The organism is Tabrizicola thermarum (assembly GCF_003574395.1).
Classification (GTDB): Bacteria; Pseudomonadota; Alphaproteobacteria; order Rhodobacterales; family Rhodobacteraceae; genus Tabrizicola; species Tabrizicola thermarum.
Genome location: NZ_KZ984537.1, coordinates 110,197 through 154,732, shown reverse-complemented (window position 1 = coordinate 154,732; position 44,536 = coordinate 110,197). Strand labels below are relative to the sequence as shown.

Annotated in this window: 47 protein-coding genes; 26 read left to right on the top strand and 21 right to left on the bottom strand. The window is 66.8% G+C overall.

All coding sequences use genetic code 11. The features are described from left to right. Nucleotides 1-192: 192 nt before the first annotated feature. The 8 genes from ccoS to ccoN all read right to left on the bottom strand — a co-directional run bounded on the left by ccoS (nucleotide 193) and on the right by ccoN (nucleotide 8,348). Nucleotides 193-351 carry a cbb3-type cytochrome oxidase assembly protein CcoS gene (gene ccoS, locus D5084_RS02810; RefSeq protein WP_128513989.1) on the bottom strand — a complete coding sequence of 53 codons (159 nt, stop codon included), beginning with the start codon at nucleotides 349-351 and terminating at the stop codon, nucleotides 193-195. Further along, nucleotides 351-2,627 carry a heavy metal translocating P-type ATPase gene (locus D5084_RS02805; RefSeq protein ID WP_128513988.1) on the bottom strand — a complete coding sequence of 759 codons (2,277 nt, stop codon included), beginning with the start codon at nucleotides 2,625-2,627 and terminating at the stop codon, nucleotides 351-353. Before D5084_RS02805 ends, ccoS begins: the two co-directional genes overlap by 1 nt. A gap of 1 nt (nucleotide 2,628) precedes the next feature. Beyond that, on the bottom strand, nucleotides 2,629-3,081 hold the full coding sequence (locus tag D5084_RS02800; protein WP_128513987.1) for a FixH family protein: 453 nt from the start codon (nucleotides 3,079-3,081) through the stop codon (nucleotides 2,629-2,631). Further along, a complete protein-coding gene (ccoG, locus tag D5084_RS02795) occupies nucleotides 3,078-4,496 on the bottom strand; it encodes a cytochrome c oxidase accessory protein CcoG (RefSeq protein WP_128513986.1) in 1,419 nt (472 codons plus the stop codon). Before ccoG ends, D5084_RS02800 begins: the two co-directional genes overlap by 4 nt. A 410-nt stretch (nucleotides 4,497-4,906) precedes the next feature. Further along, entirely contained in the window at nucleotides 4,907-5,782 is an 876-nt protein-coding gene (gene ccoP / locus D5084_RS02790; RefSeq protein ID WP_128513985.1) for a cytochrome-c oxidase, cbb3-type subunit III, read from the bottom strand. A gap of 3 nt (nucleotides 5,783-5,785) precedes the next feature. Continuing rightward, the gene (locus tag D5084_RS02785) at nucleotides 5,786-5,983 is read right to left on the bottom strand and encodes a cbb3-type cytochrome c oxidase subunit 3 (protein WP_128513984.1); all 198 of its coding nucleotides are present in this window, start codon (nucleotides 5,981-5,983) and stop codon (nucleotides 5,786-5,788) included. 10 nt (nucleotides 5,984-5,993) lie between these two features. Beyond that, nucleotides 5,994-6,737 (bottom strand): cytochrome-c oxidase, cbb3-type subunit II, encoded by a 744-nt coding sequence (gene ccoO / locus D5084_RS02780; protein WP_128513983.1) that lies wholly within the window; start codon nucleotides 6,735-6,737, stop codon nucleotides 5,994-5,996. A gap of 12 nt (nucleotides 6,738-6,749) precedes the next feature. Beyond that, nucleotides 6,750-8,348: a cytochrome-c oxidase, cbb3-type subunit I gene (gene ccoN, locus D5084_RS02775; RefSeq protein WP_128513982.1), complete on the bottom strand. Its 1,599-nt coding sequence runs from the start codon at nucleotides 8,346-8,348 to the stop codon at nucleotides 6,750-6,752. 206 nt (nucleotides 8,349-8,554) lie between these two features. Here ccoN and D5084_RS02770 point away from each other — a divergent pair, with 206 nt between their 5' ends. Then, on the top strand, nucleotides 8,555-9,400 hold the full coding sequence (locus D5084_RS02770; RefSeq protein WP_128513981.1) for a universal stress protein: 846 nt from the start codon (nucleotides 8,555-8,557) through the stop codon (nucleotides 9,398-9,400). A 60-nt stretch (nucleotides 9,401-9,460) separates the two neighbouring features. On the opposite strand, the gene wecB is transcribed toward D5084_RS02770, so the two are convergent. Together wecB and D5084_RS02760 are read right to left on the bottom strand one after the other, a co-directional pair. Then, nucleotides 9,461-10,696, bottom strand: a complete 1,236-nt coding sequence (wecB, locus tag D5084_RS02765; protein WP_128513980.1) for a non-hydrolyzing UDP-N-acetylglucosamine 2-epimerase — start codon at nucleotides 10,694-10,696, stop codon at nucleotides 9,461-9,463. 390 nt (nucleotides 10,697-11,086) lie between these two features. Continuing rightward, the gene (locus D5084_RS02760) at nucleotides 11,087-11,470 is read right to left on the bottom strand and encodes a MerR family transcriptional regulator (protein WP_128513979.1); all 384 of its coding nucleotides are present in this window, start codon (nucleotides 11,468-11,470) and stop codon (nucleotides 11,087-11,089) included. Nucleotides 11,471-11,580: 110 nt separating this feature from the next. Here D5084_RS02760 and D5084_RS02755 point away from each other — a divergent pair, with 110 nt between their 5' ends. From D5084_RS02755 to D5084_RS18235, 7 genes are all read left to right on the top strand, one after another. Then, the gene (locus tag D5084_RS02755) at nucleotides 11,581-12,003 is read left to right on the top strand and encodes a PaaI family thioesterase (RefSeq protein ID WP_149076086.1); all 423 of its coding nucleotides are present in this window, start codon (nucleotides 11,581-11,583) and stop codon (nucleotides 12,001-12,003) included. Then, the gene (locus D5084_RS02750; RefSeq protein WP_128513978.1) at nucleotides 12,000-12,491 is read left to right on the top strand and encodes a PaaI family thioesterase; all 492 of its coding nucleotides are present in this window, start codon (nucleotides 12,000-12,002) and stop codon (nucleotides 12,489-12,491) included. Before D5084_RS02755 ends, D5084_RS02750 begins: the two co-directional genes overlap by 4 nt. Then, nucleotides 12,488-13,798, top strand: coding sequence for an MATE family efflux transporter (locus D5084_RS02745; RefSeq protein ID WP_128513977.1), 1,311 nt, complete (start codon nucleotides 12,488-12,490; stop codon nucleotides 13,796-13,798). Before D5084_RS02750 ends, D5084_RS02745 begins: the two co-directional genes overlap by 4 nt. Nucleotides 13,799-13,866: 68 nt before the next feature. Further along, nucleotides 13,867-14,322, top strand: coding sequence for a universal stress protein (locus D5084_RS02740; protein ID WP_128513976.1), 456 nt, complete (start codon nucleotides 13,867-13,869; stop codon nucleotides 14,320-14,322). 140 nt (nucleotides 14,323-14,462) lie between these two features. Beyond that, on the top strand, nucleotides 14,463-16,109 hold the full coding sequence (locus D5084_RS02735; RefSeq protein ID WP_128513975.1) for a phosphoethanolamine transferase: 1,647 nt from the start codon (nucleotides 14,463-14,465) through the stop codon (nucleotides 16,107-16,109). Between the two features lie 2 nt (nucleotides 16,110-16,111). Next, on the top strand, nucleotides 16,112-16,483 hold the full coding sequence (locus D5084_RS02730; RefSeq protein WP_128513974.1) for a diacylglycerol kinase: 372 nt from the start codon (nucleotides 16,112-16,114) through the stop codon (nucleotides 16,481-16,483). Nucleotides 16,484-16,601: 118 nt separating this feature from the next. Beyond that, nucleotides 16,602-16,760, top strand: coding sequence for a hypothetical protein (locus D5084_RS18235; protein WP_155523089.1), 159 nt, complete (start codon nucleotides 16,602-16,604; stop codon nucleotides 16,758-16,760). A gap of 48 nt (nucleotides 16,761-16,808) precedes the next feature. Here the strand turns inward: D5084_RS18235 and D5084_RS02725 are convergent, their stop codons facing one another. After that, nucleotides 16,809-17,930: a baeRF11 domain-containing protein gene (locus D5084_RS02725; protein WP_128513973.1), complete on the bottom strand. Its 1,122-nt coding sequence runs from the start codon at nucleotides 17,928-17,930 to the stop codon at nucleotides 16,809-16,811. Between the two features lie 139 nt (nucleotides 17,931-18,069). Here D5084_RS02725 and D5084_RS02720 point away from each other — a divergent pair, with 139 nt between their 5' ends. From D5084_RS02720 to D5084_RS02675, 10 genes are all read left to right on the top strand, one after another. Continuing rightward, nucleotides 18,070-18,633: a NifU family protein gene (locus D5084_RS02720; RefSeq protein ID WP_128513972.1), complete on the top strand. Its 564-nt coding sequence runs from the start codon at nucleotides 18,070-18,072 to the stop codon at nucleotides 18,631-18,633. 21 nt (nucleotides 18,634-18,654) lie between these two features. Next, complete coding sequence (gene tsaB, locus D5084_RS02715; protein ID WP_128513999.1) at nucleotides 18,655-19,257, top strand: tRNA (adenosine(37)-N6)-threonylcarbamoyltransferase complex dimerization subunit type 1 TsaB; 603 nt, start codon at nucleotides 18,655-18,657, stop codon at nucleotides 19,255-19,257. Continuing rightward, complete coding sequence (locus D5084_RS02710; RefSeq protein ID WP_128513971.1) at nucleotides 19,254-19,685, top strand: GNAT family N-acetyltransferase; 432 nt, start codon at nucleotides 19,254-19,256, stop codon at nucleotides 19,683-19,685. Before tsaB ends, D5084_RS02710 begins: the two co-directional genes overlap by 4 nt. Nucleotides 19,686-19,841: 156 nt before the next feature. Continuing rightward, on the top strand, nucleotides 19,842-20,837 hold the full coding sequence (locus tag D5084_RS02705) for a BMP family lipoprotein (RefSeq protein WP_128513970.1): 996 nt from the start codon (nucleotides 19,842-19,844) through the stop codon (nucleotides 20,835-20,837). Nucleotides 20,838-20,956: 119 nt separating this feature from the next. Continuing rightward, nucleotides 20,957-22,498 carry an ABC transporter ATP-binding protein gene (locus D5084_RS02700; protein ID WP_128513969.1) on the top strand — a complete coding sequence of 514 codons (1,542 nt, stop codon included), beginning with the start codon at nucleotides 20,957-20,959 and terminating at the stop codon, nucleotides 22,496-22,498. Further along, nucleotides 22,498-23,598: an ABC transporter permease gene (locus D5084_RS02695; protein WP_128513968.1), complete on the top strand. Its 1,101-nt coding sequence runs from the start codon at nucleotides 22,498-22,500 to the stop codon at nucleotides 23,596-23,598. Before D5084_RS02700 ends, D5084_RS02695 begins: the two co-directional genes overlap by 1 nt. Then, nucleotides 23,598-24,566 carry an ABC transporter permease gene (locus D5084_RS02690; protein ID WP_128513967.1) on the top strand — a complete coding sequence of 323 codons (969 nt, stop codon included), beginning with the start codon at nucleotides 23,598-23,600 and terminating at the stop codon, nucleotides 24,564-24,566. The genes D5084_RS02695 and D5084_RS02690 overlap by 1 nt, the downstream gene beginning before the upstream one ends. A 98-nt stretch (nucleotides 24,567-24,664) precedes the next feature. Beyond that, entirely contained in the window at nucleotides 24,665-25,468 is an 804-nt protein-coding gene (locus D5084_RS02685; RefSeq protein ID WP_128513966.1) for a purine-nucleoside phosphorylase, read from the top strand. 99 nt (nucleotides 25,469-25,567) lie between these two features. Next, a complete protein-coding gene (locus D5084_RS02680) occupies nucleotides 25,568-26,485 on the top strand; it encodes a sulfite exporter TauE/SafE family protein (RefSeq protein WP_128513965.1) in 918 nt (305 codons plus the stop codon). Then, a complete protein-coding gene (locus tag D5084_RS02675; protein WP_128513964.1) occupies nucleotides 26,482-27,240 on the top strand; it encodes a TIGR02186 family protein in 759 nt (252 codons plus the stop codon). Before D5084_RS02680 ends, D5084_RS02675 begins: the two co-directional genes overlap by 4 nt. A gap of 79 nt (nucleotides 27,241-27,319) precedes the next feature. Here the strand turns inward: D5084_RS02675 and D5084_RS02670 are convergent, their stop codons facing one another. Next, complete coding sequence (locus D5084_RS02670; RefSeq protein WP_128513963.1) at nucleotides 27,320-27,574, bottom strand: accessory factor UbiK family protein; 255 nt, start codon at nucleotides 27,572-27,574, stop codon at nucleotides 27,320-27,322. A 127-nt stretch (nucleotides 27,575-27,701) separates the two neighbouring features. Between D5084_RS02670 and lgt the strand changes: the two genes are divergently transcribed. From lgt to D5084_RS02650, 4 genes are all read left to right on the top strand, one after another. Next, nucleotides 27,702-28,571, top strand: coding sequence for a prolipoprotein diacylglyceryl transferase (gene lgt, locus D5084_RS02665; protein ID WP_128513962.1), 870 nt, complete (start codon nucleotides 27,702-27,704; stop codon nucleotides 28,569-28,571). After that, nucleotides 28,568-29,620 carry a class I SAM-dependent methyltransferase gene (locus D5084_RS02660; RefSeq protein ID WP_128513961.1) on the top strand — a complete coding sequence of 351 codons (1,053 nt, stop codon included), beginning with the start codon at nucleotides 28,568-28,570 and terminating at the stop codon, nucleotides 29,618-29,620. Before lgt ends, D5084_RS02660 begins: the two co-directional genes overlap by 4 nt. Then, nucleotides 29,620-30,378: a peptidoglycan editing factor PgeF gene (gene pgeF, locus D5084_RS02655; protein WP_128513960.1), complete on the top strand. Its 759-nt coding sequence runs from the start codon at nucleotides 29,620-29,622 to the stop codon at nucleotides 30,376-30,378. The genes D5084_RS02660 and pgeF overlap by 1 nt, the downstream gene beginning before the upstream one ends. A gap of 99 nt (nucleotides 30,379-30,477) precedes the next feature. Continuing rightward, nucleotides 30,478-30,684, top strand: a complete 207-nt coding sequence (locus tag D5084_RS02650; protein WP_238382501.1) for a hypothetical protein — start codon at nucleotides 30,478-30,480, stop codon at nucleotides 30,682-30,684. Nucleotides 30,685-30,738: 54 nt separating this feature from the next. Here the strand turns inward: D5084_RS02650 and D5084_RS02645 are convergent, their stop codons facing one another. Next, nucleotides 30,739-31,239, bottom strand: a complete 501-nt coding sequence (locus D5084_RS02645; RefSeq protein WP_128513958.1) for an Lrp/AsnC family transcriptional regulator — start codon at nucleotides 31,237-31,239, stop codon at nucleotides 30,739-30,741. Between the two features lie 176 nt (nucleotides 31,240-31,415). On the opposite strand from D5084_RS02645, the gene trxB reads away from it, so the two are divergent. Both trxB and D5084_RS02635 read left to right on the top strand, forming a co-directional pair. Continuing rightward, the gene (trxB, locus tag D5084_RS02640) at nucleotides 31,416-32,354 is read left to right on the top strand and encodes a thioredoxin-disulfide reductase (RefSeq protein WP_128513998.1); all 939 of its coding nucleotides are present in this window, start codon (nucleotides 31,416-31,418) and stop codon (nucleotides 32,352-32,354) included. A 94-nt stretch (nucleotides 32,355-32,448) separates the two neighbouring features. Continuing rightward, the gene (locus tag D5084_RS02635; RefSeq protein ID WP_128513957.1) at nucleotides 32,449-34,059 is read left to right on the top strand and encodes an alpha-amylase family glycosyl hydrolase; all 1,611 of its coding nucleotides are present in this window, start codon (nucleotides 32,449-32,451) and stop codon (nucleotides 34,057-34,059) included. Between the two features lie 32 nt (nucleotides 34,060-34,091). On the opposite strand, the gene D5084_RS02630 is transcribed toward D5084_RS02635, so the two are convergent. The 8 genes from D5084_RS02630 to D5084_RS02595 all read right to left on the bottom strand — a co-directional run bounded on the left by D5084_RS02630 (nucleotide 34,092) and on the right by D5084_RS02595 (nucleotide 42,236). Further along, on the bottom strand, nucleotides 34,092-35,993 hold the full coding sequence (locus tag D5084_RS02630) for a beta-galactosidase (protein WP_128513956.1): 1,902 nt from the start codon (nucleotides 35,991-35,993) through the stop codon (nucleotides 34,092-34,094). Further along, nucleotides 35,990-36,826 carry an SMP-30/gluconolactonase/LRE family protein gene (locus tag D5084_RS02625; RefSeq protein WP_128513955.1) on the bottom strand — a complete coding sequence of 279 codons (837 nt, stop codon included), beginning with the start codon at nucleotides 36,824-36,826 and terminating at the stop codon, nucleotides 35,990-35,992. The genes D5084_RS02630 and D5084_RS02625 overlap by 4 nt, the downstream gene beginning before the upstream one ends. Next, the gene (locus D5084_RS02620) at nucleotides 36,823-37,428 is read right to left on the bottom strand and encodes a 2-dehydro-3-deoxy-6-phosphogalactonate aldolase (RefSeq protein ID WP_128513954.1); all 606 of its coding nucleotides are present in this window, start codon (nucleotides 37,426-37,428) and stop codon (nucleotides 36,823-36,825) included. The genes D5084_RS02625 and D5084_RS02620 overlap by 4 nt, the downstream gene beginning before the upstream one ends. After that, on the bottom strand, nucleotides 37,425-38,336 hold the full coding sequence (locus D5084_RS02615; RefSeq protein ID WP_128513953.1) for a 2-dehydro-3-deoxygalactonokinase: 912 nt from the start codon (nucleotides 38,334-38,336) through the stop codon (nucleotides 37,425-37,427). Before D5084_RS02615 ends, D5084_RS02620 begins: the two co-directional genes overlap by 4 nt. Then, the gene (locus D5084_RS02610; protein WP_128513952.1) at nucleotides 38,333-39,088 is read right to left on the bottom strand and encodes an SDR family NAD(P)-dependent oxidoreductase; all 756 of its coding nucleotides are present in this window, start codon (nucleotides 39,086-39,088) and stop codon (nucleotides 38,333-38,335) included. The genes D5084_RS02615 and D5084_RS02610 overlap by 4 nt, the downstream gene beginning before the upstream one ends. A gap of 73 nt (nucleotides 39,089-39,161) precedes the next feature. After that, nucleotides 39,162-40,007, bottom strand: a complete 846-nt coding sequence (locus D5084_RS02605) for a carbohydrate ABC transporter permease (protein ID WP_128513951.1) — start codon at nucleotides 40,005-40,007, stop codon at nucleotides 39,162-39,164. Between the two features lies 1 nt (nucleotide 40,008). Beyond that, a complete protein-coding gene (locus tag D5084_RS02600; RefSeq protein WP_128513950.1) occupies nucleotides 40,009-40,926 on the bottom strand; it encodes a carbohydrate ABC transporter permease in 918 nt (305 codons plus the stop codon). Between the two features lie 56 nt (nucleotides 40,927-40,982). After that, entirely contained in the window at nucleotides 40,983-42,236 is a 1,254-nt protein-coding gene (locus D5084_RS02595) for an ABC transporter substrate-binding protein (protein ID WP_128513949.1), read from the bottom strand. A gap of 105 nt (nucleotides 42,237-42,341) precedes the next feature. Between D5084_RS02595 and D5084_RS02590 the strand changes: the two genes are divergently transcribed. Both D5084_RS02590 and D5084_RS02585 read left to right on the top strand, forming a co-directional pair. Next, a complete protein-coding gene (locus D5084_RS02590) occupies nucleotides 42,342-43,127 on the top strand; it encodes an IclR family transcriptional regulator (protein ID WP_128513948.1) in 786 nt (261 codons plus the stop codon). 18 nt (nucleotides 43,128-43,145) lie between these two features. After that, on the top strand, nucleotides 43,146-44,195 hold the full coding sequence (locus D5084_RS02585; protein ID WP_128513947.1) for an ABC transporter ATP-binding protein: 1,050 nt from the start codon (nucleotides 43,146-43,148) through the stop codon (nucleotides 44,193-44,195). The last annotated feature ends 341 nt before the right edge of the window (nucleotides 44,196-44,536 follow it).

Sequence of the window (44,536 nt, the reverse complement as noted above, 5' to 3'; positions counted from 1 at the left end):
ACCATCCAGATGCAACCCCCGCCGATCCATCCCAAACCCCATCCCAACCTCAGCTGTTGCGCTCCATTCTAGAGGTGAAGTGGGGTTAACCCTTGTCGGTCCTTTCTCGGCACGGGAGAAGACCCCGCCCCGGACTTGATCCGGGGCCTCGGGTCATCAAAGGAGGCCCCGGATCAAGTCCGGGGCGGGGTTTCAGGGTCGGGGCCGGTCGTCCCAGTCCTTCAGCAGGATGCGGTTCGCGTCGCCCTCGGGATCATCGAACTGCCTGGTCCGCATTGCCCAGAAGAAGGCCACAAGGCCGACGCCGCCCAGAAACAGCGAGACCGGGATCAGGATCGCCAGAATCTCCATTATTTCAGCCTCATCGCGTTCAGGGATACGGTGATCGACGAGAGCGACATCGCCAGTGCGGCGGCAAGCGGTGTGGCGAGGCCGACCAGCGCGAGCGGCACTGCCACCACGTTGTAGCCGCCGGAGATCAGGAAGTTCTCGATCATCCGGCGCGTCGCCTGGCGGCTGATGCGGACGGCATCGGCGATGGGGGCCATGTCCTGACCCAGAAGCACGATGTCGGAGGCCACGCGGGCTGCGTCCAGCGCCGAGGCGGGGGAGATCGAGACATGGGCAGCGGCCAGCGCGGCGGTGTCGTTCAGCCCGTCGCCGACCATGAGGACCTTGCGGCCCTGGGCGGAGAGTTCCGCGATGCGGGCGGCCTTTTCGGTGGGCAGGACGCCCGCCTGCCAGTTCGTGATGCCAAGACGCCGGGCGAGGTCGCGGACCGGGGCTTCGGTGTCGCCAGAGAGGAGTTCGATTTTCAGGCCTGCGGCCTGGAGTTTCGACACGGCTTCGGCGGCGCCAGGGCGGGGGCGGTCGGTGAAGGGGAAGGCGTGGGTCGTGGCTTTCAGCGGGGTGCCCCCCACCCCCCTCCCCTCGCCACCGGGGGGAGGGGAGGCGCCTGGGGTTGCGGGAGCGCTGGAAATGGAGAGGTAGGTCGCGGTTGTGGGAAGGGCTTCGGCCCCGCACCAGTCGGCGCGACCGAGGCGGACGCGGGTTCCGTTTAAGTCGCCTTCGATGCCCTGGCCGGGGATTTCGCGGATGTCTGTGACGTTCGCGGGGGCGATGCCTGCGGCTTTTGCGCCTTCGGCCAGCGCGCGGGCCAAGGGGTGGGAAGAGCCTGCGGCAAGGGCGGCGGCGATGGCCACGACGTCTTGCGGCTGGTCGGCAAGGGCCACGGGTTCAGGCGTGCCGAGGGTCAGGGTGCCGGTCTTGTCGAAGACGACGGTGTCAACCTCGGCCAGACGCTCCAGCGCGGTGCCGTGCTTGATGAGGAGGCCCTTGCGGAACAGGCGACCGGAGGCGGAGGTCACGACCGCCGGAACGGCGAGGCCGAGCGCGCAGGGGCAGGTGATGATCAGGACGGCGGCAGAGATATTGATCGCATAGCGCACGTCGCCGCCGGTGGCCCACATCCAGTAGCCGAAGGCCGAGAACGACAGGATATGCACCAGCGGCGAATAGGCCTTGGCGGCGCGGTCGGCGAGGCTGGTGTAGCGGGTCTTTGTGCCCTCGGCCACGGCGACGAGGTCGGCCATGCGGTGGAGGCTGGAGTCCTTGCCCGCCGCCGTGACCTGCACGGTCAGGGGACCGGTGAGGTTGACCTCTCCCGCGCTGACCACGGTGCCCTGCCCTGCCGGGACGGGGAGGCTTTCGCCGGTGAGGAGGCTGCGGTCGAGTTCCGACGCGCCGTGCAGCACCACGCCGTCCACCGGCATCCGCGCGCCGGGGCGGACGAGGACGGTGTCGCCGGGGTGGATCTCGGCGATCGGGGTTTCGACTTCCTGGCCGTCGAGGATCAGGATGGCGCGGGGGACTTCGAGGGCGGCGAGTTCCTCCGCCGCCGACCGGGCGATGGCGCGGGTGCGGTGGTCGAGGTAGCGGCCGAGGAGGAGGAAGAAGGCGAGCATCACGGCGGCGTCGAAATAGGCGTGATGGCCCGACATCGCGGTTTCATAGACCGAGATCGAGGAAGCGAGGATCAGGGCGAGAGAGATCGGGACATCCATGCCGAGCCTGCCCTGGCGAAGGCTGGCCCAGGCCGACCGGAAGAAGGGTTGGCCGGCGAAGATGACGGTCGGGAGCGCAATGGCGCCGGAGATCCAGTGGAAGAGGTCGCGGGTCGCGTCCTCGGCCCCGGACCAGACGGCGACCGAGAGGAGCATGACGTTCATCATGCTGAAGAAGGCGACGCCGAGGCGCATCAGAAGCTCTCGTCCCTGGCGGTCGGTTTCGGTCGTCGAGAGGAGGCCGGGGTCAAGCTCGTGCGCTTCCTGGCCTTCGGCTGCGAGGACCGTGATCAGCTGGGCGGCGGTGACGGTGCCTTCGGCCTCGATGGAGACACGCTTTTGCGTGAGGTTGACGCGGGCGGAGCGGACGCCGGGGATGGCCTGAAGCGCGGCCTCGACCAGGGCGATCGACTGCGCGCCGCCGGCGTTCGGCAGGGACAGGATGATGCGGCCCGCCCGTTCGGCGCGAAGCGCGGCGATGCGTTCGGCGGCGGGGACGACGGTGCAGGCCGGGCAGGCGGAGACCGGGGCGCTGCGGGAGGCGAAGTCTTCGGCCAGCGCCATGTCAGCCCTTCACGAAGAGTTCGGACCGCTGTTCGAACAGCGTCCCGTCGGCAGAGCGGGCGGTGACCTTTATCATCCATTTGCCGGGGTGGAGGGGGAGGTCGGCGGCATAGAGGTCGCCCTCGCGGGTGAAGGCGGGGAAGGTGTCGTCGGTGGTTTCGGTCGTGCGGCCGACGAGGACCTGGAGGTCGTTCACCTGAACCGGCTGGCCGTCCGCGCCGAGGAAGGCGAGCGTCATGCGGCCCTGGTCGTAGGCGGGGGTCATGGTCCAGCCCAGCGCCTCTTGCGCGGCCTTGCGGGCGTTGAAGCCCTGGGAGGCGACGTAGGAGTTTTCGACCTCGAGCCCGGGGAAGGTCGACACGGCCTTGAAGGCGAGGAGGAGGTTGACCCCGATGATGACGGCAAAGGCGCCGACTGTGATCGCAAGGACATGCTTGCCGGTGAGTTCGGTCATTGCGATTCCTTCCCGTTGAAGATCGTATCATGGTGGACGCGGTTCGTCGTCCCCAGTTCCTCGACCCAGAGGCGGACCTCGGTGCGGTCCGTGGTCGCGGCGGGGCTGCCCGGGGCGGCGGTGAGATAGACGCGCTGGGACATGGTTTCGTTCGCGGGCACGGTGACGGTGAGGCCCGGCTGGCCTTCCAGGCTGAGGGTGACGAAGGCGTCCGAGGTGACGGCGATGGTGAACTGGGCGTCGTCGCCGGACTTGTTGCGCAGACGGAGGTCGTAGGCGTTGCGGATCGAGCCGTCCGAGAGGGTGACATAGGTCGGGTTCCTGACGGGCGTGACGTTGATGTCGATGGGCGAGCGCAGGAAGAGCGCCACGATCATGCCGATGCCGACCCCGGCCCAGAGCACGGTGTAAAGGACGGTGCGGACGCGGAAGACGTGGGACCAGACCGATTTCGGCGGCTGGCCGGCACGTTCGCGGGTCTCGTCCGTCAGCGCGAGGTAGCCGATCAGGTCGCGCGGTTTGCCGATCTTGTCCATCACGTCGTTGCAGGCGTCGATGCAGAGGCCGCAGGTGATGCAGGCCAGCTGCTGGCCGTTGCGGATGTCGATCCCCATCGGGCAGACGTTGACGCAGGCCATGCAGTCGATGCAGTCGCCCGCGCCCTCGGAGCCCAGCTTGCCGCGCGGCTCGCCCCGCCATTCGCGGTAGGCGATGGTCAGCGTGTCCTCGTCCATCATCGCGGCCTGGATGCGGGGCCAGGGGCAGGCGTAGATGCAGATCTGTTCCCGCGCGAAGCCGCCGAAGAAGAAGGTGGTGAAGGTGAGGATCAGGATGGTGAAATAGGCGATCGGATGGGCCTGGAAGGTCACGAGGTCGCGCAGAAGCGTGGGCGCGTCGGTGAAGTAGAAGACCCAGGCGCCGCCGGTGGCCAGCCCGATGAAGAGCCAGATCCACCACTTGATGCCGTTCTTGATGAGCTTCTCCCAGTTCCAGGGCTGGCGGTGCAGCCGGATGCGGGCGTTGCGGTCGCCTTCGATCCAGCGTTCGACCAGAATGAAGAGGTCGGTCCAGACGGTCTGAGGGCAGGCGTAACCGCACCAGACGCGGCCGGCGGCAGAGGTGAAGAGAAAGAGCCCGAGGCCCGCCATGATGAGCAGGCCCGCGACGAAGTAGAATTCGTGCGGCCAGATCTCGATCATGAAGAAGAAGAAGCGGCGGTTGGCAAGGTCCACCAGCACCGCCTGGTCGGGCAGGTTCGGGCCCCGGTCCCAGCGCAGCCAGGGGGTGATGTAGTAGATGCCAAGGGTGATCCCCATGATCCACCACTTCAGCGTGCGGAATTTACCCTTCACGCGCCGGGGAAAGACCGGCTCGCGGGCGGCATAGAGGCTGGGTTCGGCTTCGGGGGTGGACACGGGCTCTCCTTCACTGGCGGGGCCAGTCTATCATCCCGACTGCAATCGGTCATTTGCGCGGTCAGGGCCTTGACCTGCATCAATAGGGATGCGGCGCGCCGGGGTGAATGCGGCAATGCAGCGCAAAGCCGCGTGATCGCCCAGGCGCGACCGGGCGGCTTTCGACCCGAGCGCGGTCCGCGCGGGGGCATTCGGGACATGGGCGAAGGCAGGTTGCGCAACTTCGTCCTTCCCTTCGACGGATGTTCCCGCCGAAGGCACACCGGGCCGCTTTGCGGTCTTCCCGCAAAACGGCGAGACGATAGGCTTGCGCCGGAAGACGCTCCCTCTGACAGGCGGCCCGAACCGGGTGCGCGGCAAAAGGAAGGGGACCCGAAGGCCCCCTTTCAGGTTCAAGGGAACCGGGAGCGTCACTCCCCGCCACCGCGACCGTGGACATAGAAGGCCACGGCGCGGATTTCGTCTTCGGACAGGCGCTGATTCCAGTTCGGCATGACGCCGAAACGGGCCTTGGTCACCGTCTCGATGATCTTTTCGCGCGACCCACCATAAAGCCAGATCGCGTCGTTCAGCCGGGGTGCGCCCTGCGTGCGGTCGCCCGAGCCGTCTTCCATGTGGCAGGCGGCGCAGTTCTCGGCGAAGATCGTCGCGCCCTCGGCGGCCATCGCGGCATCATGATCCTGCCCCGAGATCGCCAGGACATGTTCGGCCACCTGGGCGATCTGGGTTTCGTCGAGGATGCCGTCCGTCCCGAAGGCGGGCATCTGGGAATAGCGCGCGTCCGGGTCGGTGGTGTTGCGGATGCCGTGGGTGATGGTCAGATGGATGTCCTCCATCGTGCCGCCCCAGAGCCAGTCGTCGTCGAGCAGGTTCGGATAGCCCTTGCCTTCAACCCCCGCCGCACCCGAGCCATGGCACTGTGCGCAGTTGGTGCGGAAGACCGCCGCCCCGGCGCGTTCGGCATAGGCGGCAAGTTCGGGGTCCGCACCGATGGCGTTCAGGTCGGCGGCGATCAGTTTTTCCTTGATCGCCGCATTGGCGGCATCGACGGCGGCGATCTCTTTCTCGACATCGGCGCGGGTCGAGGCACCCAGGAGGCCAGGCGTGGCCCCCTTGACCAGCGGCCAGGCCGGGTAGGCAATCGAATATCCGATGCCCCAGACGATCGTGGCGTAGAACACCCAGACCCACCAGCGCGGCAGCGGGTTGTTGTATTCCTCGATCCCGTCCCAGCTGTGGCCGGTCGTTTCCACCTGCCGCTGTTCTTTCTTGATGGGCTTGGCCATGGCTCAGGCCTCCTTTCGCGGTTTGGCAGGGTCATCCGCCGCAGGACGGTCGTCGTTGCGGAAGATGGAAGTTGCGACTTCCTGATGCGCGGCGCGTGAGCCGGGGCGGAAGGCCCAGACGCAGATGCCAAGGAAAAAGAGCGTCATCAGGAGAAGGAACCAGCTGTCGGCCAGATGGCGGAGGAAGGAATAGGTTTCCATCCTGGCCCCCTTACCGGCTTGCCACGGGCGTGTAGGTCGAGAAGTCGACCATCGTGCCCAGGACCTGGATATAGGCGATCAGGGCGTCCATCTCGGTCAGTTCGGGCTGGCCGTCGAAATTGCGGACGTTGACCGGGGTGCCGAAGGCGGCTTCGCCGTAGCGTTCCTCGAGCCCGGAGCTGTCGCCGTTCGGGTCGGCCTGCGCCTTGAAGTCGGCCAGCGCGTTTTCCACCATGTCGTCGGTGTAGGGCACGCCGGTCAGGCGGTTGGTCGAAACGACATCCTGGATGTACCTGCCGTCGATGATCCGGTTCGCCAGGAAGCCATAGGGCGGCATCACCGATTCCGGCACGACGGATTTGGCGTTGTGGAAGTGGTCCTGGTGCCATTCGTCCGAATAGCGGCCGCCGACGCGGGCGAGGTCCGGGCCGGTGCGCTTGGACCCCCACTGGAAGGGCCGATCATACATCGACTCGGCGGCCAGGGAGTAGTGGCCGTAGCGTTCGACCTCGTCCCGCATCGGGCGGATCATCTGGCTGTGGCAGCCATAGCAGCCCTCGCGGATGTAGATGCCCCGGCCCGCCAGTTCGAGGGGGGTGTAGGGGCGGACGCCTTCCACCTTCTCGATGGTGTTCTCCAGGTAGAAGAGGGGAACGATCTGCACGATCCCGCCGATCATCACCACCAGAAGCGAGAGGATCATCAGAAGGGTCGCGTTGGTCTCGATGACCTTGTGCTTGTCAAGAATTCCCATGGTCCTGTGTCCTTATTCTGCCGGAACGGCGGAGTTCTGGGTGACGCGGGCGGGTTGGGCCCGGACGGTCATCCAGAGGTTCCAGCACATGATGAGCGCCCCGGTCAGGAACAGACCACCACCGGCAGCCCGCACCACATACATCGGGAATTTCGCGGCCACCGTGTCGGCGAAGGCGTTCACGAGGAAGCCGTTCGCGTCCACCTCACGCCACATCAGGCCTTCCATGATGCCCGAAACCCACATCGAGGAGGCGTAGAGCACGATCCCGATGGTGGCGAGCCAGAAGTGCCAGGAGACGAGTTTGAGCGAGTAGAGCCGCTCGCGGTTCCACAGGCGCGGCACGAGGTAGTAGAGGACGCCGAAGGTGATCATGCCGTTCCAGCCCAGCGCGCCGGAGTGGACATGGCCGATGGTCCAGTCGGTGTAGTGCGACAGGCTGTTCACGGCCTTGATGCTCATCATCGGGCCTTCGAAGGTGGACATGCCGTAGAAGCCGACGGACACCACCATCATGCGGATGATCGGGTCGGTGCGCAGCTTGTCCCAGGCGCCCGACAGGGTCATCAGGCCGTTGATCATCCCGCCCCAGGAGGGCATCCACAGGATCACCGAGAACACCATGCCCAGGGTAGAGGCCCAGTCGGGAAGTGCCGTGTAGTGCAGGTGGTGCGGGCCGGCCCAGATGTAGAGGAAGATCAGCGCCCAGAAGTGAATGATCGACAGCTTGTAGCTGAACACCGGGCGTTCGGCCTGTTTCGGGACGAAGTAGTACATCATCCCCAGGAAGCCCGCGGTCAGGAAGAAGCCCACGGCGTTGTGGCCATACCACCATTGCACCATCGCGTCCTGCACGCCTGCATAAAGCTGGACCTGCGCCGAGCCGAAGATGGAAACCGGGACGGCCGCGTTGTTCACCAGGTGCAGCATCGCCACGGTCAGGATCATCGACAGCAGGAACCAGTTGGCCACGTAGATGTGGGGTTCCTTGCGCTTGAAGAGGGTGCCCATGAAGGTGATCAGGAAGGCGACCCAGACCACGGTGATCAGGATGTCGACGTACCAGACGGGCTCGGCATATTCCCTGCCTTGCGTGGCCCCCAGGACATAGCCGGTGGCGGCCAGCACGATGACGAGCTGCCAGCCCCAGAAGACGAACCAGCCAAGGCTGCCGCCGAACAGGCGCGCGGCGCTGGTGCGCTGGACGATGTAGAAGGACGACATGATGAGCGCGTTGCCGCCGAAGGCGAAGATCACCGCGCTGGTGTGCAAGGGCCTCAGCCTGCCGAAGTTGCCGTAGCCTTGCAGGAATTCGAAGTTCAGCTGCGGGAAGGCCAGTTGCAGCGCAATCACGACCCCGACCAGAAAGCCGACGGCCCCCCAGAAGGCGGTGGCGATGGCTCCGGCACGAACCACGCTGTCGAAATATTCGTGTTGCAGGTTCGGCTTCGGATCGCCGGCGGTGCGCAGCACCCAGAGAAAGGCGAGCGCTGCGGCCAGCATCACGGTCACCGCGTTCACCTGATAGGCGAGGTCATGGGCATAGTTGGCGGCAATCGCGGCGCAGACCGCGACGAGCCCTAGCCCAGTCAGTTTGAGGTAATCCCACATTGTTTGCGTCCCTTCGTCTTGTCTGGCCAGCCACAATACCCAGATTCCAAGGTGGGCCGGTCTCGTCGACGCCTTCTTCTGCGCCGCGGCGACCTTGTCCTGCCATGATCTGTGTCAAACCCACAATGCGGCGAAGTTGACCTGCGTCAATGCGCATCAGCGCCGGATCGGCCACAACCTGACAGTATCAAATCCGGGAGACACCCATGGCCTACAAGTCCTTGCTGACCGTTGCCACCTCGCCCGAGGGGCTGCTTCCTACCGTAACCGCTGCGGCCCAGATCGCCGTTGCGATGGACGCCCATCTTGATGGCCTGGCGCTTGGCGTGGACCGCACCCAGGTCGGCTACACCTATGTCGGCTCGGGCGCGGTGATGATCGCTGCGGCGATGGAGCGCGCCGAAACCGAGGCGCGCGAGACTGAAAAGGCGCTGAACGCGGCCATGGCGGCGCAAGAGCCTGCCCTGCGGTGGTCGGTCGATTCGGTAGTGACCCAGCTGGGCGCCCTGACCGATGTCGTGGCCGCGCGGGCCCGCTATTCGGACCTTGTCATCCTGCCGAGACCCTACGGCAAGACGCGCACCGTCGAGGACGAGGCGGTGACGGAAGCCGCACTTTTCGAAGGCATGGCGCCGGTGCTGATCGTGCCGCCCGAGGGGATGGCTTCGGCCGAGCCCAAGCGGGTCGTGGTCGCCTGGAACCAGAGTCGCGAGGCGCTGGTTGCCGCCCGCCGCGCGATGCCCTTCCTGCGCCGGGCCGAGACCGTGCAGATCGTTGTGATCGACCCGCCGACGCATGGCCCGGAACGGTCAGACCCCGGCGGGCTCTTGTGCCAGCTTCTGGTGCGCCACGGTGTCAGGGCCGAAGTGCTGGTGCTGGCCAAGACCCTGCCCCGGGTGTCGGACGTTCTGGCCCAGCATCTGCGCGATTTCGACGCCGGGCTTCTTGTGATGGGAGCCTATGGTCACAGCCGGTTTCGGGAGGCGATCCTGGGTGGCGCGACGCGCAACATGCTGGAGGCGGCCGAGGTTCCGGTGTTCCTCGCGCATTGACAGCATGATCAAAGGCGGGCGGGCCGGCGGGGATCGGCCCGCCCGTCCCGTTTCAGGCCGCTACTGCACGAACCGCCCGACATCTGCCGACAGGCCCGACGGGCTTGCATGGACACGACCGCCCGCATCGGCGCTGGCGGTGGTGCCTGCCTCGGCCCGGGCCAGAAGCAGCCGCACGATCCTGTCGGATGCCGTGCCATCGCCGAAGGGGTTCACCTTGCCCCGCAGGTCCGGCCTGCCGCCACGCCGCAGGATGCCCCGCGCGGCCGTCAGGATGCGGTCGGGCTCTGTTCCGGTCAGCTGGGCAAAGCCTGCCGAAATCGCCTCGGGCCGTTCGGATTCGTTGCGCACCACAAGAATCGGGACACCGAAGGTCGGCGCCTCTTCCTGGACGCCGCCGGAATCGGTGACGATCAATGAGGCCGAGCTCATCACATAGACGAAGGCTTCGTAGCCGAGAGGGTCGAGCAGACTGACATTGTGCTGGTCGGCGAGCACGCTGCGGATGCTGCCTGACACCGCGGGGTTGGGATGCACAGGCAGGACGAAGGCATGGTCGTGGAATTCCCTGGCCAGGTCGCGCAGCGCGGTGGCGATCCCGGTCAGGATCGAGCCGTGGCTTTCCCGGCGATGCAGCGTGACCAGGACGATCGGCTTGCCGCCCGAGATGCGCTGCCGCCATTCCTCCAGCCGCTGCGAGGTCGCGCGCGATCTGGCGATGGACGTGCGGACGGCGATCAGGGCATCGACGACGGTATTGCCGGTCAGATGCACGCTGCCCGGGTCGATCCCTTCGGCCAGAAGGTTCTGGCGGGCCCGTTCGGTGGGCGCGAAATGCAGATCGGCGATCGGCGCGATCATGCGGCGATAACCTTCCTCGGGCCAGGGACCGGCAAGGTTTCCGGTGCGCAGACCGGCCTCGACATGCGCGACGGGGACCCCGGCATGAAAGCCTGCGATGGCCCCGGCAAGGGCGGTCGAGGTGTCGCCCTGGACGATGATCCGCTCTTGCGGCAGGCGGTCAAGCAGGGCCGAGATCGCGCGGTGCAGGTCGGTGAAGCGCGCCCCGGCCGTGGTGGCCGAGGGATCGAGGGCAAGTTCGGTGTCGGAGGCGATGCCGAAGCTGGCCAGCGCATCGCGCGCCATGGCCGGGTGCTGGCCGGACAGGCAGACGGTCAGCTGGACACCGGGTTCGCGGCGCAGGGCCAGCGCGACCGGCGCGAGCTTGATCGCCTCGGGCCGGGTGCCGACCATGACGAGAATGCGGTGCTTGCGCCAATTGCGATCATGGAACATGTTCCCTCTCCGTTCGCGATGAACCTTGGGAGCAGCACCTCAAAAATTGCTTAGGGAATGGCTAACGGGTTCCCGGATGGCCGAAGGGCTGCCAAGGGCCGTATGCCCGGCTTTCGTGCCGGAAGGGCTGGCGGGCGCGCGCGAACAGGATGATGTCTGGGCAGGATACGTCAATTTCTTCAGATACTTGAACAGAGACGGCACGGGAAACCATGGTCGTCCGGCAGCGCGCCTGACCGAAACCGCGCGCGATCACCGTCGGGAAGAAAGCGCGAGTTTTAGACAGTTCGGGTGCGCAAGTCAGAGGGAAGGCGACCCTGGCTGCGCATGAGGCGGTTGTCGGGCACCAGGCCGCAGTCCGGTTGCACGCGCGCCCCATGACCGGGCGAATCAAGGGGTTTCGAGCCGCGCCAGTTCCTCGACCGCGGTTTCGCGCAGGGCGCGCAGATCGGCGATGGAGCTTTCCAGTTCGGCGCGCTGCTTCTCGAGCGCCTCGAGTTGCCGGTCGGCCAGTTGCAGCCAGGCTTCAAGCTGCGGGCGTTCGCCCTTCTTGCCGTAGATGAGGAGCCACTGGCGGATCTCTTCCAGCGAAAAGCCGAAGCGGCGGCCGCGCAGGATCAGCTTCATCCGCGCCACCTCGCGCGGGCCGTAGAACCGGGCGCGGCCCTCTTTCTCGGGCGCCAGAAGCTCGATGTATTCGTAATAGCGCAGGGTGCGCGGGGTCACATCGAACCGGGCGCACATCTCCTTGAAGCTGAGGCGGTTGTCGGTCATCCGCTGTCCTCCTGTAGGTCCAGCCTAAGACGCACCCCGGACCCGTGCAATGGCTTCGGGGGGGTTGCCTTCCCCCGGTCGCGGCGGTTTGATGCCGGACGAGGGACCCGATGCCAGACGCCACCGACACCGCCCGCAACTTCATTTCGGTCCTGCCGCACAGTGCTGCGCTGGGGATGCGGCTGGAAAGCATCGGCGAAGGTCGCGCGACGATCGCCATGCCCTATGATCCCGCACTGATCGGCGACCCGGAGACGGGAGTGATCCACGGCGGCGCGGTTTCGGCACTGATGGACACAGCCTGCGGAGCGGCGGTGATGAGCCATCCGCAGGCGGGTTTCTCAACCGCGACGCTGGATCTGCGGATCGACTACATGCGCCCCGCCACGCCCGGCCAGACCATCCGCACCCGGGCCGAGTGCCACCATGTCACCCGCTCCGTCGCCTTCGTCCGCGCGGTGGCGACCGATGACGACGAGAGCCGCCCTGTGGCGATGGCGACCGGGGCCTTCACGGTGGAGCGCAAGGCATGAGGCCGCGCGAGCCCCTGCACGTCATCAAGCAGCGCCGCGAGGGGCTGTTGCGGACCCTGGTCGATGGCGTGCCCTACATCCGCTTTCTGGGGGTGGAGTTCGACCGGAGGGGCGACGAGTTGACGGCGGTCCTGCCGTTCAAGGATAGCCTGATCGGCAACCCGGCCCTGCCCGCGCTGCATGGGGGCGCGACGGCGGCCTTTCTGGAGATCGCCGCGATGATCGAGCTGGCCTGGAGCACGCTGTGGGACGGGGTCGAAACCGAGGGCGCCCTGCCCGAGGGGCCGCTGCGGCTGCCGAAGACCATTGATTTCACGGTGGATTACCTGCGGTCGGGACTGCCGCGCGATGCCTATGCCCGGGCGAGGGTCAACAGGTCGGGGCGGCGCTATGCCTCGGTGCATGTCGAGGCCTGGCAGGACAACCGCGCGCGTCTGTTCGCGCAGGCCACGGGGCATTTCCTGATGCCGCCCTCCACGCTGAAATGACCAGCGTCACCCACGGCCGCGTGCTGCGCATCGCCGCGCCGATCGTCCTGTCGAACGCCACGGTGCCGCTGCTGGGTGCGGTGGATACGGCGGTCGTCGGGCAGCTGGGCGATCCGGCGAGCCTGGGGGCGGTGGGCATCGGCGCGGTGATCCTGGCGACGCTTTACTGGGCTTTCGGTTTCCTGCGGATGTCTACCTCGGGCCTGGCCGCGCAGGCGCAGGGCGCGGGGGACATGGGCGAGCGGTCGGCGGTCCTGCTGCGCGCGCTGATCGTCGGCGGTCTGGCCGGGTTGGCGCTGGTGGCGGCGCAGGTGGCGTTGTTCGCCGGGGCTTTCGCGCTGGCCCCGGCCTCGGCCCGGGTGGAGGCGCTGGCGCATCAGTATCTGGCGATCCGCATCTGGGGCGCCCCGGCGACCATCGCGCTTTATGCGCTGACCGGCTGGCTGGTCGGGCTGGAGCGGACGCGGGCGGTGCTGGTGCTGCAACTGTGGCAGAACGGGCTGAACATCGGGCTGGATCTGTGGTTCGTGCTGGGCCTGGACTGGGGCGTGCCGGGGGTGGCGGGGGCGACGCTGATCGCCGAATGGACCGGGCTGGCGCTGGCGCTGTGGCTGGCGCGGGATGCCTTCGGGGCGGCGCTGCGGCAGGCCGTCATCCGTCTGGGCGACCGGATCGCCATCCGGCGGATGTTTTCGGCCAGCCGGGACATCATGGGCCGCACGGTCCTGTTGCAGTTGAGCTTTACCACCTTCGTCTTCCTTGGGGCGCGGTTCGGAGACGTCACGCTGGCGGCCAATCAGGTGCTGATGCAGTTCCTGGAGATCACCGCCTATGCGCTGGACGGCCTTGCCTTCGCCGCCGAGGCGCTGATCGGGCAGGCTGTCGGGGCGCGGTCGCTGGCGGATACGCGGGCGGCGGGGCGGATCACGATGCAATGGGGCCTTGGCGGTGCGGCGGCGCTGGCGCTGGTCTTTGCGGCCGCGGGGCCGATCATCATCGACCTGATGACCACTTCGGAGGAGGTGCGTATCGAGGCGCGGGCCTACCTTCCGTGGCTTGTGGTAGCGCCGCTGATCGGGGTGGCGGCCTGGATCTACGACGGCATCTTCATCGGTGCGCTGCTGACCGGGGACATGCTGCGCGCGATGCTGGCGAGCGTGGCGATCTATGCTCTGGCGCTGGCCGTGCTGGTGCCGCTGGCGGGCAACCATGGGCTTTGGGCCGCGCTGATGGTGATGAACGCCGCGCGCACGCTGACGCTGTGGCGGCTGTATCCCAAGGTGCTGGCCCTGTCTGCCCGGCCATAGGCCGCGCGGTTGACGCTTGCCTTACCCCTGCCCGCCCTGCCATGATCCGGCCGCCAAAGGGGAGCATCATGCGGAAATTCCTCGTCGTGCTGGACGACAGTCGCGAGTGTCTGAATGCCATGCGCTTTGCCGCGCTGCGGGCGGCGCATACCGGGGGTGGGGTGACGATCCTGTCGGTCATCCCGCCGGAAGAGTTCCAGACCTGGATGGGCGTCGCCGACCTGATGCGGGCCGAGGCGCGCGAGCGGATCGAGGCGCATTTCGAGGTCTTCGCCAAGTGGATGCGCGACAAGCAGGGCGTGAACCCCGAGCTTGTCATCCGCGAGGGCGATCCGGTGAACGAAATCCTGGCGCAGGTGAAGGAAGACCCGGAGATCGGCATCCTTGTCCTTGGCGCGGGGTCCGACAAGTCGGGGCCGGGGCCATTGGTGACGGCCTTGACCCGCACGTCCGGGACGCTGCCGATCCCGATCACCATCGTGCCGGGCGACCTGTCGAAGGAACGGCTGGAAAGCATCACCTGAGAAGGCCTGCGCTTTCGGCAAGAAAGCGCCGACGCCCCGGGCCAGTCGGCGCGACGTAAGCTATAGCTTACTGCAACGCGGCAAGGTAACAGGTATATGACAGACCGGGCCGCGTCAGGCCCGTGTCCCGGGATTCCTGCATGACCACCACCGCCCCAAGGGCAGCCCTGTTCGGCCGCCGCCCCGCACTTTCCCCTGCCCTGCTGAATGTCCTTGTCGCGACCTATCTCATGGCCCTGTGCAACGCGACCTTCTGGGGGCATCTGTTCCGCATCTTCGAAGGCCGCACGGTGACCGCGCTGGTCTTTGCCGGGGCGGTCTGGGCGCTGATGCTTCTGGTGATCTCGATCCTCGCGCTGCGGCGCGCGCAGAAGCCGGTGCTGGTGGCGCTTCTGATGATCGCGGGGGTCACGTCCTATTACGTCGACGTGCTGGGCGTCGTGGTCGACCGCGACATGATCCAGAACGCGATGACCACGACCTTCGCGGAATCGAAGCATCTCATCACCCTGAACTTCATCGGCCATGTCATCCTTTATGGCGTCCTGCCGTCGGCCCTGGTGCTGTGGGTGCGGGTCCGGCGGGCTCCGATCCTGCGGGCCGCGATGGGAGCCGGCGCGGTCGCCGCAGTCTCGGCGGCGCTCCTGGTGGGCCTTCTGTTCACCAACCTGAAGGCCTATTCCACCGTGCTGCGCGCCGACAAGGAGCTGATGGGTGCGGTCCAGCCGCTGGCGCCGATCGGCGGGGCGCTGCGCTATGCCAAGATGATGGTCAAGTCGACGCAGATCGTGGTGCAGCCGACCGGCCGCGATGCCGCGCCGGGGCCCTATCTTGCCAAGGTGGACAAGCCCGTCCTGATGGTGATCGTCGCAGGCGAGACCGGGCGGGCGCAGAACTGGTCGCTGGAGGGCTACGAGCGCGAGACGAACGCCGAGCTGAAGGCACGCGACATCATCTACTATCCCGATGCCACCAGCTGCGGGACGGCCACGGCGACCTCGCTGCCCTGCATGTTCTCGCCCCTGACCCGGGACGACTATTCCTACGAGGGCGGGCTGTCGCACGAGAACCTGCTGGACGTGCTGATGCATGCAGGCTTCGACGTGGAATGGTGGGACAACAACACCGGGGACAAGGACATCGGCGCCCGCCTGAAGGTCCGACCACGCACGATGACGGCCAGGGAAGGGTCAGAGTTCTGCCAGCCGGAATGCATCGACGCGGTGTTCCTGAAGGCTCTTCAGGAAAAGGCCGACACGATCACCAGGAACACCGTGATCGTCCTGCACCAGATCGGCAGCCACGGGCCGAGCTACTGGCTGCGCTATCCGGCCGACCGGGAACTGTTCGCCCCGGCCTGCAAGACCCCGGAGCTGACGCAATGTTCCAGTGAAGAGATCGTCAACGCCTATGACAATACCATCGCCTATACCGACTGGTTCCTGGCGCAGGTGATCGACCTGCTGCAAGCCTCTGCCCGGGTGGTGCCGGCGATGTACTATGTCTCCGACCATGGCGAGAGTTTGGGCGAGGCTGGGCTTTACCTGCACGGGACGCCCTATTTCATGGCGCCGGACTATCAGACCAAGGTGCCGATGGTGATCTGGATGTCGGACCGGTTCCGTGCCAGTCTGGCGCTTGACGGGGGCTGCCTGGAGGCAACGGCCAAGACCCCGGTCAGCCATGACAACATGTTCTCGACGGTGCTTGGGATGCTGGATGTGTCGACCTCGGCCAGGGACGAAAGCCTGGATCTGACAGCCACCTGCCGCCCGGTATCGGGCTAGTCATGGCAGTTCGGGAAAAGCCCCCGCGCAAGTCGGGGGTGGCGCATTTCCTTGCCGCGGCGGGCTACTCGGCAGCGGGCCTGAAGCGGCTGGCGCGGGAGAGCGCCTTCCGGCAGGAGGTCCTGCTGATCCTGGCGCTTGGGGTGGCCTTCATCGTCTTCGGGGCCACGCTGCCCGAGATCGCGGGCCTGATCGCGCTGGGTCTGGTGCTGATCGCCATCGAGGCGCTGAACACCGCAGTCGAAGTGCTGGTCGATCACCTGTCGCCGGGCTGGTCGGCCTGGGCAAAGGACGCCAAGGACCTTGGCTCACTGGCCGTGGCCTGCGTGATCGGCGCCTTGCTGATTTATGCGGGCATCGTGCTGATCTGGTAGGCAAACCACACGCATGACGGGCAAGCAACGCAGCCTTGCGGAACAAGCCCTTGGGTCGGTCGGCCTGCTGTCCTATCTTGGCGGCATGGGAGGAGCCTTGACGTGAAAGGCTCATGCAATGTCTGTCATTCCATTCCGTCGCGGGGTTGCCGCGCCCGTCGCGCCCGAAACCGCGCCCTACTACAAGGCCGATGCCACACCGGTCCCGGTACGCACCCTGAGGCCCCTGACTGCCATCGAGCAGATGTATGCCTATTGGGGGTCCGACCGGGACTGACACCGGCACGACCAGCCCCGGCCGGGCGGTCCCGGCCGGGGAGCAGGTCTAGATGGCATAGCGCAGGATGGCCGCCAGCGAGGCCCCCTGCGGGATGTCGTCGCGCCGCACCGCCAGCACCCGCCCACCGGAGGCCAGCACTCGGCCCGCGATCTCGTCCACCACGCCATAGCTGATGGCGCTTTCCTCTTTCTCGAAGGTCACTTCGCCGGTGGTCTCGTCCACGGTGCCGGGCACCACCTCGTCGATGTCGACCAGAAGCGTGTCGACAGCGCCGAACGTCGCGGCGCGGGCGGCGCGGGCGATCTGGGTCGTGGCGCGGCCCTCGTTCTCGCGGGCCGAGAACAGCGCGTGGACGTCGCCGATCATCCGGGCGTGCAGCGCATCTAGGATCGGGCGCGCTGCCTCGGCCAGTTCGGCGGCCGACATGCGGACCGGGCTGGTCCTGATGCCCTCGGGCGCCAGGTGGTCATGGCTGGAGACCGAACGGAACATCGAGGCCAGGGGCTCGGTCGCGGCCAGGATCAGGGGTTCGGACCGGCCCGACAGCACCGGGCGAAGGGCTGCATCGACCTTGCGGCAGAAGGCGCGCAGCAGGATGTTCTGCCCTTCGGCGCCGCCCTTGCGCTGCGCGTAGCTGCGACTGTTCACATTGGCAGTCCCGGCGGCCGAGGCCGCGTCCTTCGGCATGTCTGGCACCTTCACCTCTTGCGCAGGCAAGTCGGCGAAAACCTCGACCAGCCGCACCTCGTTTTCCGCCAACGCCAGCACGAAAGTGTGCTGCTGGACGGAGACGGCGCGCAGAAGAGGCTTGATGTGGAACCGGTCCGAGACCTGGACCATGTCGGTCAGGTGGTTCGGCAGGCGGAACGACCGCAGACTGCGGGGCGTGACAAAGACGGCCAGCGAATTGGCCTGGAATTTCCAGAAGTCGTCGTCGTCCAGAAGGTCGTGAACCTGTTCCTCGATCGGCCAGATGGTGCGCTTTTCCGTGCCCACGGCTTCCAGCTGGGCAACCGCGGTCTTCAGAAGATTGCCCAGCTCGGTCCGGGACGGGCCGATGTTCTGGGTTTCCGGCGTGGTGCGCAGGTAGAAGGACACGGATGCCTCGCCGCGATGAGCGACCAGTTTCTGCAATTCGGGCGCGGTGGGAATATCGACGTAAAGCATTCGGACCTCATTGTGATGCCTTGGACAGGTGGGGCCTGTGCCGCCCCGGTTCAACCTTGCGGCGGGGTTGCGGCGGCGCTCTGCCTTGACAGTCGGGGGTCGCGAGCGCATATCCGACTGATCCTGTCGGAGATCGCAGATGTTCATCCAGACCGAATCCACGCCGAACCCCGCCACGCTGAAATTCCTGCCCGGCCAGACCGTGCTGGAGCTTGGGACGGCCGACTTCCCCAGCGCCGAGGCGGCGGCGAAATCGCCTCTGGCCAGGCGCATCTTTGCGGCGGGCGGCGTCACGGGCGTGTTCTTCGGCACCGACTTCGTGACGGTGACGAAGGCCGAGGATGTGGACTGGGCGCATATCAAGCCGCAGATCCTGGGCGCGATCATGGAGCATTACCAGTCGGGCGCCCCGGTGATCGAGGGCGAGGGGTCGAACGGCGGCGGCCATGCCGAGCACACCGGCGAGGATGGCGATGTGGTGCGCCAGATCAAGGAGTTGCTGGACACCCGCGTCCGGCCCGCGGTGGCACAGGATGGCGGGGACATCACGTTCCATGGCTTTGACCGGGGTGTGGTCTATCTGCACATGCAGGGCGCCTGCGCGGGCTGCCCGTCCTCGACCCTGACGCTGAAGATGGGGATCGAGAACCTCTTGCGGCACTACATCCCGGAAGTGCTGGAAGTCCGCCCGGTTGCTGCGTAACGGGGCGGCCTGACGGACGTGCTGCTGCCCATCCTGGCCTTCGACACCTCGGCCGCGCATTGCGCGGCCGCCTTGCTTTTGCAGGGCCGGGTGATCCAGCGGCTGGAGCCGATGGAAAAAGGCCAGGCCGAGCGGCTGATCCCGCTGCTGGAAGAGGTGCTGGCCGAAGGCGGGATCGGCTGGCGCGACCTCAGGGCGCTGGCGGTCGGGACCGGGCCGGGCAACTTCACCGGCGTGCGGATCGCGGTGGCCGCCGCCCGGGGGCTGGCGCTGGGTCTGGGGATCCCGGCGGTGGGCGTGACCCGGCTGGAGGCGCTGGCCCACGGCCTGCCGCGCCCGCTGGTCGTGATCGAGGACGCGCGGCGCGATCAGGTCTATGTCCAGCTGTTCACCCCCGCAGGCCCGGGCCCTGCCCATCTGGCCGACCGGATCGTCCCGGCCTGCCCCGCCACCGGCTCGGCCGCCGGTCCGGGCGCCCTGCCCCCGGCGATGCCGCTGGTCGAGGCCATCGCCCGCATCGGCGCCGAACGGGCGGCCAGCCCGCAGCCGCGCCCTTCCCCGTTCTACCTGCGCGGGGCCGACGCTGTCCCGCCCGCAGACCCGCCGCCGGTGATTCTGCCGTGACGCCCGAGGCGCTGGCCGCGCTTCATGCCCGGTGTTTCCGCACTCCTGCCCCGTGGAGTGCTGCCGATTTCAGCGGCCTCCTGTCCGACCCGTTGTGCTTTCTTCTGGTCGAGGCGGACGCGGCTTTTCTTCTGGGCCGGGCGGTCGCGGGCGAGGCCGAGCTTCTGACACTCGCCGTCCAGCCTGAGGCCCGGCGCCGGGGCCTTGGCCGCAGGCTGGTCGCGCGGTTTCTGTATCAGGCCCGGCTGCGCGGCGCCGAGCGCGCCTTTCTTGAGGTTTCCGCCGAAAATGGCGCGGCGCTGGCGCTTTACGACTCTGCGGGGTTCACCGCAGCGGGGCGGCGCAAGGGCTATTACCAGACACCGGGCGGGCCAGCGATCGACGCTCTGGTCCTGCAACGCGATCTGGCGGTTGCAGTGGGGGCCTAGACCTTCCTGACCAACGAGTCAGGTTTTTGCCGATCACACGCGAATCTGGCTTGACCCCCATCGAGGCTTTGTCGCTAATCAACGCCAGACCTCGCCCGCGACCGGGAAACCGGCGGACTGGGCGGGAGAAGTGTTGTATCAACCGGGAGAACACCCATGAGCCTTATGAAATCCCTCGCCGGGGCCGTATCGGCAGTCGCCCTTCTGTCGGGCGTCGCGGCGGCCGAGCCGGCGATCATCTTCGACCTGGGCGGCAAGTTCGACAAGTCGTTCAACGAGGCCGCCTTCAACGGCGCCGAGCGGTGGGCGAAGGAGACGGGCGGCACCTACAAGGAACTGGAGATGCAGGACGAGGCCCAGCGCGAACAGGCGCTGCGTCGTCTGGCCGAAGCGGGCGCGAACCCCGTCGTGATGACCGGCTTTGCCTTCGGCGACGTGCTGAACAAGGTCGCCCCGGACTTCCCGAATACCAAGTTCGCGATCATCGACATGGTCGTGGACCAGCCGAATGTGAAATCGGTCGTCTTCAACGAACATGAAGGCTCCTACCTTGTCGGCATGATGGCGGGTCTGGCCACCAAGACCGGCACCGTCGGCTTTATCGGCGGCATGGACATCCCGCTGATCCGCAAGTTCGGCTGCGGCTATGCCCAGGGCGTGCTGGCGGCCAATCCGAATGCCAAGGTCGTGCTGAACATGACCGGGACGACTCCGGCCGCCTGGAACGACCCGGTGAAGGGTGCGGAGCTGGCCAAGGGCCAGAAAGCACAAGGCGCCGACGTGATCTATGCGGCCGCCGGCGGCACCGGAGTGGGCGTACTGCAAGCGGCGGCGGACGAGGGGATCCTCTCGATCGGCGTCGACAGCAACCAGAACTACCTGCATCCGGGCAAGGTCCTGACCTCGATGCTGAAGCGCGTCGACAACGCGGTCTATGAGGCCTTCAAGGAAGGCGAGAACCTGACCCCCGGCATCAACGTCATGGGGCTGGCGAACGATGGCGTCGGCTATGCGATGGACGAGAACAACGCCTCGCTGGTGACTCCGGAGATGAAGGCCAAGGTCGATGAGGCCGCGGCGAAGATCAAGTCGGGCGAGATCGTGGTCCACGACTACATGTCGGACAACACCTGCCCGGCTGCCTCGTTCTGATCGGCTGACAGCCTGAGACGAAGGATGCCGCGCCAGACCTCTGGCGCGGCATTTTAGCAAGAGCACCCCGAAAAGCCGCGCCGCAAGCGGCGGGTGCCCTGGCCGACAAGGGGGAAGACATGGCGGATCCGGCTTATGCCATCGAACTGAAGGGCATCTCGAAAGCCTTCGGTCCGGTGCAGGCGAACAGGGACATCAACATCGCGGTGCCGAAGGGCACGATCCACGGCATCATCGGCGAGAACGGCGCGGGCAAGTCCACGCTGATGTCGATCCTGTATGGTTTCTACAAGGCCGACGCGGGCCAGATCTTCGTCAACGGCCAGCTGACCCCCATCCCCGACAGCCAGAGCGCGATCCGCGCCGGGATCGGCATGGTCTTCCAGCACTTCAAGCTGGTGCAGAATTTTTCCGTCCTGGAGAACATCATCCTGGGTGCCGAAGACGGCCAGATGCTGAACAGCTCGCTGTCGAAGGCGCGGAAGGAACTTGAGCGGCTGGCGCGGGACTACGAGCTGGAGGTTGACCCCGACGCGCTGATCGAGGACCTGTCCGTGGGCCATCAGCAGCGGGTGGAGATCCTGAAGGCGCTGTACCGGCAAGCCGATATCCTGATTCTGGACGAGCCCACGGGCGTGCTGACCCCGGACGAGGCGGACCACCTGTTCCGCATCCTGAAGGGGCTGAAGGATCAGGGGAAGACGGTGATCCTGATCACCCACAAGCTGCGCGAGATCATGGAGGCCACGGACAATGTCAGCGTCATGCGCAGGGGCACGATGGTGGCCACGGTGAAGACCGCCGAGACCTCGCCCGAGCAGTTGGCCGAGCTGATGGTGGGCCGCAAGGTCCTGCTGGAAGTGCAGAAGGGGGCCGCCAGGCCGGGGGAGGTCGTCCTGTCCGTCAAGGACCTGCGGGTGCGCGACGAGCACAGGGTGGAGCGGCTCAAGGGCGTCAGTTTCGAAATCCGCGCGGGCGAGATCCTGGGGATTGCGGGCGTGGCGGGCAACGGCCAGTCCGAGCTGCTGGCGGCCCTGGGCGGGATGCAGGTGGCGACCGGGTCGGTCACGCTGAAAGGGGCGGTGCTGCCCCTGTCCGGCGCGGGTTCGGACGGGCAAAGCCGCCGCAGCGCGGGCATCGCGCATGTGCCCGAGGACCGGCATCATCATGGGTTGATCCTGGACTTCACCGCCTGGGAGAACGTGGCCTTCGGCTATTTCAACGATCCCAGATATCAGAAGTCGCGGCTCTTCATGGACAACGACGCGATCCGTGCCGACACTGAACGGAAGATGGCGAAGTTCGACATCCGCCCGCCGATCCCGACGCTGGCGGCCAAGTCCTTCTCGGGCGGGAACCAGCAGAAGATCGTGGTGGCCCGCGAGATGGAGCAGAACCCGGCCCTTCTGCTGATCGGCCAGCCGACGCGGGGGGTGGACATCGGCGCCATCGAGTTCATTCACAACCAGATCATCGCCCTGCGCGACGCAGGCGCGGCGATCCTGCTGGTCTCGGTCGAGCTGGACGAGATCATGAGCCTGTCCGACCGCATCGCGGTGATGTTCGACGGCAGGATCATGGGCTTCCGCGACCCCGAGACGACGGATGAACGGGAACTGGGCCTGTTGATGGCCGGTGTCGCCGGGAAGGAGGCCGCCTGATGGACCGTTTGCCACGCTGGGCCGATGTGGCCCTTGTCCCCTTCGTGTCGCTGACGCTGGCCGCGATCATCTCGGCCCTGGTCATCGTCGCCATCGGCCAGGACCCGTGGGAGGCGATCACGGTGATGGTGCAGGGCAGCGTGATGAACGCCTATGGCTGGGGCTATACGCTTTACTATGCCACCAGCTTCATCTTCACCGGGCTGGCGGTGACGGTCGCCTTCCACGCGGGCCTGTTCAACATCGGCGGCGAGGGGCAGGCGCAACTGGGGGGGCTGGGCGTCGCGCTGACGCTGTTGTTCATCCCCTGGCCGCACTGGACGATCGCGCTGGTCGCGGCCTCGCTGGGGGCGGCGCTGTTCGGGGCGGCCTGGGCGGCGATCCCGGCCTACCTTCAGGCGAAACGCGGCAGCCATATCGTCATCACCACGATCATGTTCAACTACATCGCGGCCAGTCTGATGATCTTCATGCTGGTCGATGTGCTGCGCCCCCCCGGCAAGATGGACCCGGCCACGGCGAACTTCCCGCCCGCGACGCATCTGCCGAGTTTCAACGAGATTCCGGGCCTGAACCTGATCTTCACGTCCGGCGTGCCGGCCAACGTCACCTTCTTCATCGCGCTGGCGATGGCGGTGGTGGTCTGGCTTCTGTTGTGGCGCACGCGGCTGGGCTACCAGATCCGCGCCTTCGGCAAGTCGGAACCGGCGGCGCGCTATGCGGGGATCAATCCGACCAAGATCATCATGATCGCCATGCTGATTTCCGGGGGACTTGCCGGGCTGATGGCGATCAACAACGTGATGGGTGAAGCCGAACGCCTGCTGGGCAACTCGGCCTCGGGCGCGGGGTTCATCGGCATCGCGGTGGCGCTGATGGGGCGGAACCATCCCATCGGGGTCGTGCTGGCGGCACTGCTGTTCGGCTTCCTGTTCCAGGGCGGGGCCGAGCTGGGCCTCTGGACCAAGATCCCGATCGAGTTGCGCACCGTGGTGCAGGGTCTGGTGATCCTGTTCACCGGAGCGCTGGACATGATGGTGCGGATGCTTCTGGTGCGCATCTTCGCCCTTTTCCGCACGTCCAGACTGGAGGCCGCGTGATGGATTACGCAACGCTGCTGCAACTGCTCGATTCCACCCTGCGGCTGGCCACACCGCTTCTGCTGGCCTGTCTGGCCGGGCTTTACTCGGAACGGTCTGGCGTCTTCGACATCGGGCTGGAAGGCAAGATGCTGGTGGCCGCGATGTGCGCGGGCGCGGTGGCCTTCTACACCGGCAGCGCCTGGTTGGGCGCGCTGGCGGGGATCGGCGGGTCGCTGATCTTTGCGCTGATCCATGGGGTCACGTCGATCACCTTCCGCGGCAACCAGCTGATCGCTGGGGTGGCGCTGAACTTCCTGGCCTCGGGGCTGACGGTGCTGACGGCGCAGGCGCTGTTCGGCCAGGGCGGGCGCACGCCGCCGCTGACCGGAGCGGCGCGGTTCGGCGAGCTGACCCTGCCCTTCGCCGAGGCCCTGCGCCCGGTGCCGTTGATCGGCCCGCTTTACGCCGAGGTGATCTCGGGCCATTCGGTGCTGGTCTACATGGCCTTCGCCATCGTCGCGCTGACCTGGTGGGTGCTTTACCGCACCCGCTATGGCCTGCGGCTGCGCGCGGTGGGGGAAAACCCGGCGGCGGTCGATACGGCGGGGGTCAGCGTGGCGGGCCTGCGCTTTTCGGCGGTGATGGTGACGGGCGTCCTCTGCGGCCTTGCCGGTGCCTATATGGCGACAGCCCTTCAGGCGGGCTTCGGCAAGGAGATGACGGCGGGTCGCGGCTACATCGCCCTTGCCGCGCTGATCTTCGCCAAGTGGCGCCCGGTGCAGGCGATGTGGGCCTGCCTGCTGTTCGGATTCTTCCAGGCGCTGGCGACACGGCCGGACATTGTGGAAGGGATCGTGCGGGTGAAGGTGCCGGTGTCCTTCATCGAGGCCCTGCCCTACATCCTGACCGTCATCGTGCTGGCCGGCTTCATCGGCAAGGCGATCCCGCCCCGCGCGGGCGGCGAACCCTATGTGAAGGAACGCTGACACTTCGACGAAAATCGTCTTTCTCTTCCGCAAATATCCCACGGGGGGTGCGGGGGGTGTGAAACCCTCCGCTTCTCCGGCCAGCCAGAGGCGACCCGATGTCCGATGCCGAAACCCTTGCCCGCCTGATCCGCGACCGCGCCGGGGACGAACCCGTGGCTCTGGGCCTTATCCTGGGGTCGGGCCTCGGCCATCTGGCCCATGCGGTGGATGGCGTTGCCATTCCCTACGCCGACCTGCCCGGCTTTCCGCATGTCGGCGTCTCGGGCCACAATCCGAACCTCCACATCGGCAGGCTGGAGGGTGTCCGCGTCGCGGTCTTCGGCGCGCGCGAGCACTATTATGAAAGCGGCAATCCGCGTGCGATGCTCTTGCCCTTGCAGGTGCTGAAGGCGCTCGGCGCGGAAAGCCTGATCCTGACCAATGCGGCGGGGTCGATGCGCCCCGACATCCCGCCGGGGAGCGTCATGCTTCTGTCCGACCACATCAACTTTTCCGGCCTGAACCCGCTGATCGGCGAGAAGACCGATGCGCGTTTCGTGCCGATGACCGATGCCCACGACCCCGGCCTCCGCGCAGCCCTGAAGGCCGCCGCGACCTCCGAAGGGATCGACCTGCCGGAAGGCGTCTATTGCTGGTATTCCGGCCCGTCCTTCGAGACCCCGGCAGAGATCAGGATGCTGAAGCTGCTGGGCGGCGATGCAGTCGGCATGTCCACCGTGCCCGAGGTGATCCTGGCGCGGTTCCTGGGGCTGAGGGTCGCGGCGATTTCCACCATCACCAACATGGCCGCCGGCATGTCGGACGAAAGGATCAGCCACGAGCACACCAAGGCCATGGCGCCCCTGGGTGCGGCAAAACTGGAACGCATCCTGAGGGAATTCCTGCGCTCACGGCATTGAGACATCGGGGCGTTTGACTTCGCCGGCAAAGCCGCGCAACCCTTTGAACATCCCGTCGCTTTGCCCCTGCCTCGCTTCTTGGACCGATAGCCGCCCCAGATGCAGCTCTACCTCCCCATCGCCGAGGTTTCGGTCAATGCCTTCCTCATCCTGGGGCTGGGCGGGATCGTGGGGTTCCTGTCGGGCATGTTCGGCGTGGGCGGCGGGTTCCTCATCACGCCCTTGCTGTTCTTCATCGGCGTCCCGCCCGCCGTCGCCGTGGCCACGGGCGCGAACCAGGTGGTCGCCTCGTCGATCTCGGGCGTGCTGGCGCAGCTGAGGCGCAAGGGCGTGGACTTCGCCATGGGCTGGGTGCTGCTGGCCGGGGGCATCATCGGCTCGGCCATCGGGGTCTGGGTCTTCGGGATCATGACGCGGCTAGGGCAGATCGACCTGTTCGTCCAGCTGTCCTATGTGCTGTTCCTGGGCCTGATCGGCGCGATGATGTTCCAGGAAAGCCTGCGGAGCCTGCTGCGATCGCGCAAGACCGGCGCACCGGTCCGCCGGGCGCATGTCCATTCCTGGGTGCATGGGCTGCCGTTCAAGATGAAGTTCCGGGCCAGCGGGCTTTACATCAGCGTCATCCCCCCGATCCTGATCGGGGCGGCCGTGGGGTTCCTGTCGGCGATCATGGGGGTCGGCGGCGGGTTCATCCTGGTGCCCGCGATGATCTACCTGCTGGGGATGCCGACCAAGGTGGTGATCGGCACCTCGCTGTTCCAGATCATCTTCGTGACCGGTTTCACCACGGTGATGCATGCGGTGAACAGCCAGACCGTCGACATGATGCTGGCGCTGCTGCTGATCCTGGGAGGCGTGGTCGGCGCGCAGATCGGCACCCGCGTCGGCGTGCGGCTGAAGGCCGAGCAGTTGCGGATCCTCCTGTCGCTTCTGGTGCTGACCGTGGCCATCCGCATCGCCGTCGACCTGCTGGTCACGCCGAGCGAGCTTTATTCTGTCACCGGGGCCCTGCCGTGATCCGCGCAGCTGTCCTGGCCATGCTGCTTGCGTTCCCTGCCGCCGCGCAGGAGGCGATCGTCGCCGGGATGAGCCAGAACCGCGTGTCGATCACCGCCGATTTCGACGGATCGGAAATCCTGATCTACGGCGCGGTCAAACGCGATGCTCCGCCGCCCGAAGGCGGACCGCTGGAAGTGATCGTCACCGTCGAGGGGCCGTCGACCCCGGTGTCGGTGCGGCGCAAGGGCCGGGTCGCAGGGATCTGGGTGAACACCGCCGCGGTCCATGTCGACAGCGCGCCCAGCTTTTACGCCGTAGCCACCAGCGGGCCGTTGAAGCACATCCTGTCGGACACCGACAACCTGCGCTACGGCATCACCATCGAGAGGGTGATCCGCGCGATCGGCATTTCCGGCGAGGCCGACAAGGCGGGAGAGTTCATCCTGGCGCTGTTGCGGGTGCGGACGAACGAGGGCCGCTATCGGATTCTTGAGGGCAAGGTCGAGCTGACGGAAGAGACGCTGTTCCGCACCGACATCGTCCTGCCTTCGAACCTGACCGAGGGCGAATACAAGGTGCGTCTGTTCCTTCTGCGCAACAAGCATGTGATCGCCAGCCAGGAGCGGATCATCGGCGTTCGCAAGGAAGGGCTGGAACGCTGGATCTTCAATCTCGCGCAGCAGCAGCCGCTGCTTTACGGGCTCTTGTCGCTGGTGCTGGCCGCGCTGGCCGGGTGGGGCGCCTCGGCGGCGTTCCGGCTGATCCGGGCCTGACTGGCGCTGCATGTCGTGCGCTTTCGGCGGCTCGTCGCGGGTGGGGCGGGATGAGGTCCGCGCCGCGCCCGAGGCTGCGTCACTTCTTCTTGGCCAGCGCCGCCTCGAGTGCGGCGATCCGGGCCTCGAGAGCCGCGTTTTCCTCGCGGGCCTTCTGGGCCATCGCCCGCGCGGCGTCGAATTCCTCGCGCGTCACGAAATCGCGGTCGGCCATCCAGCGGTCGATCCAGCTTTTCATCGCGGTCTCGGCCTCGGTCTTGGCGCCCTGGGCCACGCCCATCGCATTGGTCATGAGCTGGCTCATGTCGTCGAAGAACTTGTTGCGGGTCTGCATCGGACACCTCCTGATCGCTTTCCCTATATGGCCCCGCCCCGGCAGCAGGGCAAGGCGCTGCGATGTCGCCGCCGGTTGACTTCACCGGCCCCCGACGCGACAAGCGGACAAACCGCAGAGGGCCGACATGATCCCGTTTCCCGACATATCGCCGAACCTGGTTTCCTTTGAGCTGTTCGGCCACGAGATCGCGCTGCGCTGGTATGCGCTGGCCTATATCGTCGGCATCCTGTTCGGCTGGTGGATCGTGTTGAAGGCCATCCGCACCCCCCGGCTTTGGGTGGGCGAGCCGCCGCTGACCGCGGAACAGGTGGAGCGGCTGCTGACCTGGATCATCCTGGGCGTGATCCTGGGGGGACGGCTGGGCTATGTGCTGTTCTACGACCTTCCCACATATCTGGCCGATCCCTTGCAGATCGTAAAGGTCTGGGAGGGCGGCATGTCCTTTCACGGCGGGTTCGCCGGTGTGGTCATCGCCGCGATCTGGTTCTGCCGCCGCGAAAGGATCCCGTTGCTGCCGATGGGGGACCTGCTGGCGGTTGCGGCCCCGGTCGGGCTGATGCTGGGGCGCATCGCCAATTTCATCAACGCCGAGCTTTGGGGTCGTCCGACCGACCTGCCCTGGGGCGTGATCTTCCCCGGCGCGGCGGCGCAGACCTGTCCCGGGGTGATCGGACTTTGCGCCCGGCACCCGAGCCAGCTGTATCAGGCGGCGCTGGAGGGGCTTCTGCTGGCGCTTGTCCTGTTCTGGCTGGCGTTCCGCCGGGGCTGGTTCCGGCGGCCCGGTGCGCTGATGGGGGTGTTCCTGACGGGCTACGGCATCGCCCGGTTCCTGGTCGAATTCGTACGCCAGCCGGATGCGCAGTTCGTGAGCGAGGGCAACCCGGTGGGGCTGGCGCTGCATTGGGGCGGCTGGGGGCTGACCATGGGCCAGCTGCTGTCGCTGCCGATGATCGTCGTGGGCCTGTTCTTCGTCCTGCGCGCCCGGGAAAGATGACCCCCCTCGCCCGACTTCTGATCGAGCGCATCCGTGAGACGGGGCCGATCACGGTGTCAGACTACATGGCAGAATGTCTGCTGCACCCCGTCCACGGCTATTACACGACGCGCGATCCCTTTGGCGTGGCAGGAGATTTCACCACCGCCCCGGAGATCAGCCAGATGTTCGGCGAGCTTCTGGGGCTTGCTCTGGCGCAGGCCTGGCTGGACCGGGGCGCGCCCGCCCCGTTCACGCTGGCCGAGGCGGGTCCCGGCCGGGGGACGCTGATGGCCGACATCCTGCGCGCAACGCGGGGGGTGCCGGGGTTCCATGCGGGGGCGCGGATCACGCTGATCGAAGCCTCGCCCGCCCTTCGCAGGGTGCAGGGCGAGACCCTGTCAGGTCATGCGCCGCTCTGGCTGGACCGGATCGACGATCTGCCCGAGCGCCCGCTGTTCCTCGTGGCGAACGAATTTCTTGATGCCCTCCCGATCCGCCAGTTTCAGCGCGGGCCAGACGGCTGGCACGAGCGGCTGGTCGGACTGCGCGACGACGCTCTTGCCTTCGGCTTGTCCGCAGGGCTGCCCCAGGTTCCCCGGACGCCAGCCTTCCGCGAGGCCCGGGACGGGGTGCTGGTCGAGGACAATCTTCCGGCCCGCCTTGCCGTTGCCGTCGCAGCGCAAAGGCTGGCCCGGCATGGCGGGGTGGCCTACTGGATCGACTACGGCGGCTGGCGGTCGCAGGGCGACACCTTGCAGGCGCTGCGACAGCATGCCTTCGACGATCCGCTGGCGCATCCCGGCGAAGCCGACCTGACGGCGCATGTCGATTTCGAGCCGCTGGCCGCCTTGGCCCCAGCCTTCGCCTATGACAGCCAGGGCGCAGTGCTGACCCGCCTGGGGATCGACGCCCGGGCCGAGCGGCTGGCGCAGGGTCTGAGCGGCGAGCGCCTGGAAAGCCACCGGGCCGCGCATCGCCGCTTGACCCATCCCGAAGAAATGGGTTCGCTGTTCAAGGTGCTGGCGATCACCTCGGCCGGCGCCCCGCCGCCACCCGGATTCACCTGATGCAATCGACGCTGGATATCATCACCTCGGAGGCCCTTCCGGCCCGGCACGGCTTTTTCACGCGCCGGGGTGGGGCCTCTTCGGGCATTTTCGCCGGGCTGAACTGCGGCACGGGCTCATCGGACCAGACCGAGATCGTCGCGATCAACCGGGCCCGGGTGGCCGAGGCGATGGGGTTGGGCCCCGAAGCGCTGGTGACGGTGCATCAGGTCCATTCCGCCCGGGCGCTGCCGGTCACCGGGCCGCTGGCGATCCGGCCCGAGGCCGATGCGCTGGTCACGGCGACGCCGGGCCTGCTGCTGGCGGTGCTGACGGCGGATTGCCAGCCGGTGCTGTTCGCCGACCCGGAGGCGGGCGTGATCGGGGCGGCTCATGCGGGATGGCGCGGGGCGGTCGATGGCGTGCTTGAGGCGACACTGGAGGCGATGGAGACCCTGGGCGCGCGACGGTCGCGGATCACCGCCGTCATCGGCCCGACGATCAGCCAGGCCGCCTATGAGGTCGGCCCCGAGTTCTTCGACCGCTTCCGCGCCGAGGACGAGGCGAGCACCCGGTTCTTCGCCAACGGCCCCGGCGACCGGCTGCTGTTCGATCTGCCGGGCTACGGTCTATACCGTCTGCGCGAGGCCGGGGTAGGTCATGCCGAATGGACCGGCCATTGCACCTATCGCGATCCCGACCGTTTCTATTCCTTCCGCCGCACAACCCATGCGGGAGAGGCAGACTACGGCAGGTTGATTTCCACAATTAGACTTTGATGTGGCAAGGCGGGGGCTGAAATGATCGGATTGCAGCAAGGTTCTTCCCCAACACCGCCGCAATCGCCCGCCAGACTTTCCTCAATCGATTGGCATGCGATGGGGAAGCCGATGATCATCCAGATGAAGACCAAGCGCCGCTGGATCCTGTCGATCCTGGAAACCGTGGGCGATGCAAGCGACGGCCGGGTGGTCGCCCGTGCGACCGCGCGTCAGACCACCGGACGGACGATGGTCGCGGGCCAGAAGGGCTTTGCCCTGCGGCTGAAATCGGCGACCCGGCAAGTCAGCGACGCCGCACGCTGAAACGGGGGCGCTGCGGCCGTCCGGCGGGCGGTTGCCCTGCCCGGCGGCCAAGGCTCAGGCGTTCCTGGCGAGCCGCGCCTCGAGCACATCGAAGGGCAGGCCCGGCTCGTCCTTGGCACAGCGGATCACCAGACTGGTCTTCACATTGGCCACATGATCCGCACGCAAGAGTTCTTCCGTCAGGAAGCTCTGGAAGGTGGACAGATCGGGCGAGACGCATTTCAGGATGAAGTCGATCTCGCCATTCAGCATGTGACATTCGCGGACCAGGGGCCAGGCCCGGCAGCGCGCCTCGAAGGCGGCAAGATCGGCCTCGGCCTGGCTGTTCAGGCGGACCATCGCGAAGACCTGCACCTCGAAGCCCAGTTCCCGGGCATTGACGTCGGCGTGGTAGCCGCGGATGAAACCCTGATCCTCCAGCGCGCGCACCCGGCGCAGGCAGGGGGGCGCGGAAATGCCGACGCGGCTGGCCAGTTCCACGTTGGTCATGCGTCCATCGGCCTGGAGTTCGGCCAGAATCTGGCGGTCGATGGGATCGAGCTTGTGCGTGACCATGGTGCCTCCGTTCCCCGCCTTACTTACGCCCGGGGCGGCACCTGCGCAATAATGTTTCAACATTGCGCAAGAAAGCATATCGACTTGACCTTTGCAGCGAAGGAATGGCCGACATGCGGGGGCTTTCCGGCCCCGGACAGCATGGCTATATCGGGGTGCGACAGGCGAGGGACAACATGGGCGACACGCGGCATACACGGGTTCTGATTATCGGCTCTGGCCCGGCAGGCTATACGGCGGCGATCTATTCGGCGCGGGCCATGCTGAATCCGATCCTGATCCAGGGATTGCAGCCCGGGGGCCAGCTGACCATCACGACCGAGGTCGAGAACTGGCCGGGCGACCATTCGGTGCAGGGCCCCGATCTGATGGTGCGGATGGAAGAGCACGCGAAGGCGATGGGGGCCGAGGTCATCAGCGACTACATCACCAGCCTGGACCTGTCCGAGCGGCCCTTTACGGCGAAGGCCGACAGCGGGACGACCTATACGGCGGATGCGGTGATCCTGGCGACGGGGGCGCAGGCCAAGTGGCTGGGGCTGCCCAGCGAGGAGAAGTTCAAGGGCTTCGGGGTGTCGGCCTGTGCCACCTGCGACGGGTTCTTCTATCGCGGCAAGGAGGTCGTGGTGATCGGAGGCGGGAACACGGCGGTGGAAGAGGCGCTGTTCCTGACCAACTTCGCGTCGAAAGTGACGGTGATCCACCGCCGCGACAGCTTCCGGGCCGAGAAGATCATGCAGGACCGGCTGTTCAGGAACCCGAAGATCGAAGTCGTCTGGGATACGGCGGTGATCGAGATCCTGGGGACCGAGGCTCCGCTGGGGGTGACGGGCGTGCGGGTTCAGAACGTGAAGACCGGGGCCGAGCGGGTGATCCCCTGCGACGGGTTCTTCGTGGCGATCGGGCATGCGCCTGCGTCGGAGCTGGTGAAGGATCAGCTGCCGCTGCATTCCGGGGGGTATGTCGTGGTCGAGCCGGGCAGCACCCGGACCGCGATCCCCGGGGTCTTCGCCGCAGGGGACCTGACGGATCACATCTACCGGCAGGCAGTCACCAGCGCCGGGATGGGCTGCATGGCGGCGCTGGATGCCGAGAAGTTTCTGGCGGAGCACTGAGGCCCGAGGCAGGTTCCGGCTGCAACAGCTTTGGCGGCTTCCTTTCCGCCTGAAGCCCGGGTATGGCGCGGTGAACGGGGCGAAGGAGGGTTCGATGTCCGACTGGTGGCGTGGCGCCGTGACCTATCAGGTCTATCCCCGGTCGTTCCAGGATTCCAACGGCGACGGGGTGGGCGACCTGCCGGGCATCACCCGCAGGCTGGATCATCTGGCCGCGTTGGGGGTGGACGCGGTCTGGCTCTCGCCCTTCTTCCGCAGCCCGATGAAGGACATGGGCTATGACGTCAGCGACTACTGCGATGTCGATCCGGTCTTCGGCACCCTGGCCGATTTCGACGCGCTGGTGGCGCGCGCGCATGATCTGGGGCTGAAGGTCATCATCGACCAGGTCCTGAGCCACACTTCGGACCAGCACCCCTTTTTCGTCGAAAGCCGCAAGGACCGGGTGAACCCAAGGGCCGACTGGTATGTCTGGGCCGATCCCCGGCATGACGGCACCCCGCCCTGCAACTGGCTGTCGGTTTTCGGCGGGCCCGCCTGGGCCTGGGACGCGCGGCGCAAGCAGTATTACCTGCACAATTTCCTGGCGGCGCAGCCCGACCTCAACTACCACAACCGCGCCGTCCAGGACTGGGCGCTTTCGGCGATGCGCTTCTGGCTGGAACGCGGGGTGGACGGCTTCCGCTTCGATACCGTCAACTATTTCTTCCACGACCTGCTTCTGCGCGACAATTCCGCCGACTATCGGGTCAAGGCGGAACCCGAGGGCAACCCCTACGGGATGCAGTATCACCTGTTCGACAAGAACCAGCCCGAGAACCTGGCCTGGCTGGAACGCATCCGCAGGCTGCTGGACGAATACGGCGCGGCGAGCGTGGGCGAGATGGGCGAAAGCCACCACGCGATCCGCATGATGGGCGAATACACCGCGCCGGGGCGGCTGCATCAGTGCTATTCCTTCGAACTGATGGGCTATGACTATTCCGCCACCTTCTTCCGCGACCGGATCGAGGGCTTCTTCAAGGGCGCGCCCGACGGCTGGCCGATGTGGGCCTTTTCCAACCACGATGTCGTCCGCCATGCGACCCGCTGGGCCAGCCACGCCACCAGCACCGAGGATCTGGCGAAACAGGCAGCTTCGCTGCTGCTGTCCTTCGAGGGCTCGATCTGCCTCTGGCAGGGCGAGGAACTGGGCCAGACCGACACGCCCCTCGATTTCGAGGAGTTGACCGACCCGCAGGGCATCAACTTCTGGCCCGAGCCCATCGGCCGCGACAACACCCGCACACCGATGGTCTGGGACGCCTCGCCCAACGCGGGCTTCACGACCGGCAAGCCCTGGCTGCCGGTGAAGGCGGAGCAGGCCGCCCGCCATGTCGCCGGGCAGACGGGCGCGCAGGGCTCGGTGCTGGAACACTACCGCGCGGCGCTGGCCTTCCGCAAAGGATCATCGGCGCTCAGGGCCGGAAGGACGCGCTTCCTCGACCTGCGTGAGCCGGTCCTCGGCTTTGTCCGGGGCGAGGGCGAAGGCGCGCTGCTCTGCCTCTTCAATCTCTCGCCGGTGGCCTTGTCGGTGACCGTGTCGGGCGTCGGCGCACCCACCGGGCCGTCGCTTCACGCAGTCCTGCAAGGTGACCGGCTGACCCTTGGCCCGAACGCGGCGGCCTTCCTGCCGGTGATCGGAACTGTGACGGTGCAGGACTGACCTTCAGCGTAGGGTGGGCGATACCGCCCACCCTACTTTGTCGTCCACAACACCCCGGCTGGAGGGATCGTGACCCCGCCCCATTCCGCCGGAACCGGGTTGTAGTTGAACAGGAAGCGGTGCGTCGCAGTGTCCCTGCGGCGCAGCCCTTCGGGCAGCGGATCGGTCTCGATCCCTTCCGCCGCGCAGGCGCGTTGCAGGATGCGGGTCAGCGCCACCTCGTCCGGCCAACCGCCCAGATAGTGTAGCTTCCCCGCCGCGACCAGCGCCGGCCAGCCGTCCTCGGCCTCTTCGACTGTCTGTGCATTGCCCTCGAGCTTCTCGCGCCAGTTCACCAGCGCGCCGCCTTGCGCCAGCGGCACCGGCACATCGGGGGGCAGGCTTTCCACCCGCGCGACCACCGCCTCCAGCCCCGGCAGGGCAGGCGGCAAGGGCACCGGGATCGAGAAATCCGCAGTCTTCGAATTGGTCCGCGGCCCCAGGATCGCGGTGCCCTGGAAGGCCGCCAGCGCCGCCTTCAGCTTGTCCGACAGGCTGAACAGCCCCGGCGCCAGCACCAGCCGATAACCCGACAGGTCCGCCGCATCGGGGGGCAGAATGTCCACGTTCAGCCCCAGCCGCCGAAGCCCCCTGTAGATGTGGAACACCAGCCAGAAATAGCTGAAGCTGCGCCCCTGCGGCTGGATCTCCCAGGCCCAGTCCGATTCGTAGTCGAACACCAGCGCGACATCCGCCCTGGCCGTGCCCGCGTCCGGCATCGCGGCCAGCTCGCGCGCCACCTGCTCGACCTCGCCGAAGGCCTGCGCCGGGGCGCTGTCGGGGCGCAGCAGTCCCGCATGCATCTGTTCCTGCGCGAAGGGCGCCTGCCGCCAGCGGAAATAGCAGACCGCCTCGGCGCCATGGGCGAAGGCCTCCCAGGCCCAGAGTCGGGCCATGCCGGGCAGCGGGTCGGGGTTCCAGGGCGCCCAGTTCACCGGGCCCGGCTGCTGTTCCATGATCCACCAGCGGCCCCGCCCCACGGCGCGGTAAAGGTCATGGTGGAAGGCCTGGAAATCCGGGTCGCCCTGCCGCACGAAGCGCCGCTTGTGCTCGGGCTCTGCCGGGATCCGGTCCGACAGGAAGCCCAGGGGATAGCTGTCCCAGCTTGCGATATCCAGATCGGCGCCGACCTTGAAGTGATCGAACTCTGTCACCGCACCCATGTAGTTGTGGGCAATCGGCGCGTCAGAGTGGCGGCGGATGATCTCGACCTGAAGCCGGTTGAAGCTGACCACCTGATCGCTGGAAAAGCGTCGGAAGTCCATCACATGGCTCGGGTTCGGTTCCGTGACCGTCAGGTTCGGCAGGCCGACCTCGCGGAAATCGCGGTATTCCATCGACCAGAACACGTTGCCCCAGGCCCGGTTCAAGGCGTCGGGGGACTGGTATTTCTGCGCCAGCCAGTCCTGGAAGGCCACTTTTGCCGCCTCGGAATAGCTGAGCGTCGTCGAATGGCAGGCATATTCGTTGTCGGTCTGCCAGGCCGCCACATGGGGGTTCCGGCCATAGCGTTCCGCCAGTGCCGTCACGATCCGCGCGCATTCCGCCCGATAGCCCGGATGCGAGAAATCGTAGTGCCGCCGCGAGCCGAAGCCGCGCGCGCGCCCCTCCCGGTCCACCGCCAGCATGTCCGGGTGCCGCTCCAGCATCCAGCGCGGCGGGGTGGCCGTGGGCGTGCCCAGCACCACCTTGAGCCCGCGCTTGCCCAGCGTCTCGATCGCCCGGTCCAGCCAGCCCCAGTCATGGCGGCCCGGCTCGGGCTCCATCCGGCTCCAGGCGAACTCGCCGATGCGGACCCAGGTCAGGCCCAGCCGCGCCATGCGGGCGGCATCCTCGGCCCATTGCGCCTCGGGCCAATGTTCGGGGTAGTAACAGACGCCAAGCGTGCGTTTCATAGGGTGACCTGCGGTTCTGGAAGGCCTTTCCCCGCGCCGGGGAAGGCGAAAAGCTGGCCGGAGGCCGGGTGCCGCACCCGCGCCTTGGCGTCCATGTGTTCCAGGGCGGTGGTGACGTAGAGCGTCGAGAGGTCCGGTCCGCCGAAGGCCGGGCAGGACGATTGCGGCGCGCCCGGCGTCTCGATGGCGCTGAGAAACGCCCCGTCCGGCGCGTAGCATGCCACGCGCCCGGCGCCCCATTGCGCGTTCCAGAACCGCCCCTCGGCGTCGATCACCGCGCCGTCCGGGTTCAGCCCTGCGCGCTCCAGATCCAGCCAGACCTCGGGCTCACCCACCGGCCAGCCCGCCGCGTCCAGCGCGACCTTCATCACCTTGCCCGTCGCCGTATCGGCGAAATGCGCGGCCCGGCCGTCCGGCGTGAAGCAGATCGCGTTCGGGATGGTGATGCCGGGAAACAGCTGGCGCAGCTCGCCCCGATACCAGCGCCAGATCGCGCCTGCGCCCTTCTGGGCCCTTTTCCCCATCGTCCCGAACCAGAACCCGCCCTGCCGATCCGCGCGGCCATCGTTCGACCGGGTGTCCGGCGTGCCAGCCTTTGCCACCGGGGACCGCTCGCCAGAGGACAGGTTCAGCCGGAAGAGACCGGTCTCGCAGGCCACCAGCAGCTCGTCCGCACTGATCCAGCCCGCCGCAGAGACATAGTCCGCGAAGGTCCAGGACCGGGATTGCGAATGAAGAGTCCGGTTCAGGATGTCGAACCAGAACAGTTGTTCACGAACCGGGTGCCAGAGCGGCCCCTCGCCCAATTCGCACGGGCGTGCATCGAAGATCATGCGAAGACCTCGTCATAGGCCGCGACGATGGCCTTGGCGCGTGAGGCGATCTCGGCGGTGGACAGGCCCGGCGTATAAAGCGCCGTCCCGATCCCGAACCCCTGCGCCCCCGCCTTCGCCCAGTCGGCAAAGTTCGCCGGCCCCGCCCCGCCCACGGCATAGACCGGCAGGTCCTTCGGCAGCACTGCGCGGATCGCCTTCAGACCTTCGGGCCCGATCAGACTGCCGGGGAACAGCTTCAGCCCCGTGGCCCCCGCCCTGATCGCCGCGAAACACTCGGTCGGCGTCATCACCCCCGGCCAGGAGGCCATGCCCGCCGCCACCGTCGCCCGGATCACCTCGACATCCGCGTTCGGAGACACCACGAGCGTCCCCCCCGCCGCCTTGACACGGGCGACCTCCTCGACCGTCAGCACCGTCCCCGCGCCGATCTCGGCCCCCGGCACGGCGGCCACCATCGCCGCGATGGACGCGAACGGATCGGGCGAGTTCAACGGCACCTCGATCCGGGTGATCCCGGCCGCGACCAGAGCGCGCGCGGCGTCGGCGGCCTCGGGCGGGGTAATCCCGCGCAGGATGGCGATCAGGTTGCGATGGGTCATCTGGTCCTCTCGGTCTGCCGGATCAGCGAGGCAAGCCCGGCCAGAGTGCAGTCGGTGGCGGGCAGGCGCTGTGCGGCCACGCCCTGCGCCGCCAGCGCGCGGGCATAGGCCGCCGACAGGGTCTCGGCCCCGATCAGCGTCACGCGCTGGCCCAGCCAGTAGGGCCGGGCTGCCGCGAGTTCCGTCCCGATCAGAAGGCCCGACAGCCGTGCCCGCGCTGCCGCCGCCGACAGCCCCGCGATCAGCCCCTCGGCACGCAGGGAGAACAGCCGCGCGCCCAGCCGTTCCGGCCGCGACAACGCATCTGCCACGGCCCCATCGAAGGCCGCATCGTCCCAGCCCCCACCCTGCATTCCATGCCGCAGGACCGAGGATTCGGACAGCAGCGCGAACATCTCGCCGGTCATGAAGGTCTGGAAACTGACCACCTCGCCCGCGCTGATGTGCACCCATTTGGAATGGGTTCCGGGCAGGCACAGCACACCGTCATAGCCCGGCATCAGGTGCAGCGCCCCGGCAATCTGGGTTTCCTCGCCGCGCATTACGTCGGCGGGCTGGATCTGCTTCAGCCCCGGCGCGATGCTGACCCGCAGCCGCGGATCGGTCGTCGGCGCCATGACCAGCGCGGCCGGATCAAGCGGAGTGCAGGGCACGGCCCGATAGGGCGCCTCGCACCAGCCCTGACGGCTGCCCACCATGCCGCAGGCGATGACCGGCGGCCGGCCCTCCAGCCAGAGGCCGATCAGGCGCAGCAGAGCGGGCTCGAATCCGTCGCGCGTCAGTTTCCCCATGCCGTCGTCCGACGACGCCTCGGCCAGCACACGCCCATCCGCCGACATGGCAAAGGCGCGCAGGTTCGACGTGCCCCAGTCGACGGCGATCCAGTCGGGCGTCTCGGTTTCGGTCATGACGAGATGAACCCTCCGTCCAGCACCAGGGTCTGCGAGGTCATCATGCGCGAGGCGTTCGAGGCCAGGAACAGGACCGCGCCCGCCATGTCCTCGGGCTGGATCGGATCGGGCAGACACTGGCGGGCCAGATGGGCGGACAGGGCCTCGGGCGTGACCCAAAGCTCTTTCTGCCGTTCGGTCAGCACCCAGCCGGGCGCGATGGCGTTGACGCGGATGCGATCGGGGCCGAACTCGCGCGCCAGGGTCCGGGTCAGCCCGACGATCCCGGCATTGGCGGTGATGTAGGCGGCATAGCCCTTGTCGGCCATCATGAAGCTGATCGAGGAGAAGTTGATGATCGACCCGCTGCCCGCCGCCTTCATCCCCGGAATCACCGACTGGCAGGCAAAGAAATACGACCGCAGGTTCACCGCCATCGACCAGTCCCAGAAGGCCTGATCGGTTTTCAGCGTCTCGTGCCGCTGGTCGTTCGCGGCATTGTTCACCAGGACGGTGATGTCCCCGTGCACCTTTGCGGCCGTCGCCAGCGTCAGTTGCAACTGGTCGGTGACAGAGATGTCGCAGGGCAGGAACAGGGGCCGGTTGCCGGTGGCGGCCTCCATCGCGTCGCAGAACGGCGTCGCGTCCGACCGCTGGCAGAAGGCCACCTTGGCGCCCTGGCGCAGGAAGGCCTCGGTCAGGGCCGCGCCGATGCCCGACCCGCCGCCGGTGATGAAGACGGATTGTCCCTTCAGGTCCTCGAAGATCATGGCTGTCGTCCCGCTCCTGCGCTATCCCGCGCGACCTTGGCGGGGGGCAAGGGCGAAGGCCAGGGTCTGGCGCTCATTTCACCGCCCCCAGCGTCAGGCCGGCGATGAAATGCTTCTGCATCAGGAAGAACATCGCGACAGGCGGCAGGGCGGCCAGGATCGATCCGGCGCTGACCAGATGCCATTGCGCGATCCACTGGCCGTTGAGGCTGGACAGCCCCGCGGTGATCGGCTGGCTTTCCACGCCCTGCGTCAGCACCGTGGCCCAGAAGAAATCGTTCCAGATGAAGGTGAAGACCAGCACCGACAGCGCCGCGATGGCAGGCCGCATCAGGGGCAGGACGATGAACCAGAAGATACGCCATTCGCTGACGCCTTCCACCCGGGCGGCCTCGATCAGTTCGAAGGGCAGGGCCTTGATGAAGTTGCGCATGAAGAGCGTGCAGAACCCGGTCTGGAACGCGATGTGGAACAGCGCCAAACCGTACCAGGTGTTGTACATGCCCAAATTCAGCGTCATGTCGCGGACCGGGACCATCAGGATCTGGAACGGCACGAAGTTCCCCGCCACGAACATGAAGAACACCAGGATGTTCGCCCGGAACCCGTAGACCGCCAGCGCGAACCCGGTCATCAGCGACAGGCTGACCGCGCCGATCACCGTGGGGATCGTCACCCACAGCGAGTTCACCATGTACTGGCCGATGGGCGTCTGGGTGAAGATGAAGACGTAGTTCTCCCACGCGATGCCGGAGGGCATCCCGAAGTAGTTCCCCTGCGCCAGGTCCGAGGCCGGCCGCAGCGAGGTGAGGGCGACACCGAGAAGCGGGAACAGCCACAGGATCAGCGCCACGGGCAGGGCGATGGTGTAGACCCACTGCGCGACGGGCGAGGATTTCTGGATCGGACGCGGAAACATCTCAGCGCTCCCTCTCGTCGCGCCACATCTTCCAGATGAAGCCCGAGATGAAGACCATCATGATGAGGAACAGGACGACGGCAATCGCCGCGCCATAGCCCATGCGGAAGCCGTATTCGCCGAGCGCCATCTCGAACATGTAGTAGGACAGCACACGGGACGACCCGAACGGCCCGCCGTTCGTCATGATCGACACCAGGTCGAAGGACCGCAGCGCGCCGATCACCGTGACGATCACTGCGATGAAGGTGGCGGGCCGAAGCTGCGGCAGCACCACATACCAAAGCATCCGCCAGCCCTTGGCCCCGTCCAGCCGTGCCGCCTCGATCTGGTCGGGGGCGACGTTGTTCAGGCCGGTCAGGTAGAGGATCATCACATAGGCGATCTGCGGCCAGAGGCCTGCGGCGATGATGCCGTAGGTCACAAGGTCCGGGTCGGCAAGGACGGCAACCCCCTGCCCGGTGATGGATTCGATCAGCTTGTAGAACAGCCCGAAGTTCGGCGCGTAGAACCAGCTGAAGATCAGGCCGACGACAACCTGGCTGATGACGAAGGGAAAGAAGAACAGGGACTTGTAAAGACGGATGCCCCGGACGGTCTGGTTCAGGAAGATCGCGATGAACAGCCCCGCGGGCAGCGCCAGCATGTAAAGGACCAGCCATTTCAGGTTGTTCCACAGGCTGGTGGTGAAGGCCGGGTCGCTCATCAGTTCCCGGTAGTTCCCCATGCCGACGAAGCGGCCGGTGAAGTTGCCGTCCCGGTCGTAAAGCCCGTTCCAGTCGTAGAACGACAGCGTCACGCTTTCGACGATGGGCCACAGCACATAGACCGTGAACATCGCCAGCCCCGGGGCCAGGAACAGCCAAGGGGCAACCGTTCTTTGCGTCCAGCGCCGTCGTGTCGAAGCTGCCTCTGCCATGTCTCCCCCCGGAAAACGAAAAGGCGCCCCCCGCGAACGGAGGGCGCCACGTCAGATCACTGCGGATAGAGGCGCAGACGGGCCTGCTCCAGCCGCGCCAGGATCGCCTCGCGCTGGTCGGGCTGCACCAGGAACTGCTGGAAGCCTTCCATGCCGACCTTGGCATATTCGGCATCCGCGTCGCGGTCCCAGAACTGGGCGATGCCGCCCGTCGCGGTGGACAGCGCCTCGAACCCGGCCACCAGGAACGGGTCATCCGCCGGAACGGTCGCGTTCTTGTTGGTCGGCAGCTGGCCCACGGCGGTGTTCCACTTGGACTGCGCTTCGGCGCTGGCCATGTAGGCCAGGAACTTCTTCGCATCCTCGGGGTTCTTCGCGCCCGAAGTCAGGTGGATCGTGTCGGTCGGCGCTTCCTCGGCCCGCGGGATGCCGGAGGTGATCTCCGGGAACACCATGAAGCCCAGGTTGTCGTTCGTCATCCCGCCTTCCTTGAAGACGCCGACGGCGAAGTTGCCCATCACGTAGTTCGCAGCCTTCCCCTGCACCAGAAGCGCCGCCGCATCCTGCCAGTCGATCGCGGCGTGGTTCGCGGTGACGTAGGGTTGCAGCTTGCCGAAGTTGTCGAACACCGCCGCCACTTCCGGCGAGGTCCAGCTGATCTTGCCCGCCGCCAGATCGCTGTGGAACTGGTAGCCGTTGGTGCGCATCGAGATGTAGTCGAAGATCCCTGCCACCGGCCACAGCGCCGACGAGCCCGTGGTCACGCAGTCGATGCCTGCGGCCTTGAACTTCTCGCAGTTGGCCAGGAACTGATCCCAGGTCACGCCTTCCGGCCCCGGCACCTCGACCCCCGCCGCCTTGTAGGCGTCACGGTTGTAGTAGATGCCCCACTGATAGTAGGTGTAGGGGATCGCATACTGCTTGCCGTCGATGGTGGACGACAGCACCGAGGACGACAGCGAGTCCTTCAGCCCGTTCTGTTCCCACACGTCCGAGATGTCGGCAAACAGCCCGGCTTCCACGAACGGCCGCATCCGGTTGGCCGCATACCAGTTGGCCAGGTCGGGCGGGTTCGCGGTCAGGAAGTTGCGGATCGCGTTCTTGTAGGCTTCGTGGTCGAAGTTGGTCATCTGAACGTCGATGTCGGGGTTCGCGGCCTCGAAATCGGCGATCAGGGCTTCGGCGGCGGCCAGCGGAATCGGGTCGTAGTCCGCGTTCCAGGTGACGACGCGCTTGTCCTGCGCGAAGGCCGAAGTGGACAGCATGAGCGCTGCCCCGAGCGTCACAGCGCCCGTCAGTTTGTGAACCATGGTTTCCTCCCGTTCGGTTTCACTATTTGAAACTAAGTCTTGAATATTGAAAACTATGTCGGCTATCGTCTATCCTGTCAACAACGACGTTCCGGGGAGGGGACGATGGGGGCAGAGGGAAATGCCGACGGCACGGTGGGCAAGGCGCTGGATGTCCTGGACATGGTGGCCAGCCATGGCCGCCCGGTGCGCTTTTCCGACCTTCTGGCGCAATCGGCCTACCCCAAGGCCACACTCTACCGCCTTTTGCAGACCCTGACGCATCAGGGGATGCTGATCCTGGACCCAGATACGGGGACCTATGCGCTTGGCGTCCGGCTTGTCCGGCTGGCCCACGCGGCCTGGTCGCAATCCTCGCTCGCCCCCATAGCGCGGCCCTATCTTGATGAACTGGCACGCGAAACCGGCGAGACGATCCACCTTGCCCAGCTTGATCTCGGCCAGGTCCTCTATGTGGACAAGCGCAACGCCGCCCGGCCTGTCGAGATGTTCGCCCAGGCCGGCAAGGTCGGCCCGGCCTATTGCACCGGGGTGGGCAAGGCGATGCTCGCGTTCCTGCCGCCCGAGGCGCTGGAGGCGGCGCTCGCCCGCCAGTCCTTTTACCGCTTCACGCCCCACACGCTTGCCAGCCGCGAGGCGCTGCTGGAGGAGCTGGAGGCGATTCGGAAACGTGGCCATGCCTGGGACCGGGAAGAGCACGAGGCGGGAATCATCTGCTGCGCCGTGCCGATTCTCTCGCGTCAGGGGCGGGTGATGGGCGCGCTGTCCGTCACATCGACCACGGCGCGCACGACTTTGGACGCACTGGGGGCGCAGGCCCCGACGATCAAGGACATCGCGGCGAAGATCGCAGCGGAAGCGGAAAGCTGGCGCTTTCCGGAACAGGTTTGAACGGGGGGAGGAAAACCCATGACGGGAGTGACGCTGGAAAAGGTTGTCAAGCGCTTTGGCGACGTGCAGGTGATCCACGGGGTCAACCTGACGGTGGAGGACGGCGAGTTCTGCGTCTTCGTCGGCCCCTCGGGCTGCGGGAAATCGACGCTGCTGCGGATGATCGCCGGACTGGAGGAGACCAGTTCCGGTGCCATCCGCATCGGGGCAAAGGACGTGACATACATCGACCCCTCGGAACGGGGCGTCGCGATGGTGTTCCAGACCTATGCGCTTTATCCTCATATGACGGTGGCGGAAAACATGGGCTTCGGGTTGAAGATGACCGGCCACCCCAAGGCCGAAATCGACCGCAAGGTGGCCGAGGCCGCCCGCATCCTGAAGCTGGAGCCGCTTCTGGACCGCAAGCCCAAGGCCCTGTCGGGCGGCCAGCGCCAGCGCGTCGCCATCGGCCGCGCCATCGTGCGGGGGCCGGAGGTGTTCTTGTTCGACGAACCGCTTTCCAACCTCGACGCCGAGTTGCGGGTGGAGATGCGCGTCGAGATCGCCCGCCTGCACCGCGAGATCGGCGCGACGATGATCTACGTCACCCATGACCAGGTCGAGGCGATGACGCTGGCCGACAAGATCGTGGTCCTGCGCGCCGGACGGATCGAACAGGTCGGCAAGCCGCTCGACCTTTACAACAACCCGGACAACCGCTTTGTGGCGGGCTTCATCGGCAGCCCGGCAATGAACTTCGTGGCCGGAGTGGCCGATGTCGGGTCCGTCGCAACCAAGGGCCTTGGGCAAGTGGCCACCCTGGTGGGCCTGCCCGCGAAGGGGGCCGAAGTGACCGTGGGGCTGCGTCCGCAGCACCTGAAGATCGGGCCGGGCGACACGCACCGGGTGGAGCTGACCGAGGCTCTGGGCGGGGTCTCTTACGTCCACCTTACCGCGCCCTCGGGCGAAAAGCTGATCGTGGAACGCCACGACCAGGTCAGCCTGGAGCCGGGCGCGAAGGTCGGCGTCAATTTCGACGCCCGCGATGCCATGCTGTTCGACAAGGACGGGATGCGGCTGCGCTAGCGACCGCGCGTCGAGCGCCTGCGGCTTCTGTTCGCCGGGGTCCTTGTGACGAGACGCCTGGCGCAGGCAAAGCAGTCCGTCAGGACAAGGTGGGGACGAGCCGAGGGAAAGGCTCGTCTCGTGCCGGATCACCAGGCAGGGAATCCGGTCAAGGAGGGCCTTCTGCCGCTTGTCGGTCGGCCCTTGTGTCGAAGCCTTCGCCGGGGATACCGCAAAGGGCGCTGCTGCTGATTCGCTGGAGTTTCCGGCCCGTGCCGGGCGCGGTGTAACGGTCACAAGTTCGCGGTTGACGCTGCACGGGTGCGGGCGCAGGGTCCGCGCCGGTAGCGGCAAAGGCCAGC

Bases quoted from the DNA above. Each gene is read 5' to 3' on its own strand.
- ccoS (WP_128513989.1), bottom strand. From the start codon at position 351: ATGGAGATTCTGGCGATCCTGATCCCGGTCTCGCTGTTTCTGGGCGGC.
- D5084_RS02805 (WP_128513988.1), bottom strand. From the start codon at position 2,627: ATGGCGCTGGCCGAAGACTTCGCCTCCCGCAGCGCCCCGGTCTCCGCC.
- D5084_RS02800 (WP_128513987.1), bottom strand. From the start codon at position 3,081: ATGACCGAACTCACCGGCAAGCATGTCCTTGCGATCACAGTCGGCGCC.
- ccoP (WP_128513985.1), bottom strand. From the start codon at position 5,782: ATGGCCAAGCCCATCAAGAAAGAACAGCGGCAGGTGGAAACGACCGGC.
- D5084_RS02785 (WP_128513984.1), bottom strand. From the start codon at position 5,983: ATGGAAACCTATTCCTTCCTCCGCCATCTGGCCGACAGCTGGTTCCTT.
- ccoO (WP_128513983.1), bottom strand. From the start codon at position 6,737: ATGGGAATTCTTGACAAGCACAAGGTCATCGAGACCAACGCGACCCTT.
- ccoN (WP_128513982.1), bottom strand. From the start codon at position 8,348: ATGTGGGATTACCTCAAACTGACTGGGCTAGGGCTCGTCGCGGTCTGC.
- D5084_RS02770 (WP_128513981.1), top strand. From the start codon at position 8,555: ATGGCCTACAAGTCCTTGCTGACCGTTGCCACCTCGCCCGAGGGGCTG.
- wecB (WP_128513980.1), bottom strand. From the start codon at position 10,696: ATGTTCCATGATCGCAATTGGCGCAAGCACCGCATTCTCGTCATGGTC.
- D5084_RS02760 (WP_128513979.1), bottom strand. From the start codon at position 11,470: ATGACCGACAACCGCCTCAGCTTCAAGGAGATGTGCGCCCGGTTCGAT.
- D5084_RS02755 (WP_149076086.1), top strand. From the start codon at position 11,581: ATGCCAGACGCCACCGACACCGCCCGCAACTTCATTTCGGTCCTGCCG.
- D5084_RS02750 (WP_128513978.1), top strand. From the start codon at position 12,000: ATGAGGCCGCGCGAGCCCCTGCACGTCATCAAGCAGCGCCGCGAGGGG.
- D5084_RS02745 (WP_128513977.1), top strand. From the start codon at position 12,488: ATGACCAGCGTCACCCACGGCCGCGTGCTGCGCATCGCCGCGCCGATC.
- D5084_RS02740 (WP_128513976.1), top strand. From the start codon at position 13,867: ATGCGGAAATTCCTCGTCGTGCTGGACGACAGTCGCGAGTGTCTGAAT.
- D5084_RS02735 (WP_128513975.1), top strand. From the start codon at position 14,463: ATGACCACCACCGCCCCAAGGGCAGCCCTGTTCGGCCGCCGCCCCGCA.
- D5084_RS02730 (WP_128513974.1), top strand. From the start codon at position 16,112: ATGGCAGTTCGGGAAAAGCCCCCGCGCAAGTCGGGGGTGGCGCATTTC.
- D5084_RS18235 (WP_155523089.1), top strand. From the start codon at position 16,602: ATGTCTGTCATTCCATTCCGTCGCGGGGTTGCCGCGCCCGTCGCGCCC.
- D5084_RS02725 (WP_128513973.1), bottom strand. From the start codon at position 17,930: ATGCTTTACGTCGATATTCCCACCGCGCCCGAATTGCAGAAACTGGTC.
- D5084_RS02720 (WP_128513972.1), top strand. From the start codon at position 18,070: ATGTTCATCCAGACCGAATCCACGCCGAACCCCGCCACGCTGAAATTC.
- D5084_RS02705 (WP_128513970.1), top strand. From the start codon at position 19,842: ATGAGCCTTATGAAATCCCTCGCCGGGGCCGTATCGGCAGTCGCCCTT.
- D5084_RS02700 (WP_128513969.1), top strand. From the start codon at position 20,957: ATGGCGGATCCGGCTTATGCCATCGAACTGAAGGGCATCTCGAAAGCC.
- D5084_RS02695 (WP_128513968.1), top strand. From the start codon at position 22,498: ATGGACCGTTTGCCACGCTGGGCCGATGTGGCCCTTGTCCCCTTCGTG.
- D5084_RS02690 (WP_128513967.1), top strand. From the start codon at position 23,598: ATGGATTACGCAACGCTGCTGCAACTGCTCGATTCCACCCTGCGGCTG.
- D5084_RS02685 (WP_128513966.1), top strand. From the start codon at position 24,665: ATGTCCGATGCCGAAACCCTTGCCCGCCTGATCCGCGACCGCGCCGGG.
- D5084_RS02680 (WP_128513965.1), top strand. From the start codon at position 25,568: ATGCAGCTCTACCTCCCCATCGCCGAGGTTTCGGTCAATGCCTTCCTC.
- D5084_RS02670 (WP_128513963.1), bottom strand. From the start codon at position 27,574: ATGCAGACCCGCAACAAGTTCTTCGACGACATGAGCCAGCTCATGACC.
- lgt (WP_128513962.1), top strand. From the start codon at position 27,702: ATGATCCCGTTTCCCGACATATCGCCGAACCTGGTTTCCTTTGAGCTG.
- D5084_RS02660 (WP_128513961.1), top strand. From the start codon at position 28,568: ATGACCCCCCTCGCCCGACTTCTGATCGAGCGCATCCGTGAGACGGGG.
- pgeF (WP_128513960.1), top strand. From the start codon at position 29,620: ATGCAATCGACGCTGGATATCATCACCTCGGAGGCCCTTCCGGCCCGG.
- D5084_RS02650 (WP_238382501.1), top strand. From the start codon at position 30,478: ATGGGGAAGCCGATGATCATCCAGATGAAGACCAAGCGCCGCTGGATC.
- D5084_RS02645 (WP_128513958.1), bottom strand. From the start codon at position 31,239: ATGGTCACGCACAAGCTCGATCCCATCGACCGCCAGATTCTGGCCGAA.
- trxB (WP_128513998.1), top strand. From the start codon at position 31,416: ATGGGCGACACGCGGCATACACGGGTTCTGATTATCGGCTCTGGCCCG.
- D5084_RS02635 (WP_128513957.1), top strand. From the start codon at position 32,449: ATGTCCGACTGGTGGCGTGGCGCCGTGACCTATCAGGTCTATCCCCGG.
- D5084_RS02630 (WP_128513956.1), bottom strand. From the start codon at position 35,993: ATGAAACGCACGCTTGGCGTCTGTTACTACCCCGAACATTGGCCCGAG.
- D5084_RS02625 (WP_128513955.1), bottom strand. From the start codon at position 36,826: ATGATCTTCGATGCACGCCCGTGCGAATTGGGCGAGGGGCCGCTCTGG.
- D5084_RS02620 (WP_128513954.1), bottom strand. From the start codon at position 37,428: ATGACCCATCGCAACCTGATCGCCATCCTGCGCGGGATTACCCCGCCC.
- D5084_RS02615 (WP_128513953.1), bottom strand. From the start codon at position 38,336: ATGACCGAAACCGAGACGCCCGACTGGATCGCCGTCGACTGGGGCACG.
- D5084_RS02610 (WP_128513952.1), bottom strand. From the start codon at position 39,088: ATGATCTTCGAGGACCTGAAGGGACAATCCGTCTTCATCACCGGCGGC.
- D5084_RS02605 (WP_128513951.1), bottom strand. From the start codon at position 40,007: ATGTTTCCGCGTCCGATCCAGAAATCCTCGCCCGTCGCGCAGTGGGTC.
- D5084_RS02600 (WP_128513950.1), bottom strand. From the start codon at position 40,926: ATGGCAGAGGCAGCTTCGACACGACGGCGCTGGACGCAAAGAACGGTT.
- D5084_RS02595 (WP_128513949.1), bottom strand. From the start codon at position 42,236: ATGGTTCACAAACTGACGGGCGCTGTGACGCTCGGGGCAGCGCTCATG.
- D5084_RS02590 (WP_128513948.1), top strand. From the start codon at position 42,342: ATGGGGGCAGAGGGAAATGCCGACGGCACGGTGGGCAAGGCGCTGGAT.
- D5084_RS02585 (WP_128513947.1), top strand. From the start codon at position 43,146: ATGACGGGAGTGACGCTGGAAAAGGTTGTCAAGCGCTTTGGCGACGTG.